53 protein-coding genes and 1 pseudogene (1 of these 54 only partly in view) are annotated in these 57324 nt (G+C 50.4%); 27 read left to right on the top strand and 27 right to left on the bottom strand.

The window, feature by feature from the left end:
- A protein-coding gene (locus tag ACY2RQ_RS16565) for a hypothetical protein (protein ID WP_490114105.1) crosses the window boundary here: on the bottom strand, positions 1 to 891 show its 5' portion. The gene continues 210 nt to the left of window position 1, outside the view; 891 of the gene's 1101 nt are visible here — the first part of the coding sequence; the start codon lies at positions 889 to 891; the stop codon falls past the left edge of the window.
- 296 nt (positions 892 to 1187) lie between these two features.
- On the opposite strand from ACY2RQ_RS16565, the gene ACY2RQ_RS16560 reads away from it, so the two are divergent.
- Complete coding sequence (locus ACY2RQ_RS16560) at positions 1188 to 1913, top strand: hypothetical protein (protein WP_490114104.1); 726 nt, start codon at positions 1188 to 1190, stop codon at positions 1911 to 1913.
- Between the two features lie 214 nt (positions 1914 to 2127).
- Here the strand turns inward: ACY2RQ_RS16560 and ACY2RQ_RS16555 are convergent, their stop codons facing one another.
- The 10 genes from ACY2RQ_RS16555 to ACY2RQ_RS16510 all read right to left on the bottom strand — a co-directional run bounded on the left by ACY2RQ_RS16555 (position 2128) and on the right by ACY2RQ_RS16510 (position 12275).
- Positions 2128 to 2730, bottom strand: a complete 603-nt coding sequence (locus ACY2RQ_RS16555) for a TetR/AcrR family transcriptional regulator (RefSeq protein ID WP_490114103.1) — start codon at positions 2728 to 2730, stop codon at positions 2128 to 2130.
- Positions 2731 to 2912: 182 nt separating this feature from the next.
- Positions 2913 to 3461: a hypothetical protein gene (locus ACY2RQ_RS16550; RefSeq protein ID WP_490114102.1), complete on the bottom strand. Its 549-nt coding sequence runs from the start codon at positions 3459 to 3461 to the stop codon at positions 2913 to 2915.
- A complete protein-coding gene (locus tag ACY2RQ_RS16545; RefSeq protein WP_490114101.1) occupies positions 3458 to 3892 on the bottom strand; it encodes a hypothetical protein in 435 nt (144 codons plus the stop codon). The genes ACY2RQ_RS16550 and ACY2RQ_RS16545 overlap by 4 nt, the downstream gene beginning before the upstream one ends.
- Positions 3893 to 3989: 97 nt before the next feature.
- Complete coding sequence (locus ACY2RQ_RS16540) at positions 3990 to 4445, bottom strand: nuclear transport factor 2 family protein (RefSeq protein ID WP_490114100.1); 456 nt, start codon at positions 4443 to 4445, stop codon at positions 3990 to 3992.
- Complete coding sequence (locus ACY2RQ_RS16535; protein WP_490114099.1) at positions 4446 to 5150, bottom strand: hypothetical protein; 705 nt, start codon at positions 5148 to 5150, stop codon at positions 4446 to 4448.
- Between the two features lie 40 nt (positions 5151 to 5190).
- Complete coding sequence (locus ACY2RQ_RS16530; protein ID WP_490114098.1) at positions 5191 to 7257, bottom strand: MOSC N-terminal beta barrel domain-containing protein; 2067 nt, start codon at positions 7255 to 7257, stop codon at positions 5191 to 5193.
- Between the two features lie 43 nt (positions 7258 to 7300).
- The gene (locus tag ACY2RQ_RS16525; RefSeq protein WP_490114097.1) at positions 7301 to 7732 is read right to left on the bottom strand and encodes an MAPEG family protein; all 432 of its coding nucleotides are present in this window, start codon (positions 7730 to 7732) and stop codon (positions 7301 to 7303) included.
- Positions 7733 to 7898: 166 nt separating this feature from the next.
- Positions 7899 to 10028 carry a molybdopterin-dependent oxidoreductase gene (locus ACY2RQ_RS16520; RefSeq protein ID WP_490114096.1) on the bottom strand — a complete coding sequence of 710 codons (2130 nt, stop codon included), beginning with the start codon at positions 10026 to 10028 and terminating at the stop codon, positions 7899 to 7901.
- Between the two features lie 114 nt (positions 10029 to 10142).
- Positions 10143 to 11699 (bottom strand): GMC family oxidoreductase N-terminal domain-containing protein, encoded by a 1557-nt coding sequence (locus ACY2RQ_RS16515; RefSeq protein WP_490114095.1) that lies wholly within the window; start codon positions 11697 to 11699, stop codon positions 10143 to 10145.
- Between the two features lie 3 nt (positions 11700 to 11702).
- Positions 11703 to 12275, bottom strand: a complete 573-nt coding sequence (locus ACY2RQ_RS16510) for a hypothetical protein (protein ID WP_490114094.1) — start codon at positions 12273 to 12275, stop codon at positions 11703 to 11705.
- A gap of 622 nt (positions 12276 to 12897) precedes the next feature.
- Between ACY2RQ_RS16510 and ACY2RQ_RS16505 the strand changes: the two genes are divergently transcribed.
- Complete coding sequence (locus tag ACY2RQ_RS16505) at positions 12898 to 14268, top strand: NAD(P)/FAD-dependent oxidoreductase (RefSeq protein WP_490114093.1); 1371 nt, start codon at positions 12898 to 12900, stop codon at positions 14266 to 14268.
- Between the two features lie 207 nt (positions 14269 to 14475).
- On the opposite strand, the gene ACY2RQ_RS16500 is transcribed toward ACY2RQ_RS16505, so the two are convergent.
- Together ACY2RQ_RS16500 and ACY2RQ_RS16495 are read right to left on the bottom strand one after the other, a co-directional pair.
- Positions 14476 to 15888, bottom strand: coding sequence for an amidase (locus tag ACY2RQ_RS16500; RefSeq protein ID WP_490114092.1), 1413 nt, complete (start codon positions 15886 to 15888; stop codon positions 14476 to 14478).
- Between the two features lie 15 nt (positions 15889 to 15903).
- On the bottom strand, positions 15904 to 16419 hold the full coding sequence (locus tag ACY2RQ_RS16495; RefSeq protein ID WP_490114091.1) for a flavin reductase family protein: 516 nt from the start codon (positions 16417 to 16419) through the stop codon (positions 15904 to 15906).
- Positions 16420 to 16982: 563 nt separating this feature from the next.
- Here ACY2RQ_RS16495 and ACY2RQ_RS16490 point away from each other — a divergent pair.
- The 3 genes from ACY2RQ_RS16490 (at position 16983) to ACY2RQ_RS16480 (ending at position 19791) form a co-directional block, all read left to right on the top strand.
- Positions 16983 to 18176 carry an aromatic ring-hydroxylating oxygenase subunit alpha gene (locus ACY2RQ_RS16490; protein ID WP_490114090.1) on the top strand — a complete coding sequence of 398 codons (1194 nt, stop codon included), beginning with the start codon at positions 16983 to 16985 and terminating at the stop codon, positions 18174 to 18176.
- Positions 18177 to 18331: 155 nt separating this feature from the next.
- Entirely contained in the window at positions 18332 to 19222 is an 891-nt protein-coding gene (locus ACY2RQ_RS16485; RefSeq protein WP_490114089.1) for a hypothetical protein, read from the top strand.
- 350 nt (positions 19223 to 19572) lie between these two features.
- Positions 19573 to 19791: a hypothetical protein gene (locus ACY2RQ_RS16480; RefSeq protein WP_490114088.1), complete on the top strand. Its 219-nt coding sequence runs from the start codon at positions 19573 to 19575 to the stop codon at positions 19789 to 19791.
- A 927-nt stretch (positions 19792 to 20718) separates the two neighbouring features.
- Here the strand turns inward: ACY2RQ_RS16480 and ACY2RQ_RS16475 are convergent.
- The 5 genes from ACY2RQ_RS16475 to ACY2RQ_RS16455 form a co-directional block, all read right to left on the bottom strand.
- Positions 20719 to 22413 (bottom strand): AMP-binding protein, encoded by a 1695-nt coding sequence (locus ACY2RQ_RS16475; protein ID WP_490114087.1) that lies wholly within the window; start codon positions 22411 to 22413, stop codon positions 20719 to 20721.
- 135 nt (positions 22414 to 22548) lie between these two features.
- A complete protein-coding gene (locus tag ACY2RQ_RS16470; RefSeq protein ID WP_490114086.1) occupies positions 22549 to 24327 on the bottom strand; it encodes an acyl-CoA dehydrogenase C-terminal domain-containing protein in 1779 nt (592 codons plus the stop codon).
- A 17-nt stretch (positions 24328 to 24344) separates the two neighbouring features.
- Positions 24345 to 25529 carry an acetyl-CoA C-acyltransferase gene (locus ACY2RQ_RS16465; RefSeq protein ID WP_490114085.1) on the bottom strand — a complete coding sequence of 395 codons (1185 nt, stop codon included), beginning with the start codon at positions 25527 to 25529 and terminating at the stop codon, positions 24345 to 24347.
- 160 nt (positions 25530 to 25689) lie between these two features.
- Positions 25690 to 27801, bottom strand: coding sequence for a 3-hydroxyacyl-CoA dehydrogenase NAD-binding domain-containing protein (locus tag ACY2RQ_RS16460; RefSeq protein ID WP_490114084.1), 2112 nt, complete (start codon positions 27799 to 27801; stop codon positions 25690 to 25692).
- A gap of 71 nt (positions 27802 to 27872) precedes the next feature.
- Positions 27873 to 29054 (bottom strand): MFS transporter, encoded by a 1182-nt coding sequence (locus ACY2RQ_RS16455; RefSeq protein WP_490114083.1) that lies wholly within the window; start codon positions 29052 to 29054, stop codon positions 27873 to 27875.
- A gap of 643 nt (positions 29055 to 29697) precedes the next feature.
- On the opposite strand from ACY2RQ_RS16455, the gene ACY2RQ_RS16450 reads away from it, so the two are divergent.
- The 5 genes from ACY2RQ_RS16450 to ACY2RQ_RS16430 all read left to right on the top strand — a co-directional run bounded on the left by ACY2RQ_RS16450 (position 29698) and on the right by ACY2RQ_RS16430 (position 33611).
- Positions 29698 to 29862: a rubredoxin gene (locus tag ACY2RQ_RS16450; RefSeq protein ID WP_490114133.1), complete on the top strand. Its 165-nt coding sequence runs from the start codon at positions 29698 to 29700 to the stop codon at positions 29860 to 29862.
- Positions 29863 to 30006: 144 nt separating this feature from the next.
- Positions 30007 to 31152 carry an NAD(P)/FAD-dependent oxidoreductase gene (locus tag ACY2RQ_RS16445; protein WP_490114082.1) on the top strand — a complete coding sequence of 382 codons (1146 nt, stop codon included), beginning with the start codon at positions 30007 to 30009 and terminating at the stop codon, positions 31150 to 31152.
- Positions 31153 to 31163: 11 nt separating this feature from the next.
- Complete coding sequence (locus tag ACY2RQ_RS16440; protein ID WP_490114081.1) at positions 31164 to 31928, top strand: nuclear transport factor 2 family protein; 765 nt, start codon at positions 31164 to 31166, stop codon at positions 31926 to 31928.
- 97 nt (positions 31929 to 32025) lie between these two features.
- Positions 32026 to 32373 (top strand): YybH family protein, encoded by a 348-nt coding sequence (locus ACY2RQ_RS16435; protein ID WP_490114080.1) that lies wholly within the window; start codon positions 32026 to 32028, stop codon positions 32371 to 32373.
- Between the two features lie 194 nt (positions 32374 to 32567).
- Complete coding sequence (locus tag ACY2RQ_RS16430; RefSeq protein ID WP_490114079.1) at positions 32568 to 33611, top strand: AraC family transcriptional regulator; 1044 nt, start codon at positions 32568 to 32570, stop codon at positions 33609 to 33611.
- Positions 33612 to 33689: 78 nt separating this feature from the next.
- Here the strand turns inward: ACY2RQ_RS16430 and ACY2RQ_RS16425 are convergent, their stop codons facing one another.
- Positions 33690 to 34259 (bottom strand): TetR/AcrR family transcriptional regulator, encoded by a 570-nt coding sequence (locus ACY2RQ_RS16425; RefSeq protein WP_490114078.1) that lies wholly within the window; start codon positions 34257 to 34259, stop codon positions 33690 to 33692.
- Between the two features lie 200 nt (positions 34260 to 34459).
- On the opposite strand from ACY2RQ_RS16425, the gene ACY2RQ_RS16420 reads away from it, so the two are divergent.
- The 5 genes and pseudogenes from ACY2RQ_RS16420 (at position 34460) to ACY2RQ_RS16400 (ending at position 39295) form a co-directional block, all read left to right on the top strand.
- On the top strand, positions 34460 to 35347 hold the full coding sequence (locus tag ACY2RQ_RS16420) for a sterol desaturase family protein (RefSeq protein WP_490114077.1): 888 nt from the start codon (positions 34460 to 34462) through the stop codon (positions 35345 to 35347).
- Positions 35348 to 35385: 38 nt separating this feature from the next.
- On the top strand, positions 35386 to 35874 hold the full coding sequence (locus tag ACY2RQ_RS16415) for a DUF2141 domain-containing protein (RefSeq protein ID WP_490114076.1): 489 nt from the start codon (positions 35386 to 35388) through the stop codon (positions 35872 to 35874).
- Between the two features lie 154 nt (positions 35875 to 36028).
- Positions 36029 to 36631, top strand: coding sequence for an NADPH-dependent FMN reductase (locus ACY2RQ_RS16410; RefSeq protein WP_490114075.1), 603 nt, complete (start codon positions 36029 to 36031; stop codon positions 36629 to 36631).
- A gap of 41 nt (positions 36632 to 36672) precedes the next feature.
- Positions 36673 to 36816, top strand: a pseudogene (locus tag ACY2RQ_RS16405) (transposase); the annotation flags it as partial.
- Positions 36817 to 37018: 202 nt separating this feature from the next.
- Complete coding sequence (locus ACY2RQ_RS16400) at positions 37019 to 39295, top strand: PAS domain S-box protein (RefSeq protein WP_490114074.1); 2277 nt, start codon at positions 37019 to 37021, stop codon at positions 39293 to 39295.
- A gap of 6 nt (positions 39296 to 39301) precedes the next feature.
- On the opposite strand, the gene ACY2RQ_RS16395 is transcribed toward ACY2RQ_RS16400, so the two are convergent.
- From ACY2RQ_RS16395 to ACY2RQ_RS16360, 8 genes are all read right to left on the bottom strand, one after another.
- On the bottom strand, positions 39302 to 40210 hold the full coding sequence (locus ACY2RQ_RS16395) for a LysR family transcriptional regulator (RefSeq protein ID WP_490114073.1): 909 nt from the start codon (positions 40208 to 40210) through the stop codon (positions 39302 to 39304).
- 196 nt (positions 40211 to 40406) lie between these two features.
- On the bottom strand, positions 40407 to 40964 hold the full coding sequence (locus ACY2RQ_RS16390) for a hypothetical protein (RefSeq protein WP_490114072.1): 558 nt from the start codon (positions 40962 to 40964) through the stop codon (positions 40407 to 40409).
- A gap of 193 nt (positions 40965 to 41157) precedes the next feature.
- Positions 41158 to 41697, bottom strand: a complete 540-nt coding sequence (locus tag ACY2RQ_RS16385; protein WP_490114071.1) for a DinB family protein — start codon at positions 41695 to 41697, stop codon at positions 41158 to 41160.
- Positions 41687 to 42931 carry a hypothetical protein gene (locus tag ACY2RQ_RS16380; RefSeq protein ID WP_490114070.1) on the bottom strand — a complete coding sequence of 415 codons (1245 nt, stop codon included), beginning with the start codon at positions 42929 to 42931 and terminating at the stop codon, positions 41687 to 41689. The genes ACY2RQ_RS16385 and ACY2RQ_RS16380 overlap by 11 nt, the downstream gene beginning before the upstream one ends.
- Complete coding sequence (locus tag ACY2RQ_RS16375) at positions 42931 to 43839, bottom strand: cyanophycin synthetase (RefSeq protein WP_490114069.1); 909 nt, start codon at positions 43837 to 43839, stop codon at positions 42931 to 42933. Before ACY2RQ_RS16375 ends, ACY2RQ_RS16380 begins: the two co-directional genes overlap by 1 nt.
- Positions 43836 to 44675 (bottom strand): D-alanine--D-alanine ligase family protein, encoded by an 840-nt coding sequence (locus ACY2RQ_RS16370; protein ID WP_490114068.1) that lies wholly within the window; start codon positions 44673 to 44675, stop codon positions 43836 to 43838. The genes ACY2RQ_RS16375 and ACY2RQ_RS16370 overlap by 4 nt, the downstream gene beginning before the upstream one ends.
- Positions 44676 to 44722: 47 nt before the next feature.
- Positions 44723 to 45247, bottom strand: coding sequence for a hypothetical protein (locus ACY2RQ_RS16365; protein WP_490114067.1), 525 nt, complete (start codon positions 45245 to 45247; stop codon positions 44723 to 44725).
- Positions 45248 to 45336: 89 nt separating this feature from the next.
- Positions 45337 to 45801 carry a YHS domain-containing (seleno)protein gene (locus tag ACY2RQ_RS16360; protein ID WP_490114066.1) on the bottom strand — a complete coding sequence of 155 codons (465 nt, stop codon included), beginning with the start codon at positions 45799 to 45801 and terminating at the stop codon, positions 45337 to 45339.
- 251 nt (positions 45802 to 46052) lie between these two features.
- Between ACY2RQ_RS16360 and gspC the strand changes: the two genes are divergently transcribed.
- From gspC to ACY2RQ_RS16300, 12 genes are all read left to right on the top strand, one after another.
- On the top strand, positions 46053 to 46913 hold the full coding sequence (gene gspC / locus ACY2RQ_RS16355; protein ID WP_490114065.1) for a type II secretion system protein GspC: 861 nt from the start codon (positions 46053 to 46055) through the stop codon (positions 46911 to 46913).
- Positions 46914 to 46977: 64 nt separating this feature from the next.
- Positions 46978 to 49014 (top strand): type II secretion system secretin GspD, encoded by a 2037-nt coding sequence (gspD, locus tag ACY2RQ_RS16350; RefSeq protein WP_490114064.1) that lies wholly within the window; start codon positions 46978 to 46980, stop codon positions 49012 to 49014.
- Between the two features lie 10 nt (positions 49015 to 49024).
- Positions 49025 to 50503, top strand: a complete 1479-nt coding sequence (gene gspE / locus ACY2RQ_RS16345; protein WP_490114063.1) for a type II secretion system ATPase GspE — start codon at positions 49025 to 49027, stop codon at positions 50501 to 50503.
- Positions 50500 to 51705, top strand: coding sequence for a type II secretion system inner membrane protein GspF (gspF, locus tag ACY2RQ_RS16340; protein ID WP_490114062.1), 1206 nt, complete (start codon positions 50500 to 50502; stop codon positions 51703 to 51705). The genes gspE and gspF overlap by 4 nt, the downstream gene beginning before the upstream one ends.
- A gap of 47 nt (positions 51706 to 51752) precedes the next feature.
- Complete coding sequence (gspG, locus tag ACY2RQ_RS16335) at positions 51753 to 52196, top strand: type II secretion system major pseudopilin GspG (protein WP_490114061.1); 444 nt, start codon at positions 51753 to 51755, stop codon at positions 52194 to 52196.
- A gap of 9 nt (positions 52197 to 52205) precedes the next feature.
- The gene (locus ACY2RQ_RS16330; RefSeq protein ID WP_490114060.1) at positions 52206 to 52682 is read left to right on the top strand and encodes a hypothetical protein; all 477 of its coding nucleotides are present in this window, start codon (positions 52206 to 52208) and stop codon (positions 52680 to 52682) included.
- A gap of 1 nt (position 52683) precedes the next feature.
- Positions 52684 to 53058, top strand: a complete 375-nt coding sequence (gene gspI / locus ACY2RQ_RS16325) for a type II secretion system minor pseudopilin GspI (protein WP_490114059.1) — start codon at positions 52684 to 52686, stop codon at positions 53056 to 53058.
- Complete coding sequence (gspJ, locus tag ACY2RQ_RS16320; protein WP_490114058.1) at positions 53055 to 53705, top strand: type II secretion system minor pseudopilin GspJ; 651 nt, start codon at positions 53055 to 53057, stop codon at positions 53703 to 53705. The genes gspI and gspJ overlap by 4 nt, the downstream gene beginning before the upstream one ends.
- Positions 53702 to 54673 carry a type II secretion system minor pseudopilin GspK gene (gene gspK / locus ACY2RQ_RS16315; RefSeq protein ID WP_490114057.1) on the top strand — a complete coding sequence of 324 codons (972 nt, stop codon included), beginning with the start codon at positions 53702 to 53704 and terminating at the stop codon, positions 54671 to 54673. Before gspJ ends, gspK begins: the two co-directional genes overlap by 4 nt.
- A 4-nt stretch (positions 54674 to 54677) precedes the next feature.
- Complete coding sequence (gene gspL, locus ACY2RQ_RS16310) at positions 54678 to 55841, top strand: type II secretion system protein GspL (protein WP_490114056.1); 1164 nt, start codon at positions 54678 to 54680, stop codon at positions 55839 to 55841.
- Positions 55838 to 56314, top strand: coding sequence for a type II secretion system protein M (locus ACY2RQ_RS16305; protein ID WP_490114055.1), 477 nt, complete (start codon positions 55838 to 55840; stop codon positions 56312 to 56314). Before gspL ends, ACY2RQ_RS16305 begins: the two co-directional genes overlap by 4 nt.
- Positions 56311 to 57075, top strand: coding sequence for a type II secretion system protein N (locus ACY2RQ_RS16300; protein WP_490114054.1), 765 nt, complete (start codon positions 56311 to 56313; stop codon positions 57073 to 57075). The genes ACY2RQ_RS16305 and ACY2RQ_RS16300 overlap by 4 nt, the downstream gene beginning before the upstream one ends.
- The last annotated feature ends 249 nt before the right edge of the window (positions 57076 to 57324 follow it).

The following is a 57324-nucleotide window of genomic DNA, read 5'->3' as shown; positions in this document are numbered from 1 at the left end:
GCATGCCGGGGACAGTATGTTTTTCAGCAGGAGCCCATTGTAGCTATATCTGTCCACGATCTTCTGGCATTTTTCGGGTGTTAGTGGGCAAGTGGCACCTCCAGACACTTTTTTAATTCGGCTTGTGACAGAGTCTCTTACTGTTGTGTCGACATATTCGGTGCAATTAACTGTCTCGTCCCAGGCTATGTTCAGATAATCGCTGATATCAAAGGGTTCGTCAGGGTTGAGAATAAGCCGGTTATTCTCGCATAACATATATTGGCCTTTTATTCTGCGGTCGGGAATATATATTTCATCAAACAGATGTTGCCAGAATAGCAGCCCTTCATAGTTTGCAGAAAGGTCTGCCCATGAATAGACACCTGTCGTACTCAGGCCAAAATAGCGCATCTCCGTTCTATGGCCAAAAAACAGAATTTTTTCCAGTGAGGCTTTTCGTGTTCTTGCCATCTGGAAGTAAAGGTATCCGGTTGAGCTGAAATGGCCAATTTTGTCTGATCCAATAATCATTTGATCCACCATGGTGGTGGACTGATAAACCCTTGGATACCAGATTCCAGTCAAAAACGGTAGATGTCCACCGTATATGCTGTCTTTCAGGGGAAGATAGGAGAATGGTTTCAGTTTGTTTTTCACTGCATAAAGGCCAAATTCCTCCTTTACGTAACCACCGACTACTTGAAACAGGTGGTTATAGAAAATTTCTCTGTCACAGCTATTGGTCAGCTCAGCAGCTTTTTCAAGGCTTTTACTGATGTAAGTATTGATAAACGCTCTTGCGTCATGTTCGGATGCAAGTAAATGTTCCCGCTCTGAGAAACTGTCAATTTCTGCGGCGGGCAGGAGGAATGCAAGCAAGCATAAAAGGAGAGTGGTAAAGAGTTTCATTGTTACACCATGTCTTCCGATAACCTGAAAGCGTGAGTTTAGTTCGAAACGTTAGAAGGTCACGGTCGAATAGGAGAGCACGGCCCCTGGTGTGTTTTTATGTTGTTCATGATCTTTCGTGGAAAGCGAAAATATAGTTTTTATTCGGTATTTGCAGCCCACGATAAGATTATCAAAAGGCTCTCAACAGGCTCTAAGTGTGACATGGATTTTCTTGTGCGGATGTAGAAAAGCTGCTGCTACTATACACTTGCAGGAAAAGTATGCTATTGGATTTTTGAATAGTGCAGCATGTTATGAAAATTTTATTTGTTAGTATATTTTTATTTGTTGGTAGTTTTTCATACGGTTCTCTTTTCAAAACTATTGATTTAATTAATGAAATTATATCGTCAGGTGGAAGAGTTAGCATCATGAATTTAAACTTTGCTACAGACAAAAGTTATAGTGACTCTTTTTCCCGAAAGACATTTATGGATGAAGTTAATTTATTTGGGTATTTTTCAAGAAAAGATTATGAAAGTAACGTTTATTTTTTTGAAATAAGACAGGAAATGTATGTTGATAAAATTGATGCTATTCGGAGGTTTATCAAACTAAAACAAACCCGTGACTTATATGCTCAATTTACCCGCTATGCGACCTATAAACTTAGAGACTACGAGGACTACGTTTTTGTAAGGACGAAAGAAGAGTTAAGTGAGGTTCTTGGCGGTAGACTGGAAAAAATATTAAAAATGCATGGGAGCGATACTGTAATAGTGACAGGTTTTACTAATGACGAGAATTCTGATTTATATGTGGATTCTTTATTGGAGAGTGGATTTAAAATAATTATTGATCCTGACTTGAGTATTATAACGCATATGCCGGAAGTAACTGCAACAGAACAAAGTTATCAAATAAGAAGAGAAATACTGGAAAAGTATTGGGCCCCAAAAATAGAAAGGTTCCCGGATCAAATACGCTTCGTTCCAGCAGGAGAAGCCCCTTTTATTAGAAAAGATGTTTGTGATTTTTAAATGTTTATATTTTATGAAACTTATAGCCTGATTCCTGCGTCAGGCAAGGCAATTGTGCCAAACAGTAACCAATGCTTAATTTAAGCTGGATCCAGGCAATTTGTAGTAATTTTCTGGTGTTTGCGGGTATCGTATATGGCTGGCACCGGAACAGCTGGTGCCGTTCCTTAGCCATCTGGTGTTGAATGTTCTGGAGACAGATTAAAGCGGCTGATTAAGAGGGCAGCACCGCATCCAGATAGTGGTTCAGCAATCTCTTGCTGTCCATCCAGTTATATTCTCTTATCGTGATCACGTTCATCAGCAATCCGTTCAGGAAGGTGATAATGGACTGGTTCAAAAGGTAGAGTTCTTCGTCGTTTAATCCCAGATGGTCCTGAACCGGCTGGTAGAACGCCATCATGCGTTCTTCTATTCTGGCATGCTCCAGAAAGAAAATGTCCTGGGTATCGGCCCGATCCTCATGGAGGAATACCATGCGGAAATGATCGGGGTTATCCAGAAAGTAATCGGCGTAAACGTGGCTGACGGCCCGAAGAGCTTTGACCGGATTATTTTCCTTATTCGCTGCCCGGGTTGCACGATCAAACATACTATTAAAAAATTCGCCCCAAATATGGTGAAGTATCTCGGTTTTTCCGGGAAAGTACTGGTAGAGGGTCATTGTGCCCATGCCAGCTTCAGCGGCAATTTTTCTCATGGAGACGGATTTTACACCCTGCTCTCTGAACAGGTGTTTGGCTGCGCTGATAATCTTGCTGCGCTTCTGTTGAGTTTGTCCTTCGCTATTGCGGGGGCGTCCTCGTTTCGATGTCACGTTATTTTCCTTATGGCAGGTGGTAAGCCTGCTGATGCTTTGATCATCTTTAAAGACGATTATCTTACCAGATAGCAGAGTGTTTTTTCTTACTTCGGCGTATAGGAGTGAAGCGGAAACCTGAGATATTGTACTTTCATCGTCAGGCATGGTCCGTCATGGTCAGGTTTCCGAAGAGGCAGTCAGTCAGAGCTGTAGGGGGCAATAAAATTCTGGAGTTTTTCTGTGGCTTTGCTGGTGTCTCCGCTGGTCAGCTGGGTCAGGGCATCGGCCTGAGCCTGTTCCTGCAGTACAACATATCGGAAGAAGGTTTTTTCGTCGTCAGGAGCCAGTTGTTCCAGTTCTTCCAGCTTACTGACGTAGGCAACGGTTGCTTCGGTCATTTTGTCCAGGATGTATTTGGGAAACAGTTTGCCAAATACACCACCAGCTTTGACTTTTACCTGGGTAAGGAAAGAGGGGGCCATATCCAGCTGGTACTTTTCTGCGTAGGGGCGGAATTTCTTCTGGTTGATGACTTCCAGATCGTAATAAGCTTTCCAGAACGCCTCCCCCTCAATATCGGGCGTATTAACAGCCGCTTCCATAGAGGCAAAGGCAAAAGCCCGGTTCTGGATTTCATAGTCCAAGAGTTCGAGAAAGCGTTTTTGATTATTAGCAGATGACATAGTGCTCAGAAAGGTCAGGGCGAATAAAAACAGCCAGCAGGGTGAGAGTTTTTTCTTGATCATGTTTTTGTCGATGTTGTCAGTTGGTGAGAGGGATGCACTTTGGCAACCCAATAAACAGAGAAAACAAGAGCAAGTACCAGCGTGGCAGGAAAAATAACACTGGTCAGTTCTGTGGTGACAGAGTCTTTCGGTACCATACCATTCAGTACCATATTCAGGTGAAACAAACCATGAAAAACAATAAACATGGCCCCGCAAAAACTGTAAATCAGCCGGTTTGGTTTATAAAATGTGGCGATCATGAGCATAACAGCGGAGGAAGAGAATGCCAGTCCGGCATCTTTGACAAAGTGACTGTTAAAAATTCCGTAGTAGTCTGGCAGCTGTTCAAAAGTTGCTCTGGAATCAAAGAAAAAGGCCAGTCCCAGTCCCAGAAACAGCAGGGCTGAAAGTCCCAGAAGAATGGTATTGATATGATCAAGAGTCTTCATTTTTGCTTGTTTCCCTGTGAATGGATAAGCCCGGTTTCCCAGTTAAATAATTTGGTGGAGGGGAATCTATACACAGCTTTCTCCTCCTCTGTACGGATTATTTGAATTTCAGGAAGTGCAGCTGGAGTTTCAGTTTCTTAAATAAAGAGTTTGTCTGGAAAGTGACTTTAGGCATGGATGTTTTAAAGAATGTGGATTTCAGGGTCAACTTGCCATTTTTCCAGTGCAGAATATCCGTGCCAGGAGCATTTGTAGAGCCGTGGGGCGTCGTAATCGTCAGGGTCCAGTGTAGAGCAACCTTTCCGGCCTCTTCATCAACATAGAGATCACGGGCGACAAAATTCAGTGTGCCAACTGCCATGACCTTGTCCCGTGTCACCTGACGAATGGCTTCAATGCCGTGATATCTCTGGCCGTCCATATTGTCAAAGATGCCATCTTCGGCAAATAGCCGGGCAACAGCGTCGGCATCCCCATTGTTATAAGCGTCAGCTAACTGGTTTGTCAGGGCAACCAATTCTTCTCTGGTGCTGGTTGATGTTGCTTGGTGCATTTAATTTTCCTCTTTCTTCTTGTTATTGCGTTGAAAATCTTTAAACCTCAACAGGCCCTGGTTCGGCGATACAGAACTTCTGCGCTTAATCCATGCGTACAATCTGATTAATATCGCGGAAATAAGCAGTGACAGTAGAACAGGGTTGGATTCAGGGAAATTCCTGATAGCTATGTCATAGAAGAAGATGGAGATAATGTAATATAAAGCCACTTTATAAATGATGCCGGTGGCTTTACTGCCAGCCAGTGCCCTTGGTCTTTCAAAGGACAGTACGATCATGAGAAGAAGATAAAACATACCAACACTTCCACCCATAAGAATAAGAACGGATTCTGGCGGTTCTTCACTGATTTGGTAGAGAGCGATAATAAACCCAAGGTGCCATAGATGGTTCCCGGCAAATGCCAGGCCAAACAGCGGCCGCTGTTTCATCATAAACAACGTTGTCTGGTTATTAAAAAGCTGATGCAGCGGCTGGGCAATCATGGGCACCAGGAAAAACAGAAACGATATATGTCCTGTTATGCGCAGTGTTGCCCGAATATCATCTTCCATTCCCTGGCTCTGTCCATATACAAGTCCGACAGTTATGGCACCGGACACTACTCCTATAAAGAAAGCCGCCCATAGTTCTGCCGCTGTTCGGCTGGAAAGACTGCTCCCGGGGGCATTGATTAGTGGCTTGCTGATTCCAGGTGTCATAACTGTTATCTTTTTTATTTTTTAAAAATAAGTGTGAGTGTCAGAGCTCCAATACAAGGTCTGATTTCGGTCGTGAACAGCACATCAGCATTTTGTTTTTGCCAGCAGGCAGCTGAATATCTTCCGGGTACTCAACCTCACCGGAACGTACCGTGACTTCGCAGGCCTGGCAGGCACCCATACGACAACCGGAAGTGACTTCTACGCCGTTTTCTTCCGCAAAACTCAGCAGGTTTTCCTGATTCGGGTCCCAGGTCAGTGACAGATCACTCTCAGCAAATTGCACTTTGTAGCGGGTCTGGTCAGCGTTCTGGCCAGCGCTCTGGGGCTGACCAAAGCTCTCAAAGAAAATATCATCTTTAGAAATTCCCTGGGCCGAGAGACCTTCCACCATAGCCTGGCTGAATTCCGGGCGGCCACAAAGATAGAACTGGAAATTTCGGTGGTTCAGTGTGTTCAGCACTGTTTCCACGGACATCATGCCTTCCTGCATATAGTCAGGCAGCTTGTAGTTGCCGGGATGGCTGACATAAATATGCAGGTGCAGATTGGGCATCTGGAGCTGATGTTTTTCCAGCTGTTTTTTGAAAGGCAGGTAGGCCGGTGACAGCACCCCCTGAAACAGATGCACTTCCCGCTCCGGGTTATCCTGGGCGATGGTGCGAATCATCGACATAAACGGCGTAATGCCAATACCGGTGCTGAGCAGGGCCAAAGGTGTCTTATCTGTAGAGACGGAGCCGAAATGTCCCCCGGGATCTTTAATATAAATCTGCTGGCCGGTTTCCAGATGCTTGTGGAGGTAGGAGGAACCCTTGCCCTGGTGTTTAACGCCGTCGATTTCCCATTGCTCATGTTTAACTGAGATGCGGTAGTGAGAGCACTCACCGGAGGCATCGGACAGGGAGTAGGGGCGGTAAACGACTTTGTTGCTGTTTTCCTGGGGAATAGCCAGAACAATATGCTGGCCGGGGACAAAAGCGGGTAGTTGCTTACGTGCAGGGTCCTGGAAATAGAAGGATGTGATGCCTTCCGCTTCTTTCTCTTTACGTACCAGGGTGAAAGGGCGGAAAGCTCTGGGATAAACTGGGCCTGCAGGTTTTGGAGCGGCTTTGGCTTTGGCTTTTTTCTTCTTATCCTGACGATCCATCACCTCGCCGGCCTTGGTCAGCAGAGCGTTTTTCATCTTACGACCAAGGCTGTCCAGCCCGGAGTATATTTTCCCACCGGAGCGAGGCAGGATTTCCACTTCATCACCAACCCGTATAGGGCGACTGTTTTTCGGTGTTCCATAAGCCCCAAGATGCTGGTCGGCATGCTTCATAACCGTCAGGGGTATATTGGGATCTTTCGCCATGCCCGGCTGCGCGGCACCGGGCATAGAGCAGCGAATAGTTGGGTGATTGCAGTGGACAAGCGCATCGCCAATGCGGATATCATGGCCACGCCAGTCGTTCTCAATAATGCCTTGATAATCGGGAGTATCTATCACAAAGCTTGGACGGTAACGTTCGACCCGAAAGTCCCCTTCAGGATAAAAACCTTTCATCGCCGCCAGAGCGGATGTGGTCATAAAATGCAGGGGATAAACATCATAATAGGTGCCTGGTGGAGTCACGTACTTGGAGACAGTATCAAGCAGTTTGAAAGAGAAAGAGGAAAAATCCGGAGCCGGGTCATCGGGTTTCATACCCAGGGCATAACGCACCTCAGACGGTGTCATCGGTTTCTTGAAGGCGTAATGGTCTGTATCTGCTGCCGGAACACGAGAACTCAGGGTTACACGTTTGCCCAGGTACATGGAGAGTATGGCATCGGCATAAGGGTCTTCTGAGGACAGTACACGGCCATCGGGGAAGATGATTTCTATTCGGGAATCGGTTTTCTGGTCAAAGCCCACCAAGGGTTCCTGAGAGTAACGGGCCTTCAGGGTCATCAACTTGGGAATTTTCTTGCCGCCGACAATCTCTCCTGTCTCTTCCTCGCGTACCGCCCAGGTACGGTCATCAGCAAAGCCTGCAGATTCTATCAGTGCTTCCTGAACAGTTTCCCCAAACATGGATTTTACCGGAAAACGCCAGATCTCTTTTACTGTTCCGACAATCATACTTCTACCTGTTATATCTGTACTCAGATGATCCGAAGGTGTGTTAAAGCAATGCCAGCGCTTCCCGCACAATCATTACGGCAAGAGCAATCCAGGAGAGGGCGAACAGGGAAAAGCGAATCATAACCACGTTCACTGTCGCTTGTACCAGGCTGTGGGCTATCCGGAGGCCGACATAACTCCAGGCACAGATAAGGTGGATAGTGTCGGCATGGCCCATCAGCACAATGGCGAAGACCATGGCGTAGAAAAGTGTGGGAGCTTCAAAAAGGTGGTTGTAGTTATCCGCTACCTGTCGAACCTTGCTGGGCAGGCCGGCCATACCTTCTTTGTGGGCAGCGTCCTGCGGGTCGATGCCCGCTTCTTTCATGGCCGGAAGGCGAGTGATGTACATCCACAGATAGATCACCAGATGCAGAACACCCATGGCAATAACGGTGTGTACAAGGGAAAGCTCGGTTGGATTCAGGGTCATAGTTTTATCCGGATATTTGCCACTTTTTATTGTTATGGATTCTGGCCGACCTTCTGGAATGAAGGCGGCCGGAAACAAATTAATAGTACACGTACTGTTTATGTACTGTCACGAAAAAATAGAGTGATTACTCAAAAGTTCTTATTCAAAGTCTTTTGTTCAAAAATTATGGGCATCGAACTGTTACCGGTATGCCGTCGAGCACAGAGGTTCCCGAAACTTCGTCATACAGTCTTTCGTCGGCAATATCATTAAAGCTTTCCCCGGGATTGCGGGCCGCGACGTTGAGTTTTGACCCTGATCGTGTATGCCCCCAGCCAAACGGCAGGCTGACAACTCCCGGACGGATGGCATCGGTAATATCAATGGGTACGGTAATTTCGCCGACTCTGGAGGAAACCGTTGCCTGTCCATTGACTTCCAGCCCTAAGCGCTCTGCATCCAGGGGGTTCACTTCCAGAATACAGCGGGGTTTGCCCTTGGCCAGCAGGGGAATATTGTGCAGCCAGGTATTCATGCTTTTCAGGGTGCGACGGGTGATCAGCTGAAGTGTGTCACTGTCGCTTTCATCTGGCTTCATTGTGTTTTTAAGACGGGTGAGATCCTGTTCAAGCTCTTTCGGGAACAGGTTGACCATGGATTTATCTGTGGCAATCACTTTCTTGCCCCGGGGCACCATGGGTCCAATATCCAGCCCATTGGGGGCGTTTTTCAGGTCTTTCAGACGCAACTTGTAAGGACCCAGCCTGAGCAGCCAGTCCAGCAGCTTTTCGGAATGAAGGAATGCAGCAAACTTATCCACCATCTTCCGACCAAGGAAGTTCTTTATACCTCCACGCAGGCGCAGGACCCTGGAGTAGATCTGTAATAAAATTTCTGCGTCATCCGGTTGCCCTCCCGGAGGGGCAACGGCTGTATCCGCATAGCGCACCACATTACGAATGGCATAGGACAGTTCAAGCAATGGATAGTGTTCATGCTCCATCGGGCCAGTGGGCGGCAGAATGACATCCGCCAGACGACTGGTTTCGTTCAGGTAAAAGTCTACGGAAACCAAAAACTCCAGGCTGTCCAAGGCCCGCTCAACCCGGTTGCCATTGGGATTGGAAAGCACGGGGTTGGCTGCCTGAATCATCATACCCCGTACCTGCCCGGGTCCCGGAGTTTCTATTTCGTCGGCCATGGCGGCGACCGGAAGTTCTCCACTCAGTTCAGCAAAACGTCCGTCACGACTGCGCCAGCGGCCATAAGTGCCGCCAACCCCAAAGCGGGCAGCGTTGGCGGCCAGGTCAATAGCAGGAGTATTGAACATGGCACCACCGGCTTTATCAAAGTTGCCGGTTAAAATATTGACCGCATCAATCAACCAGGTGCTCAGGCAGCCAAAGCTCTGGGTGGATGTGCCCATGCGTCCATACCAGACTGCGGTTTTGGCTGTGGTCAATTCCTTGGCCAGCTGTCGTAAGTCCATTGGGCTGACGCCGGTAAATGGGGCGGTTGTTTCCGGTGAAAATTCAAGGGCGACTTCCAGAAGTTTGTCTATGCCCCGGGCGACCTTTCTGGCATTTCTATCAATCCAGTCATTTCTGGACAGTTCATGAATGACTGAGAGCAACAGGGCTGCATCGGTGCCGGGATTCACGAAGAAATGCTGGTCAGCAAGGGCGGCGGTTTCTGTTCTGCGGGGATCAATCACCACCACCTTGCCGCCTTTCTGGCGAATATCCTTCAGTCGTTTTTTCATATTTGGGGCGGACATCACGCTGCCATTAGACACGGCAGGGTTGGCACCCATAATCACCAGAAAATCGGTGCGTTCAATATCGGGAACAGGAAGAAGTGCCGCATTGCCATAGAGAAAGTAGGAGACCAGAACCCTGGGGTGGGCATCCACGGAGTTGGAGGAGAAAATGCTGCGGCTGTTGATCACCTTCTGGGTGGCGATCATGGCATAAATCTGTTTGTAGTCATGTCCTGCCGGATTGCCGAAGTAGTAACCCCAGGCATTATTGCCATGGCGGGACTGAATGTCGTACATTTTCTCGGCAACCAGATCGTAAGCTTCTGTCCATTCCGCTTCCCGCCATTCACCGTTGTCTTTTATCAGTGGTTTGGTCAGTCGGTCCGGATCATGATGAATCTCTTTCTGGGCCACGCCCTTGGGGCAGATGTAGCCCTGGCTCATCACATCGTCCGGGTTGCCCCGCACTGACAATATTTTGTTGCCCTCAACTTCAATCCGCACGCCACACATAGCTTCGCACAGGGTGCAGATACTGGTTTTGACTTCGCTCATCCTGATATCCGGTGTATTTATTATTATTTGTGAATGGTCAGGTTTGCCCTGTACTGCCTGCGGGTTCACCCTCCTGCTGAAATACCAAATAGAAGGGGCATTACCCCTTCCGGGTTAGCCGTGTTGCTGATGGATAAACCGGGCAGCAATATGACTGAAGGCCATAATGCTCAGGCTTGGGTCCAGAGAGCTGCTGGTTGGGAATACCGAACTGTCGGATACATACAGGTTATCCATGGTGTGAACCCGGTGGCTGAAATCTACGACCGATTCACTGGTGTTTCTCCCCATGCGACAGCCGCCGCCTGGATGAGGAGAGGCCAGGAACAGACCTCCGGCATCGATTTTCATACGATCAATGGCGTCTATCTGGCTTTCATTCTCCAGAGCAACCCGCTCCTGGCCCGCCACCATCAGTTTCTTTGCTCCGGCACGGAAGTTAAGGATGGCCTGCTTTTTCAGAGAGTCCCTCAGTATCTGTTTGGTGACTTCACCGTAGGGGTAATAAACCTCCCGGGCACCATTGGTCTTAAGTCGTATTTCACCCAGCTCACTTTCGACATCATCCATCCAGGCGATGGAGCCGCCGATATGTTTCAGCTGGCTTATCCATTCGGCCATTTCGCTGCCTGTTGCTGGCAGAGTGGCAGCAATACCCGCAGGTTGCATCTGGTTGGGCATCAGTAGATAGCCGCCTTCCTGGTAAGAGCCATTTTTATGGCGTGCCACCCGGAATTCATCAATACCCCAGGCTGCGGGAATATTGCGCCACTGGGTCATATCCTGGTCGAACAGGGCGTGCATCATGGCTGATGGATTCATGGAGAGGTTTTTGCCCAGCTGGGGCAGATCTTTGGCCAGCTCCTGTTGGCGTAGCAGGAAATAGGGCGTGGAAAAACCGCCGGCAGCTACAGCAAAGACTTTGGCTTTGATAGTGAAAGTTTTATCTGATAGACGGTTTCTTTTTCGGTCCATCACCGCAACTTTCAGGCCGGTGACCTTGCGTCCATCGGTTATTAACTGTTCTGCACTCAAGTCAGCAAATACCATGGCTCCCTGCTTTATGGCCATGGGAATATGGGTGATCATCTGGCTCTGCTTGGCATCGTACAGACAGCCCTGCATACAGTGACCGGATTTCTGACAGTGCTTGCGGGCCTGGGGTACCCGGTGCCCGTGCCAGCCAAGTTCTTTGCTGATTTTACGATAAAGATTGTTGGAGGGGTTAAAGTATTCGTCCGTGGCCGGATGAATATTCAGATTCTTTTCTATCTCTTCAAAAGCGGGCAGTAAATCTTCGGCTGTATGGTGTTGCATATGGTAGCTGTCCTGCCATTGGGCCAGCTTGTCTTCGGGAGTGCGGTAACTGTCGGCCCAGTAATGGACGGATGCGCCGCCAACATTGTTGGCATACATCAGGGCGCTGCCACCATCATGGCTTGAGGCCAGCCCGCGGTCACCATAGAGCTTGCCGCTCATATTCAGTTCGTTCTGGTCCATCTTGCTGTTGGGGTAGTAGCCGCCCCGTTCAACAATGACTACATCCCAGCCCTGGTCGGTAAGTTTTTTGGCCAGTGTCGCGCCCCCGCAGCCACTGCCGATAATGCAGACTTCGGTGTTGATGTCGCTAAAGTTATCGTAGTCTGCTTGCTGATAAATCCTGTTATCCATGGCTTAACCCTCGACCACCTGTTGATAATACTTTCTCTGTTCGCTGAGCTGTTGAGGCAGGCCGGTAGCGAAGGGGCCGTCGTAGCCAATGGCTTTCCAGGTGGATTCATGGCCAAAGTAGTAGAGGTTGAGAGCCATACGACAACCGTTGCCGGCGGCGCGAATAGCATCAAAGCGGGTGTCTTGGGCTTTGCGGAAACACTCCAGGCGTTCAGGTTTCGACAGTGAAGTAAAAAAGCTGAAGTAGCCGTACATCAGGGGAACAACATTGATGGCCTGAACAGCGAGTTTGAAATCCTCTTGAATCCCAGTGCTGACAAAAAAAAGTTCTTCATCAAGTCGTTCAATGACCCGGGCTTCTTCGATAGATGGAAACTGTCCTGTACCGGCGGGCAGAATCGCTTCGGCCAGGGCGGTTAACACCGCAGCCTCTTTCTCATCCAGAACTAACAGAGGATGTTTTCTTACAGCAGGCTTTGGGCTTTCGGTTTTGCTGTCGCAACCCAGAAGCACAGCACTTCCGCCAAGCACGCCCAGTTTGAGAAATCTTCTTCGGGGTAGGGGAGTTTCCAGCATAAGCCGCTCCGTGACAGATGTTTATTGTTTTTATCTATTGCTGCTCTGGCAGCTTAATGTATGAGCAAAATCATTGGAATATATTTTTAGTACGTGTACTGTTTAATGGACCCTTCCCTTATCTTTGTTCTTTGATTTGAACGTGGTCGCGCTTTCGCAGGTGATAGCAGGGCCGGGATAAATAATTTATTTTTCATAATAAATCTGATGTTTGTATTATCTATTATTGCTATTCCGGCTTTATGGTTTTGAGTTGTTTTATCTCAGGTGCCGGTTAGTGTTTTCAGCTTTCCGGATCAATCCGTGTAATCGTTTTTCCAGGGTTATATCCCAGGGCTATGTTAAAGTTCACATCAGTTGTCCCTTATAAGACCCTCCGGTTATGTTTATTATTTTTGGGTGTGCTGTCTCGTCATCTCTTAATCGACGTAAGTGATGGTTGTGTTCTTCTGATGCGTGCTCTCTTTGACCGGTGCCGGATTTGGTACAGATATTTCCCATTTTTTATTTTTATCAGGGTACTTCCAGAAGTCTTCTGAAATTGCCAGTTGATTTAATAGTACACGTACTATTAAATAAATGGCAAATAGAAAGCGAACGGAAATAATGAAAGGAGCTGCTTATGTCCCGAAGCGTTAAGCAGGCGATGGATGAAAATCTCTCGTTCTGGCAATACAAATTTGGAGATTTTTCACCTGAACCGGTTCTGCCAGCAGGGGATTATAAGGCAGATGTCGTTATTATTGGTGGAGGCTATACGGGGTTGACCACTGCCCGGGAAATTCTCAGGGATAACCCGAAAAAGAAAGTGATGCTGCTGGAAGGTAAGGAGATTGGTTTTGGGGCGTCCGGGCGTAACGGTGGCTTTAATATGACGCTTTTCGGTCTTGAACCGGAAGTGACGGAGTTGTTCTGGGGGCGGGAAAAGACAGTCGAAGCCCAGCAGTACATGAAAAAGGCGGTCAACTTTGTCAAGGATCTGGTGGAAAAGGAAAAGCTGGATTCTGACTATGAGCATGTTGGCATGTGGCGCCTGGCTTACAGTGAAGCCCAGGAAAAGCGCCTGCGGAAAACCTATAAGCTGCTGACAGATATGATGGGTACTGATGATTATCAGTTTCTGGAACGGGATGCCGTTCAGGCGCGGCTGAATGCGCCTAATGTGCGGGCTGCCATTGCTGAACCGGGAACGGGGATTCTTGACCCGGGTAAGCATACCCAGGAGCTAAAGCGTCTGGCTCTGGAGGCGGGTACTCAGATATACGAGAACACGAAAGTTATTGATATGGACCGACAGGGGGATTCTGTCTGGGTTCATACAGAAGCAGCCAGAATCAAGACGAATAAAGTGGTGATGGCCACTAATGCCTGGGCCCATACGGCCAACTTTAATGGCAAGCTGAGAAGAAAGCAGCGCCCGGTCTGGACCTACCAGATTGTGACTGAACCCCTGACTGAGCAGGAATGGAAGGACATCAAGTGGGACGGGCGCATGTCTATAGAAGACAATCGTCAGTTGGTCCACTACATCAGGATTACCAAATGTGGTCGTATCACCATTGGTGGAGGTAATGTTGGCTTGGATGCCGGCACCAAAATGGATAAATGGCATAACGAAAAGACCTGGGCCGCCCTGGAAAAGCATCTGTACTGGCTGTTCCCAACCCTGAAAAACAAGGGTATCTACTACAAATGGGGAGGTGCCGTCTCTGTCAATCTCAATCTTGTGCCGGAAATATGCTTCCTGGGTGACAGCAGGGTCATTCATGCCAGTGGCTGTATGGGGCATGGTGTATCTCTTTCACAGTTGAATGGTCGGCTGATTGCTGATCTGGTGCTGGATAAAAAGACTGAGTTGACAGATTTCTGGATTGTTAACCGCAAGGCTATCCCAATGCCTCCGGGTGGGTTTCTCTCTTATCTGGGAGGGGGAACAATTAATAAAATCCTGCAGGCCGTGGACTGGTGGGAAGAAAGAGAATTGAAGGAATGAAGGTCTAAGGGTCTTAAAAATAAGTTATTAAATTGTCTTAAAGTTCAGTTTTCCCGGATGTAAGCCGCCGGGAGGCAGGTCTGGGCGGGGGAAGACCAGGCCTGCCATTTTTTTATGGCCCGCCATAAAAAAGCCGCCTCAAAATGAGGCGGCAAGGAGACTGGCGACGATGCCAGATGACAAACCTGTATTCTGTTTGAACGGGCTTTACAGGGGAATGCGGGTTTCCGCTTCCGGCAGTTCAGATTTTCTCAATTGTTCAAACAGGGCGGACATGCGCAGTACGCCGAGATCATCAAATCTGTGGCCGACAATCTGCAGGCCGACAGGCAGTCCGGCGCTGGTAAATCCACAGTTAAGGGAAGAGCCGGGCTGTTCGGTCAGGTTAAACAGGAAGTTATTAGCCCAGGGGCCAAACAGTTCATCCATCTGTGCTGCGGGGAGTTCTGCGGCATAAGCCGGAACCGGTGTAGTCGGCAGCAGCAGGAAGTCGAACTCCTGGATCAGGGCTGCGGTGCGCTCGCGAAGCTTCTGCATGGCCATCCAGTCACCGAACAGCTGGTCAGCACTTTGTGTTTCGTTCAGGCGGCTCCAGTTCTGGATGACCTCAGCCTTGTCCTGATCAGGACACTGAGAAAATTCGTTGTAGCAGCGGGCAATGTAGTAACGTTCGGCGCAGGCATCTTCACCCTTCTTGAAGGGGGCGGCGATCTCAACCACTTCAAAACCTGCCGCACGATAGACTTCCGCAGACTTCTTTACAGCAGCTATTACTTCTGGATCAGGAGTGGTGCCCAGGCCGAGATCGGTAATCAGACCCAGTTTGCCTTTGGTGGGCAGGGTTTTGATCTCTTCCAGATAATCGCAGTTATCGTAGGGCAGGGCGGTAAAGTCACGCACATCCGGGCGGGTGATAACATTCATCATCAGTGCCGCGTCAGCCACGGTGCGGGTCAGAGGACCTGCAACCAGTGCCGGGTTGTTGGGGAAGTAATAGGGCACACGGCCATAGCTGGGCTTGTGACCAAAGATGCCGCAGAAAGACGCCGGCAGTCGAATAGAACCGACAATATCTGTACCAATTGACATGGTTTCAAAACCAGCGGCTACAGCGGCAGTGGCACCAGAGCTGGAACCACCGGTGTTATGGGCGGTGTTCCAGGGGTTGCGGGTAATGCCGTGTTTGGAACTGTAGCCAGCGGGCAGAATGCCATAGTCGCACATGGTGTTCTTGCCGTAGATCACCGCGCCACTCTCTTTCAGGCGTGCGACGGCGGCACAGTCATCATCGGCAATCACCCCTTTCGACAGGGAAGCGGCACTGCCTCGAAAGACCGGCATGCCTTTGGCGGGCAGGGCGTCTTTTACGGAGGTAGGGATACCATCCAGGGGGCCGGAGGGCTGGCCTTTCTGCCAGCGCTGTTCACTGGCTCTGGCCTGTTCCAGGGCACCTTCACGATCAACGTGGTAAATGGCGTTGATGACGGGATTAAGTTTTTCGATGCGCGCCAGGGAAGACTCCAGCACCTCTACCGGTGACAGGCTTTTTTCCCGGTAACGCTGGGTCAGCTCAACGGCACTCAGTTGATAGAGCTCTTCTTGACAGAGAGTTTCGCTCATAGCGCGCTCCTTTGCTTAGGCCATGCTCGCCAGGGTATCGTAACCCTGACCGGCGTACAGCAGAGGCGCATTGCCTTCGTTAACGCGGACTTCAACAACCTTGCCGATGCAGATGGTGTGGGTGCCAAATTGCTTCAGTTCAGCGATTTCACATACGATATTGGCATTGGCGTCGTCCAGCATGGGAACATTGTTATCAGCGCGGGTCCACTGGCCTTCTGCGTCAAAGCGGTCTGCGCCTTCAACACCCTTGCGACCGGCAAATACATTGGCAACAGCCTGCTGGTTCTGGCCGAGAAGGTTGATGCACATTTTCTTGCCAGCTTCGAATAGGGGGTAAGCACTTGCGGAACGGTTAACGCAAACGATGATGGAGGCAGGGTCCATGGACAGGGAGCAGACGGCGGTGGCAGTCAGGCCACCGATATTGCCTCCATGTTCTGTGGTGATAACGTTTACGCAGGCGGCCAGTTCGCGCATGGCCATTTTGAAGTTCTGCTCAACAGTGTCGATGGTTGCTGTATCTGTCATTGCCGTGTCCCCATAATTCCCGGGCTGGTGAAGGGCCTGGATTTAGTTCTTTTTTGGATCCTGAAAAAGTATTTCAGGAACACTTTTATTGTGTGGTGAGCGAACGTTCACTTTGAACCGCATCATAGGGTTTGGGCAGGGGAAGGTCAATACAGTAGGAAGGTAAAGCAGGAAGGTAATTTACAATGCTGCCACGCGGGCCAATGATGCTGCCATAAAATTATGATACTAAAAAAGTGGCACAGGCTCTGGTTGTGAGGGTTCCTCTGCCGTCAGTGGAGCACTGACAGTTCTTATTGCTCTGAGTCTGGCAATATTAGGGGATTACTACGCACTCTGGGGCTGATGGTTGTGATGGATGTTTACATAGGCCAGAATGGCTTATAGAAATCCTGGAAAGACGCAGCAATCCGGTGATGTGCTGGATTATTGTTAGGCACTGGGCCGTGTTTGGTGTTGTTTTAATCTCAAAGCCGTTTTTATACTTTTGGTAAGCAGGGTTCAGGAATTTACTGTCGTGTACATGGCCTGGGCATAATAATGAACAGCAGTGAAGTCAGCCTATGAGCGTTATCCTTGAACAGGCCGGGAAGATTGCTGCCCAGCCGATTGAAAGTGCCCGTTCCCTCCCTTTTCGTGTCTTTCATGATAAAGATGTCTTCGATAAGGAAAGTGAGAGGATATTTTTTAAAGACTGGGTTCTTGTCGGCACAATTTATGAGCTTGAGAATCCGGGGGACTATATCTCACTGAATATTTCCGGTGAGCCGGTTATCGTTCTTCGCGGTAAGGACCAGAGACTCCGGGCTCTGTCCAATAGCTGTCGGCACCGGGGGACACCCCTTGTGGAAGAAGGGGCAGGAAAACTGGGGGAATCCATCGTCTGCCCCTATCACTCCTGGGCTTACGATGATCAGGGAGCGCTGGTCAATATCCCCCATGAGGGTTCTATTCCTGTTGCAAAAGATGAACACTGCCTGCCCCGCTACCACGTTGAAACCTGGCAGAACTTTGTCTTCATTAATCTTTCGGAACGACCGGATGACCTGGGGATGAGGTTAAGGTGGATGCAGAACTACCTTGTGGGCTACCAGACCACAGGCTTTGACCAGGGCTATACCTATGGTGAGGAGGTCTGGAACTGTAACTGGAAGGTCGCTTTTGAAAATGCCATAGAGACTTATCATCTGTTCTCTGTGCATCCAAAGACCCTCGAAAAAACCACAGCGACCAAAGATGCCTATTATATTGCCGGCTCTCCGGACTGGAGTTTGACCGGTGGCACTTTTGCCCCTGAGAAACCCCGGTTTAGCTGGAAATCCCCTGAACCTGAGACAGAGCCGGCGAGATTTGATATATACCAGCAGTATGTGCTCATCAGTATTCCTCCGTCGTTTGTTGGCATGCTGACCTATAACTCCCTTGAGTGGGCATCCTTTATTCCCCTGGATGAAGAGTCAGTTTCTGTGCGCTTTGGCAGTGTTTGGGCAGGGAAAGTTTCTTACCTGTCGGTACTGACAGATACTGAAACCCGGAAGTCTAACGAGGAAGACCGGAAGATTTGTGAATTGGTGCAGAAGGGCATGAAATCCCGTAAATCGGTGGGAGGAAAACTTGTTGAGATGGAAAGGATTGTTGTTGATTTCCATCAGTACTGGGCCAATAGAATGTGCGGTTATGCACTAAATGAGAAGCACCAGGAGCCGATCGCTGATAAGTTTCTTGATCCGGTGATTGAAGAAAAATATTTGCTCTGAGCTTTACAGGGATACAAAGAAAGCCCGGCTAAACAGCCGGGCTTTCTTTTCCCGGATAAATCTCCAGCTATTATGGAGGCCTGTTAACTGTTTGTGGATTATGTGTGGAGCGTCTATTTTGCAGATTGCCAATGGGCAACTGAAAGAGGCATATCATGCTTACAAAAGACGACATAAGAAGTTTGTTATTATGGCGCGGCGTGCTTCATATTTATGCCGGATTCCGCCTGTGGCGGGCCATCTGGCAGGGAGGGTTACTGTGTTTCGGCGCTCTGTATACAGATGCTTTGGTGAGGGCGGAGTCCGTACCTCTGGGGGACTATATTGCTATTGGGGACTGCGACAAGACGCACTACCCGTCTCAGCAGATGCCCTTTTTCTCCTTTGAAAAACTGAGCGGTGATTCAGAGAATGGCCAGCCTCCTGGTAATTGTTTTACTGATCAGACGCCTGTAAAGGTGGAGATTGGCTACTATCAGGGAGGGAAACCATCGTTAGCCAAAAAAATCAGAGAAGCAATAGTCTGTGTTGACAAATCTTCTCCGAACATGAGCGGGCCTGAGGAATTGCGCTATGTCCATGTCTGGGAAGGCGGTTACTCTCCTGGCCAGTCAGATCCAGGGTACAGACTTACCTATGGTAAATACTACCCGCATTACAATGCACTTCAGTTTGATACCGGATTCTGGCCGTCTCTGCGGTTAAAAAGTTACCCGGAGTCAGCCAATCCCCCCGTTGTGTGTGTAGAACCGGTGTCGGGCCTGGCTTTTATTGGTTATTTAAAAAATGAAACGCTGTTCAAAGATTATTGTGGTGTTTTTGACAGGCCGATTTCGTTGAGTAGTTACCGTCAGGCTTTTGGTGTGTTCCCTGGTGATAGGCTGAGTATTTGTGTGAACTCTTTGAACAATTGTAATGGGCCTTTTACTGTTACAGATCACACCACTTCCAACACGGCCATTCAGCCAGGGGGGATTGTAAGGATCTGGGGTGCAACATGGGCTCCTGAGTTTAATCTGAACAACCCAGATGGACATTGTCATTAGGCCGTCTTTTGAATCATTCTGGATTATGCCACTTACAGCATAAATAAAGGTTGTTGATGATGAGGGTAAATAAATACTGCGGATTGGTCTTGTTGTTTCTTTCTCACATGGCAATGGCTGAATCATCAACGGCCTGGTTGAGTGTCAGACTCCATAATACACAGTCCAGTCCAATGACTGTTACTCCACCACAATTGCCCCGGCTGGTCAAAATTAATAGCCTTAACGGCTGTGACTGCACACAGTCTGATTGTTGCCGATCAGGTGTGCGTGCCAATCCGGGGGAGTCGATTTATATCGACTTCGAGTTTACGTTTTGGTACGGAATGTTTGGAACCCGGGTGTGGAATATGCCCCATCCGACGGTGATAACAGCCATGGTTGGCGGGAAAGCTCATCAATTGAGAATATCTTTTTCTAGCGCTCCGTATATTTCAGCCAAATCTAACACTAATGAGATTACGGAAATTGTCACAATAGATGGGCAGAAAATTCATAATTCTTATGATACATGGGATGTGAATGCTCCTTATCCGCGCGGGAAGCCATCACTGGAGGCTAAAATATGAGCAGTTACAAATATGATAGTGGCAGTGGCAGCTCCGCCGCATATTTGTGTGACTTCTTTGAACACTTGTAATGGTTCTTTTTCTGGTACAGATCATACCACTTCCAACACGGCCATTCAGCCAGGGGGTATTGTAAGGATCTGGGGCGCAACATGGGCTCCTGAGTTTAATCTGAACAACCCGGATGGACATTGTCATTAGGCCGTTTTTTGAATCATTCTGGGTTATCCATTTACAGCATTAAATAAAGGTTGTTGACAATGAGGGTAAATAAATACTGCGGATTGGTCTTGCTGTTTCTTTCTCACATGGCAATGGCTCTTGAAACATCAACGGCCTGGTTGAGTGTCAGGCTCCATAATACACAGTCCAGCCCAATGACTGTTACTCCGCCACCATTGCCCTGGCTGGTCGGCATTAATAACATTAACAGCTGTGACTGCGCACAATCTGATTGTTGTCGATCAGGTATGCGTGCCAATCCGGGGGAGTCGATTTATATAGAGTTCGCGTTTACGTTTTGGTACGAATTCGAGGGAGCCGTGCTTTACTATATACCCGATCCGACGGTGATAACAGCCATGGTTGGCGGGAAAGCTCATCAATTGAGAATATCTTTTTCTAGCGCTCCGTTTAGATCATACGAATCTAACGCTTATGTGATTACGGAAACTGTCACAATAGATGGGCAGGAAATTTATAATTTTTATGGTCAATGGGATGTGCAGAATCCTTATTCCCGAGGGAAGACATCACTGGAGGCTAAAATATGAGCAGTTACAAATATGATAGTAACCGTGGCAGCCCGGCCGCAGTTCATGTAAGACCAGGGAAGGGAAAGTCAGGTGGAGTGGAGATATTGACGGGCTGTTATAAATGAAACCTGTGCAAAGAGCGGCGGGAACGGGTCCCCCGCCGCAGGGAAGTTTATGCAACAGTGGCTGACTCTTCCATCTCTTTGAGTGCTTCAGCGCGAAGGTCTTTACGCAGAACCTTGCCGACAGCTGTCGTCGGAAGGGTTTCCCGGAAGACAATCTGTTTGGGTACCTTGTAGCCGGTCAGGTGCTGTTTACACCAGGCTTTGAGTGCATCTTCCGTCAGGTTTTCATCCCTGGGGATAACATACAGGCGAATCGCTTCCCCGCTGGCTTCATCGGGAACACCGATAACCGCGCAGGAGACAACGCCGTCACACCTGGAGACTACGTCTTCAATCTCGTTCGGGTAAACATTGAAGCCGGAAACCAGCACCATATCCTTCAGGCGGTCAACAATCTTGATAAAGCCGTCTTCGTCAATAACTGCAACGTCACCAGTATAGAACCAGCCATCTTTGTCCATCACTTCAGCCGTAGCTTCCGGACGCTGCCAGTAACCGGCCATTACCTGGGGGCCGCGTACACAGAGTTCGCCACGCTCGCCCAGAGACGTTTCGTTGCCGTCGGCGTCAACAGTCTTGATCTCGGTGTTGGGAGCAGGCTGACCTACGGTGCCGTCTTTGCTCATGGCGCCGAGAGGGCCAGCGGATACAACCGGAGAGGTTTCGGTCAGGCCGTAGCCTTCAATAACCCGGGAGCCGGTAAACTCCTCCCACTTTTTGCCAACCTCGCTCTTCAGGGCAGTACCGCCGGAGAGGGTCAGAGTCAGGGCGCTGAAATCACACTCGGCAAACTTGGGACTATGCATCAGGCCGATAAACAGGGTATTCAGGCCTACCAGCAGGGTGAATTTGAACGGCTTTATGGCGGCGATGAACTGATCCATATCCCGCGGATTAGGGATCAGGATACTGTGATCACCACTTGAAGGGTAAACTATCAGGTTCATGGTGAAGGAGTAGATGTGATAAATCGGCAGAGGAGCTACAACGATCTGCTCTCCGGCGGGAACCAGAAGACTGCCGTCTTCTTTCACTTCTTTGTAGATGCCATCGTTATATTGAACAATGTTGGCAATAATATTGCCGTGGGTCAGCATGGCACCTTTAGCGACACCTGTCGTGCCGCCAGTATACTGAAGCATCGCCAGTGATGACTGGTCACTGTTATCAGGGCGGGTGTAAGAGGCAGCAGCGCCAAGCTCCAGAAGTTCGTTAAAGGCGATGGTGGGAATGGCTTCAGAAGAAGCAACAAAACCTTCGGCCTGGGGTACAACCAAATCTACGGGACCGGTTGCGATAACGTGGGCAACCTGGGAACCTTCCGCTGCTTTGTATACATTTTCCAGGTTGGCGGTCAGGGTGACGATAGCCTTGGCACCGGAATCTTTCAGCTGATGGGTCAGTTCGGTCAGAGTATAAAGCGGGTTGGTGTTGACAATAATCAGGCCCGCACGGATGGCGGCGTAGGCAACAACAGGGTATTGCAGCAGGTTGGGAAGCTGTATGGCGATAGCATCGCCGGGCTTAAGCTCGGTGTGGTTTTGCAGCCAGGCGGCAAAATTACGGCTTAAGGAATCCACTTCCCTGTAGGAGAGGGTTTTGCCCAGACAGGTAAAAGCATCTTTTTCGGAAAAGTTCTCAAATGCAGCTTCGACAACCTCAAGCAGAGAGTTGTACTTGCTGGTATCGACACTGTTGGGAACGCCGGGTGCGCGCTTGTCGCTCCAAAAATCAGTTTTCATAAGCCTGCACTTTGTTATTGGAATTTACTTGTCATTCGTTATCGGGCCGGACATCCGTATCGGCCCTTGATTGTAAAAAGCCGTCAGCAGCCACCGGGGGAAGTAGCAGCCACTAACTGGCTGAAAACAAGCAGATCAGAACGCAAATGCTTCTTCGTCGATCGCGGTCAGTGTCTCGGCACCGTCACGGATATTTTCCGCCAGAGAGGTAGTACGGGTCAGCAGTCGTTTAAAGAAGAAATTGGCAGTCTGGCCCTTGGCGGTGTAGAACGCGCCTTCTTTCTCGGCAGCTACGGCAGCGGCCTGCAGCCAGAAGTAACCCAGAATCACGTAACCGGACAGCATCAGGTAATCCACGGAGGCGCTGTTCAGCTCGTTGGGACCGTCTGTCTTCAGACGTTCACCCAGCTCGCCGGTCAGGGTCTGCCAGAGCTCCACTTTTGCAATCAAAGTCTGCGCCATGTCTGCCAGAGCCGGGTTAGTGGTCTGAGCCTGGGCAAACTCGGTGATCTCTTTGGTGAAATTGGTTAGCAGCTTGCCACCGGTAGGCAGAATCTTACGACCCAGCAGATCAAGGCCCTGGATGCAGGTAGTACCTTCGTAGATGGCAGTGATACGTACGTCACGTGCCAGCTGTTCCATGCCCCATTCGCGGATGAAACCGTGGCCACCAAATACCTGGATGCCCTCTTTTGTGGCTTCCTGGCCGGCTTCGGTCATGAAGCCCTTAGCGATAGGTGTCAGCAGAGCCAGGCGTGCTTCGGCATCAGCCTGTTGTTCGGGCGTACCACGATGCTTGATATCAACCAGTTTGGCGCAGTACATATTGAACATACGGCCACCTTCGGCGATGGCTTTCTGGGTCAGCAGCATACGACGCACATCCGGGTGGGCGATGATCGGGTCAGCAGCCTTCTCCGGGGAGTGACGGGGAATCGCCTTCATCTGAATACGATCTTTGGCATAAGCCAGAGCACCCTGGAAAGCATGCTCGGCAGTGGATTGCCCCTGCACAGCAACGCCCAGGCGGGATTCGTTGATGAACGTGAACATGCAGGCCATGCCCTTGTTCTCAGGGCCGATCAGGAAGCCTTTGGCACCGTCAAAGTTCATAACGCAGGTGGCAGACGCCTTGATACCCATCTTGTGTTCAATGGAACCACAGGTTACGGGGTTACGGTCACCCAGTGAGCCGTCAGCGTTCACGTTGAACTTGGGAACAACAAACAGGGAGATACCTTTCACACCTTCAGGTGCGCCGGGCAGGCGAGCCAGAACGATATGGATAATGTTCTCACACAGGTCGTGCTCACCACCGGTAATAAAGATCTTGGAACCGGTCAGGCTGTAGCTGCCGTCACCATTAGGCTCGGCTTTGGTTTTCAGCAGGCCCAGGTCGGAACCACAGTGGGCTTCGGTCAGACACATGGTACCGGACCAGCGACCTTCAACCATAGGCTGCAGGTAGTTGGCTTTGATATCGTCAGCGGCGTGAGCGGCAACAGTCTCAATCGCACCCCAGGTCAGGGTGGGGTAGATCGCCCAGCTCAGGTTGCCGCCGGCCAGCATTTCATAGAAGGCAGTGTTCAGGGAGTTGGGCAGGCCCTGGCCACCGATTTCGGCGGGCTGGCTCAGACCACACCAGCCATTCTCAACCAGCTTGTCGTAAGCGGCTTTAAAACCGGCAGGCGTCGTGACTTCACCGTCTTTCCACTGGGCGCTTTCTTCATCGCCAGTACGGTTAATTTCAACAATTTCGCCTTCAACAAACTTAGCACCTTCTTCCAGAACGGCTTTCACCATATCCGGAGAGGCATCTTCGCCACCGGGCAGAGACGCATAGTGCGCCTCGTAGCCCAGGACTTCATTCATGGTGAACTCGAGGTCACGCAGGGGCGCTTTATATTCTGGCATTGCTGCTTCTCCCGGCCTTAAACGATTTCGAACAGGCCGGCAGCGCCCATACCACCGCCAACACACATGGTCACAACGGCGTACTTGCCGCCACGACGCTTACCTTCACGCAGGACGTGACCAACCTGACGGGTACCGGTCATGCCGTAGGGATGACCGATGGAGATGCCGCCACCGTTGACGTTCAGTTTGTTGGGGTCGATGCCCAGCTTGTCGCGGCAGTAAACAACCTGGCAAGCGAAGGCTTCGTTCAGTTCCCACAGGTCGATGTCGTCTACAGTCAGGCCGTGGGCTTTCAGCAGTTTGGGCACAGCAGTCATCGGGCCGATACCCATTTCTTCAGGCTCCAGACCGGTCACCATCATGCCGCGGTAGATACCCATGGCTTCGTGGTTGTTCTGCGCGGCGTACTTGCTGTCCATCAGCACAACAGCGGCAGCACCGTCAGACAGCTGAGAAGCGTTACCGGCAGTGATGGTGCCGCCTTCGATAACGGGGTTCAAAGACTGCAGGCTTTCCAGAGTGGTGGAAGGACGGTTGCCTTCATCCAGGGACAGAGTTACTTCTTTGTAGGAGATTTCACCGGTGTTGCGATCTTTAACCATCTGAGTGGTGGTGGTCTCAACGATTTCGTCGGCGAAAATGCCAGCCTGCTGGGCGGCGGCAGTGCGCTGCTGGGAAGACAGAGCGTACTCGTCCTGGGACTCACGGCTGATGCCGTACTTCTTAACAACGTACTCGGCAGTTTGCAGCATGGGCATGTAGGCGTTGGGCTCGGCTGCCAGGACATTGTCGTCCTTCTGGCTCATAACCCACTCAACCAGCTGGTTCTGAACCATGGAAATCTGGTCCAGACCGGCGGCAACGGTTACGTCCATGCGGTCAGTGATGATCTGCTTGGCAGCAGTAGCTACGGACATCAGGCCGGAGGAGCACTGACGGTCGATAGTCTGGCCGGCAACGCTCTGGGGCAGGCCGGAAGCGAAAGCGGCCATGCGGCCCAGGTTCCAGCCGGCGGTACCGGACTGCAGGGAGGCACCCATCACCAGGTCGTCGATTTTGCTGGGATCAATACCAGCGCGCTCTACGGCAGCCTTGATGGCGAAAGAGGCCAGGGTAGGAGCCTTGGTGATGTTGTAGGCGCCACGGAAAGCTTTGCCGATGGGGGTACGGGCTGAGGAAACGATGACTGCTTCACGCATGTTTCTTACTCCACTGAAATTTATTGTCATCAGGGGATCACAGATTTGAAACTGTGATCCCCATCTCTGTTTTTCTTATTCTTTACCTTTGAAAATGCCGCCTTTTTATGGCTGATGGCATTTTCAGCTCATGGCTGTTTGCGATAATACCGCGGCTATTTCAGCCCGCTACGTATTCGCTGAACTTCTTGCCTTCACTGGCCAGTTTGGCCAGCAGCGGTGCCGGTTTGAACCACATTTCGCCGTAAGCACCCAGCTGTTCGCGGTACTTGTCCATGGCGGCAACGATCGAGTCCAGACCGATTTCATCGGCGTACTGCATGGGGCCGCCGCGGAATGCGGGGAAGCCGTAGCCGTTGGTGTAAATCAGGTCGATATCGCTGGAACGGATGGCAATACCTTCCTCCAGAATCTGTGCACCTTCGTTAATCAGGGAGAAGATGCAGCGCTCAACCATCTCTTCCTTGGAGATTTCGCGACGCTCGATACCGTTCTCTTTGGCGATTTCAACAGCCAGTTCGATGGTTTCGGGGTCGTTGATCTTGTCGCGGCCTTCGTAGATGTAAACGCCGCGGCCGGTCTTCTGGCCCAGACGGCCCAGCTCTTTCAGTTTGAACTGCAGAGCCTGGTAGGTCTTGTCTTCAGCCCACTCGTGCTGATTGGCCTGAGCAGCGGCGCAGCCAACATCGATACCGGCCATATCGCCCATGGAAACAACACCCATGGCCATGCCGTACTCAACCAGAGAGGAGTCAACCTGCTCGGGAGACGCGCCTTCCAGTAGCATGCGGAAGGCTTCACGGGAATAAGGAGCAACCATGCGGTTACCCACGAAGCCGTAGCAAACGCCAACAACAACGGGCTGCTTACGGATGGTCTTGGCCAGATTCAGAGAGGTCACCAGAACTTCGTCTGAGGTTTCCTTGCCGCGAACAATCTCCAGCAGGCGCATGATGTTTGCGGGGCTGAAGAAGTGCAGACCGATTACGTCTTGAGGACGCTTGGTAAAGGAGGCGATTTCGTCCAGGTCCAGGGTAGAGGTGTTGGAAGCCAGGATCGCGCCGGGCTTGCACACTTCGTCCAGCTTGGTGAAGACGGCCTTCTTGACTTCCATGCTTTCAAATACAGCTTCGATGACCAGGTCAGCGTCGCCCAGGTCTTCGTAGCTCAGGGTGCCGGAGATCAGCGCAGTGCAGGCATCAGCCTGTTCCTGGGTAATGCGGCCCTTGGAAGCAGTGCGGTCGTAGTTCTTCTTGATGACTCCCAGACCACGGTCCAGAGCGTCCTGCTTCAGCTCCAGCATGGTTACGGGAATGCCGGCAGAAGCGAAGTTCATGGCAATACCGCCACCCATCAGGCCGGCACCGATAACGGCAACCTTCTTGATGTTGCGGGTAGCAATCTCTTTGGGATTGATGCCAGGAATACGGGTTGCCTGACGTTCAGCGAAGAACAGGTGCTGGAAAGCCCGGGATTGAGGGCCACCGTGGCACTCCATAAACAGGGACCACTCTTTCGCCAGACCTTCTTTCAGGGGCAGTTGAGTGGAGGCTTCGAAAGCACCGATTACAGCCAGTTGTGCCAGGTTACGCTCAGGTACCAGGCCCTTGCGCTTGGAACCAAAGAAGCCTTCAGCAATCCTGGAAGCGTCAACAGTGATGTCTGCACAGTTCTTGGCGGGGGCACCTTCGGAAACCAGCTTCTGGGCGTAGGCGACAGCGGCCGCCTGGAAGTCTTCAGCGTCAGACACTTCATCAGCCAGACCCAGCTGACCAGCCTGGACGGCTTTTACCGGCTTGCCGGAGAAGGCCATGTTGAAAGCGGTTTCCAGGTCAATCACACGGGGCAGACGCTGGGTACCGCCGGCACCGGGGATAATGCCCAGCTTGACTTCGGGAACACCCAGTTGTGCTTTGACGGATACAAAACGGTAGTCGCAGGCCAGAGCCAGTTCCAGGCCGCCACCCAGGGCAGCACCGTTCACGGCGGCGATAACAGGCTTGGGGCTGGCATCAATAACATCGAAAACGGCAGGAATGGTGGGGTCCTGCAGGGCTTTGCCGCTGTCAAATTCGGTCACGTCAGCGCCTGCGCAGAAAAAACGACCGCCGCCGGTAATTACGATAGCTTCAACGCTGTCGTCTGCGACTAGTTCCTGAAACTTGTTCTGGAGGTCGGAGCGCAGATCGTAGCCGAGACTGTTCACCGGCGGTGCGTTCAGTTCCAGCAGAGCAATGTTGCTATGTCTTTTCAGTTCGACAGAAGCGCTCATATTTTTCCTGTGTCCTGTAGTGGTTATTGATAAATGGTTGTTAATAAAGTTGTTATTGGTTTTATTCGTGATTAAGCCGGTTGCCCTGACACCTGAGAGCCGGTGCTGCGCATTTTCAGGATAGCGGCAAGAATCAGCGCCAGGCTGATGACGAAGAAGGTCAGGGACAGCCAGTACAAGGGCGCAAAATCAGTGCCTTCACCAATCAAAAAGCTGCTCGCCGCTGGGCCGAGAGTCAGGCCAACCTGGGACGCAACCAGGCCGGCGATAACCAGGCGACCAGTCGGGTCCATGCGGGCCTGCAGGCCCTGGAAGTACGGAATGGCAAAGCTGAAGGTGAAATTAAAAACGGCGAAGGTCAGCAGGAAACTGTCTTGGTCGGAAATACTGAACATCATAACGGCGCTGATGGCGATGCCACCCAGCCCAATCAGGAAACTCATCGGGTAACCGATACGCATGCCGAGAAAGGCAGCAATGATGGAAGCCAAAAGTCCGGCTGACAGGGTAAGAGTGATGATGTGTGTGGTTTCGGTGAAGTCCATGCCGGTGGCGATGCCAATCTGACTGGAATAAGTCCAGATAGCCATATTGCCGGCGTAAAACAGGATAAAGGAACCCATCAACAGCAGGGCCTGGGGCTTCAACAGGTCTTTTATACTGTATTTGTCGTTGAATGTGCTGTTGGCCTTGATATAAGGTGCAGCTGATTCAGGAATCCAGCGGAACATGGTGATATAGCTGAGAGCGAAGATAGCGACGAAAAGGAATACTCCTTTCAAACCGATAGTGGCAACAATAGTGGTCCAGAAATAAGTGGTGAGGGAAACGCTGATAAAAGCTGTTATCAGACTGATCGCGAACAGTCTTTCTGCATTTGGAAGATAACCGATAAGAGCAAGGCCAGCGGCAAACAGCATTCCCGCAGGAATACCTGCAACCAGTCGTGCAGAAATAAACAACTCAGGCGTGTGAACAAAAGCGACGAAGGTTTCACAGGCGGCAATTACCAGCAGACTACCGATAACCCATTTGCGTAGTTTGATGGATTCGATGCTGAACAGCATCACCAGCATACCCAGTAGGGAGCCCAGGGTCTGCATAGTCGTGGCCAGACCGGCTTCCTGATTGGTAAAGCCCCAGTCAGTGGTTAGGGATGTTACAACCTGGGGGGCGTTTACAATATAAAGGGATCCGGCACCGGCAAAGAAAAGCGAGGAAGTAAAGACTTTCCAATTAGCTATATGGCTCATTGTCTGTTGCCCACTTATAATTATTTTGTTTTGTTTCAGGCAAACCAGTAAATACGGTTAGGCCAGTGTGGCTCAACGGTATGGTGGGGCGGTGCCGGGTTCAAGTCGGGACTCTGTACTCTTAGATGGAATGGCCTTCAAAAACCGGTTGTTGGCCACTCTGTTCGTTTAGTGTTCCGTAGGCTTGGGGTGTAATGACTGACAATAATAAACAGGATTTTTTGCAGTTGGTTTTGGTGGTTTTAAATGGTTGAAGGGTAATCCAAAACCGAAAAGGTATAGCTGGGGAACCGTAATAAAATATAGATTGATGCAGATTGCCGGAATCTTTTTGCTCAGGGAAAATTAAAAAGATACCTGTTTCGACAGGGATAATGACAATAATAGGCTGGTTTGAAAAAGGCTGGCTTGTATGAAGGTTTATCGGATTGTGTGTGACTTTATTTTCACTCGTTACAACCAGTTTTCTGGGGGTGGCCGGGGCCAGGGCTGCAGTTTAAAGAGCAGGTCTTGAAGTTGACATGTTTGACCTGTGTGAAAAACAGATGCGAGGATTCGCATCAGTCTGGCAGAAAGCTGATTAAACAGCTCCAGTAAAGTCTTGTTTCGATCTGGTTATGCAGCCTGATATAAAGGAGTGATGATGAAAAAGTGGCAGTGTCTTGTTTGTGACGTAATTTATGACGAAGCCGAAGGCTGGCCTGATGACGGTATTCCTCCCGGTACCAAGTGGGAAGATGTACCCGAAGACTGGCTCTGCCCTGACTGTGGAGTTGGTAAGGACGAATTTGAAATGATCGAAATCTGATAAAAATTTCCTGCTGCTGCCGGTAATACGAAGTAGACAACAGTCTGGTGGCTGGCCGAAAAGAGCTGTTCTCTGAGTGGGGGGACAGCTTTTGCATAATAAAATTAGCTTTTGCAAAATTAAATTAACAGTACAGGACTGAATATGTCTGGCGTCGTTATTCTTGGAACCGGGCTTGCCGGTTATAACCTGGCAAAAGAGTTCCGCAAGCTGGATAAGGAAACTCCTCTTAAGCTGATTACAGCGGATTGTGGTCGTAACTATTCCAAGCCCATGCTGTCTACCGGCTTTACCAAGAAAAAGGATGCAGATGCCCTGACTCTGCAGACTCCGGAAGCCATGGCGGAAACTCTGGGTGCGGAGATTCTCACCCATACCACGGTTGCCAGCATTGATACCGATAACCGCCAGGTTGTCCTTGAATCCGGTGAAAGCCACGGTTACGACAAGCTGGTTCTGGCTCTGGGGGCCGCGCCTATCCGTATCCCCATGGATGGTGACGCCGCAGATACCATTCTGTCCATTAATGATCTGGAAGACTACGCTCTGTTCCGTGAGCGCCTGCCCGAAGGTGGTCGTGTAGTAATTATTGGTGGTGGTCTGATTGGGTGTGAATACGCCAACGACCTGCGCAACGGCGATTATGACGTTGATGTCGTTGCCCTGAGTGAGAAGATTATGCCCGATCTGCTGCCTGGTCAGGTTGCGGATACTATTCAGGAAGCTTTGGAAGAGCTGGGTGCCAGGTTCCATATGGAAAACAGTGTCACTTCCGTGGATAAATCCGGTGATCATCTGGCTGTCACCCTGAGCAGTGGTGAAGTCCTGGAAGCTGATATCGTTGTTTCCGCGATCGGCCTGCGTCCCCGTACCGACCTGGCTGCTGCCGCTGGTCTGAAAGTAGGTCGTGGTGTTGCTGTTAACCGCGTTCTGGAAGCCAGCGTAGAAGGTGTTTACTCCCTGGGGGACTGCGCGGAAGTTGACGGTCTGAATTTGCTCTACGTTCTGCCCCTGATGACCTGTGCCCGCGCCCTTGGCAAGACCCTTGCTGGTCAGCGCACAGAAATTATCTATGGTCCCATGCCCGTTGGCGTGAAGACCCCCGCCTGCCCGCTGGTTGTGTCTCCGCCGGCTGCCGGTCAGCCCGGTGAATGGCAGATTGAAGTGAACGGTCGCAATATCCGCGCCCTGAACACAGATGGCCAGAACCTGTACGGTTTTGCCCTGACCGGTGAAGCCGTATCCGACAAGATGCAGCTCAGCCGTCGTCTGCCTTCCATTCTCGACTAGGGGTGGCATTGATGTCTGATGAGATCATGCTTTCTAAGAGCGGGCAGGGTGTAGCCGCTATCGTCGACAGCTATCAGCTGTATTTCGACGGTGCCGGTGGCCCTAACAATGGCCTTTATATCGGCCTGCCCGTGGGAAGTGATAAAGACCTCGGCAGGGTTGTTGCCGGTCTGCGTGGTGTCGGTCTCTGGAGTGATGGCGATATCGTCACTGTTCCGGAAAAGCATAAGCCCCTTTATCGCAGTCAGCTTGAATTTGTCGGCGCTGCCGCAGGGCAGGAATTCTCTGTTTTCTGCCTGAATCACCCCAAATACCCGGTCAGCACTGAACAGTGGGGCCGATGGCTGAGTTATTTCAAAAAGGAGTACAGCATGTCTGAAGCCACTGTAGAAGAAGCAACCGTAACCGCTGAAGATCTGGCGGCTTTCGCTGCTGCCTGGAATGCCCATGATGTTGAAGCACTGATGTCCTTCATGACAGAAGACTGCATCTTTGACGGTTCCGCCGGCCCGGATGTGATGGGTACCCGCTACGAAGGGTATGAAGAGGTTAAGGCTGGTTACCAGAAGATCTTTGAGGTGTTCCCGGACGCCAGGTGGAACAACGACCGTCACTTTGTTCACGGTGACCGGGGTGTTTCCGAGTGGGTGTTCACTGGCACTATGGCTGATGGTTCCAGAGTTGAAGTGCAGGGCTGTGACCTGTTTATCTTCCGTGGCAACAAGATTTATCTGAAAGACTCCATGCGCAAAAATCGCCCTGCTCTGACTGCTTAAATTCAGGGCTCAGGAGCGTCCGGAGTGATGTCGTATTTCCTGGGATGGGCATCTTCCGGCTGAATTATTAAGGCGTGAACATTAAGGGGGGAGTGGGATGCAACCGGAAGATATCCACAGAGAGTTTACGATTCGCCTGTTGAAGAAGAACCTGGATTCCCTGGTTGAACTTTACGAAGAGAATGCGGTGTTTGTCACTGAATCCGGTGAAGAGGTCTGTGGCCGTGCCGCTATTCGTCAGCAGCTGGAGCACTTTGTGCCTGTCGCGGAATCCATGAAACCGGTCAGTCGCACCATCTTTGTCAGTGGCGATACCGCCCTGGTGAACCTGGGGTGGTCTGCGGAAATTGACGGCGAGAAGAAAGAGTTTACCGCTCTGGAAGTGCTGGGCAAGGGGGAAGACAGCCTGTGGCGCTACCGGATCGATAATCCTTTCGGACGCTGAAAATATAAATATTTGTAAAAAATAAATGGTCTGGCAGCTGCAGGAATGTGGCACCCGGGCCGTATGCTGTTGAGAGGCTGTCATATTTTATTTAATAAGGGCATACTCTATTTTTCATAGGTGAAAATACAGTAAAAGCCTGTTATCGGGTAAACAGGTTGCAGTAAATACCAAGAATACAGCAGGGTTGTGCCATGTCCCGATTGTCGTTTGAGGATCAACCGTTATTTCCTGGCAACGAACTCTACCGGATACATCAGCTGTTGATGGAAGAGGGCGTGCCGCTGAAGATGCTTCTGACCGGTACCGGTCTGCCGGAGGCATGTCTCACCGATCCGGGCATACTTCTGTCCTGGCGCCAGTTCGATATTATTTACCGTAATGCTTTCCGCTGCAGTCAACGGCTGGAGATTGGCCTGCTTATAGGCAACTGCCTGGATCTGAGCCGCTGGGGTGTTCTGGGTAATGCCATGACCAGCTGCCGGGACGTAGATCATGCCCTTGGTCTTGCCGCCCATTATCGGGAATTCGTTCGCTGCCCTTTTGATTTTATTCAGACCCGGCCATCGGGGGGGATGCGGGTAACCCTGGCCAGAAGGCGGGAGGTTGAGCTTCCTGTGGGCCTGCCGTTTTCTTCAGAGATTATTCTGATGGGGATTATGGCGGTGGTCGAGGATATGATTGGCGAGCGCACCTCTTTCCGTGAGGTGGGCTTTTTCTATGACCCGCCCGAATATGCCCAGTACTACGAGCGTTTCTTCCGTTGCCCGGTGAAGTTTAACTGTCCTGAAACCTATTACTTTATTGACGACAGTGTTCTTAAGATGTCCCTGCCCAGGGCGAATCCCATCAATTACCGTATCGCCCGGCAACATTGTGAAGAAAAGCTCCGGCAGATTAACCACTTCCGTCAGCAGGATATTACCGTTATTGTGCTTGGGGAGCTGGCCAGCCGCGAAGGGGAAAGTATTGATCTGAAGACTATGGCTGAATACCTCGGCCTGAATTCCCGAACCCTGCGCCGCAGGTTGTTTGAGAAGGGGACAAGTTATCGTGATCTGGTTAACAGTGACCGCCGTCGTCGGGCGATTGATTATCTGGAGAACAGTGCCATGGATACGGAAACCATCGCTGCCCTTACCGGTTTTACCGATACCGGCAGTTTCCGCAAGGCTTTCAAGCGCTGGACTGGTCTCAGCCCCAAAGAATACCGCTCAGAATTGCTGACTGCGAGTTAGAAGTTTTAAGTCGTTAAAAACAAAAAGACCTGCGCATTGGCAGGTCTTTTTGTTTGGAAGGGGTATTCTTTTATCTGTTTACAACTTTGACCAGTTCAGGCCGCCGGCAATGCTATTAAAGACTATCTGAGCGGATTGCCTTGGGGCAATTACCCCTTCATTAATCCCTTGCCAGGCCGCCCAGGTCAGGTTGTCGATGGCCAGTTCCGCCCATTCGTCGGGAACTTCTTTTGAAATAAAGCTTTCCTGCTTGAGTTCTCTGATCAGGATCTTGAAATTTTTTCTTTGGGCTTTATAGGAATTGCTCAGGTCTTCATCATGGAGGGAAAGGCGCTCCCGATGCAGAAAGTGAAAGCGATCGGCAATGGGAATCATGGCTTCCAGGATAAGCAGCAGTTTCTGGCTCGCACATTGCCTGTCAGAGTCATACCATATCTTGTTTACGGCGATTTCCGTTTCCTGCATGGCCATAATGCTTAGCTCTTTCATCAGTGCTTCCCGGGAAGGGAAATAGCGATGCAGAGTCGTACGGCCAACACCGGATGCCTGGGCAATCTCAGCCATGGTGGTGTTGGTGTCCTGGGCCAGGAGGCGGAGAGAGCTGTCCAGTAGTCTGTTAAGAGTCGACTGACGTTTTTTACCGAGCATTAATGAAGAAATTCAAGTTTATATTTGAAACTTAAGTGTTCCATTCTGGTGCTTGAGATGTCAAGTTTGTGTAAAAAACTCAAGAGCACTTTTTGTGTTAAATTTCCTTGCCAAAATGCCTGTGAGACATTAATGTCTCAAAAAAATGATAAAAAACTATAGATATAAAAATTGTCGAGGAGAGAAGCGTGGAATATTCAATGTTGGATATTGCTCAGAGCTGGGAGGCTTGGGCAGGATTTATCGTCATCATTATATCGGCGGTTGTTCTGACTTATGAGATGGCCTGGAAGCTTTGGAATAAGTGCTTTGAAGGTGCTGAAATTGTTGATATTGTCAACAGCGCCATTTCCTACTTTGCATATCTCGGTGCGGGAATTCTTTATTACGCCGTAATCCTGGTGACCTATTACTGGATTTATAATAATGGATTCACGCTGTTCACCATTGAGAATACCTTAATTGCGTTCTGTGTCTGCTTCTTTTTGGCGGATTTCGCATACTACTGGGAGCATCGTCTGGCTCATGAAATCAACATGTTTTGGGCGACGCATACCGTACACCACAGCTCGCCCTTCTTTAATATTGCTGTAGCCTTCCGTTTTGGTCCTCTGGATGGCCTGGTGGCCTTCCTGTTCCATATTCCTCTGGTTCTGCTGGGCTTCCACCCGATCTTCGTTATCGTGGTTGAGAACCTGCACCAGCTCTACCAGACCCTGCTGCATACTGAACGTGTTGGCAAGCTCGGGCCCCTGGAGAAAATCTTTAACACGCCTTCTCACCACCGTGTACACCATGGCTCCGATGAGAAATACCTGGATAAAAATTATGGCAGTGTTCTGATTCTGTGGGACAAGATGTTCGGTACTTTCGCTGAGGAAGAAGAACGTCCGACTTACGGTATTGTTAAGCCCATTAATAACAATAACCCCATTACTGTTTTCTTCCACGGCTTTCAGCGTCTGGGTGAGCAGGTCCTGTCCTCAAAGAGTTTAGGGGATGTGTTAGGATACCTGTTCCGCAAGCCAGGCTGGGAACCGGAGCATGTGGCTAAACTTGAGCCTGTAGCCGTGAAAGCTGAAAAATAATACGACAGATACGCTAAGAAAAAATAAACAGGTGATTTATGTTTAGAAAGTCAATGATGTTGTTGGGAGCACTGTCCCTCACCATGCTGGTTGCTGTTGGTTTTTACTACACCTTTGGTAGTGCTGGTGGGGAAGGTGGTGAAGTTACAGAGGCAGGCACAACGACCCCTCTGATTATTGACGTTGAGAATATTCGCAGTGATCACGGTGTTATTTATGGTGCAATCTATTCCGAGGCAGGTGCGTTTGACGCCTTTGATCTGGAAAATGCCGATGCTGTTTTTGAAATGACTCCAAAGAAAGGCAAGGCGACTTCTTCTGTTAATCTGCCTGCCGGTAATTATGCCATTGTTGTATTCCACGATGAGAACGGCAACCAGGACTTTGATATGGTTGATGGTATTCCGAAGGAAGGTTATGCCTACTCTAACGGTGCCGGCATTGATGATATTGCTGCTTTCAGTGATGCGGAGTTCACCCTGGGTGATTCTGCCATGACCGAAAAGCTCTCTCTGGTTTATTACTAAGCCGGTAATCAGTGAATAATGATTTCGCCGGGACATTTTAATAATGTTCCGGCGACTGATAATTCATCAGAATATATAAAGACAAATCTTCTAAAAATAAAGCTTTTAAACAATAAAAAAGCTTTTAAAAAATAAAATTTCAGGAGTCATCACGGTGAGCCGTATTCTGGTCATCTCTGCCAGTCAGCAGAAAGTATCCCAAAGCCGCAAGGTTTCTGAATTTATCCTGCAGCAGCTGATGGATAAAGGTGTTGATGCGGACATTCTCGACCTGGGTCAGACAGTTCTGCCCCTGTGGGATGGTGAAGGCGCGGACGATGAGGCTGCCATGGATGGGATTCGCAAGCAGCTGAATGAAGCGACAGGTTTTGTCTTTGTTGTTCCCGAGTGGAATGGTATGGCTCCTCCGGCGCTGAAGAATCTGCTGATCTGGTTTGGCGCCGCGCAGTTCGGTCATAAGCCTGCTCTGCTGTGCGCTGTTTCTGCTGGCCTGGGTGGCGCTTTTGTGATTTCAGAACTCCGTGGTACCAGCTACAAGAACAGCCGTATCTGCTACCTGCCGGAGCATCTGATTATCCGTGATGTGGAAAATGTTCTGAATGGTGAGAAGTCCGCTGATCATCCTTCCGAGCCTTTCTACCTGGAACGTATCGAGTTTGCCCTGAAAGACCTGCTGGCTTATGACGAAGCTTTGTCCGGTCTGCGCCCTGCTGCGCTTGAACGTATGAAGAATGGTTTTGCGAATGGCATTTCCTGAGCAGAATTAAACCCCAACTACTTTGCTGTCGAAATACACATGTAACCCATATTGCCGACTGCCTGAAGGGAAAATATGCGATAGCGATTGCAAGGCACTTTAAAGGAAACCATCGCAGTTTTTCAGATGAGTGTTTTTGGGCAAGAGGATATTTTGTCAGTACAGTCGGTCTTGATGAAGAGCTAGCTTTAGAGCCGCGCCCCTGGGCGCGAAAAGCCCTTTAAGAGCGTCGTCTGATAAGCCTCCGGCTTTGTCGGAGGTCAGTTAACTGTAAGTAGTGAAACCATCTCGACAGATAGGGCGTATCCTTCTATTCCTCCCGGCTTCTCCTGAGTGTATGAAGATTCAGGAGGTATTTGTTCTGTTTTTTTGTTGACTTTGGGCACTATGTCTCTGGCAATCCAAGAATTTTTCTCTGCAACTTATGGTCGGCTGCCTCTGGCCCTGTTTCTGGTAGGGGTAAATGGTGATGTTGTCTGTACCAACCGCTGTGCTGAACAGCTGCTGGGTGACAGTTCCGACAGGCTGGTCGGCCAGGGTGTGAACGCTCTTTTCAAGACAGAATTATTTTTACCCTTGGAAAAGGAGGACATAATCCGCCTCTGTGAAATATCAGAAAGCATGTCCGTGTCTTCTATAAACCCGGGAAGGAGTCCCGTGAAACTTTCCTGTATGTCTGTGATCGTAGAGGAACGACTGTATTATCTGGTCAGCTTGAAAGAGGACTCCCCATTACAGGCTGATTCTACAGACAAGAATTCCCAGCTGGCTTTTGCCCTGAATGAAGCCTGTGATGGTCTGTGGGACTGGAATGCATTGACGGATGAAGTATTTTTCAGTCCGAAACTGGATTGTATGCTGGGGTTTCAGCCGGGGGAGCGCTCTCCCTGTTTTTCCAGTTGGTTTGATCTTATTCACAGCGATGACCGGGATCAGGTTATGACGGCCTTGCAGCAGCATATGGCTGGGGAGAAGGAATTTTATGAAGCCGAATACAGAATACAGACCAGGCAGGGAGAATGGAAAAAGGTCAGGGATAAAGGTCGTATCTGTGCCTGGACGGAAAATGGTGAACCTGCCAGAGCTGTAGGGATGCTGGCGGATATAACAGTTTACCGGAATCTGGAAAACGAACTGCGTCTTACCAGGGATCGCTTTGCTGATTTTGCCCTGAGTGGTTCGGACTGGTTCTGGGAAACTGACGATAAATGTAAAGTGACGTTTGTCTCTCCCCAGTTCTCCCTGCAGACAGGTATCAGTCTTGATGAGGTCAAAGGTCGGTCACTGATTAACTTACTGGAGAAAGCCGGGCAGGACAGTGCAGCCCTGGCCATGAAAAATGGCCTTCCTGTACGGGATATTCGACTCCCCATGGGGAAAAAGGGCTTCTGGGTTGCTCTCAGTGGCCGACCGTTCAGAAGTCGGCAGGGGGAGCTGATAGGATATCGTGGTATCGGTGAGAATATCCATGATCAAATTATGCTGGAACGTATGATCCAGGCCTATCAGCAGAATGCCAAGATCATGATTGAGCGGGCACCGGTGGGTATTGCCCTGATAGAGGACAATGGTGAGTTTTTTGAAGTGAACGAGGCGTTTCTGAAGATCCTGCGGGCAGACAGAAATAACTTGAAAGAAAAGTATCGGGAGGCGCGCCAGCTTAGCCGTCCTGATAAAACTGTATTTCAGTCCGATGAAAGCCTGAGTTATGAAATGGTGCTGGAAACCCTGGATGGTCCCCGCTTTTACTCTGTACTGAAATACTGGCTGCTCCGCGCCGATGAGAAAACCAAAGTGCTGGTGAATATGGTGATGGATATCACCTATACTCGGCAGCAGGAGGTTGAGCAGAAAAAAATCGAGACGGTACTCAATAATATTGCCGAGGGCATTCTTATTACCGATGCCGACCACAGGATTATCAGTGCCAACCATTCTATCCTTGAAACAACCGGATACTCCCTGGATGAACTGGTGGGAAATACGCCGGGCATATTCAGTTCCGGGAGGCATGACCGGGCTTTTTATCAGGAACTCTGGAACGAAGTTCATCATCTGGGCAAGTGGCGTGGGGACCTGTGGAACCGTTGCCGTAATGGTTCAATCCTTCGCCAGCATGTGTCTATTCAGGCCATAGTGATTAATGGGCAGGTGCAGCACTATCTGGGCATTTATTCATCGGCACTGCAGGTGGGGAGTCGTCGGGATGCGGAAATGTTTGCCCGGCAGAATGATCCGCTAACAGGTCTGCCAAACCGGCACCTGTTTCAGGACAGGTTGCAGATGGCCTGTCTGCGTGCCCGGCACAGGCGACACTCTCTGGATATAACCCTGATTCGCATGACAAACCTGGCGGAACTGAATGAAGAGTATGGCCATGGTGCCGGGGACCAGATCCTGAAGCGAATTGCTTTTCTTCTGGAGGAGTCCCTTTCCCCTGAAGATACCATAGCCCGAAGCTGTCTGGATGAATTTATGATTATTCGGGAGAAGGGACTGGAAAAAGAAACCCGGAACCTGGTGGGCAAAGCCCTTGGTCAGCCCATTGTGTTAAGTGACGGAAACAGAATTCAGCCCTCATATTGTCTTTACTCAGCCCGTTACCCTGATGAGGGGGCGAATGCCCAGCGTTTGCTGCGTCATCTGAGAAAACAAGCCGAGTAAATTGATTTAGTGCAGAGGCCAGTTAATGGCCGATGGCAGATACTCTTCCATAAAATCCATAAACACCCGGGCGGCCCTGGGTAGTTGACGCTGTACAGGTATCACCGCATCAAAACTGCCTTTATGCATCTGCCACTCTGGCAGGACAGGTACCAGCAAACCCTGCTCGCATAGTGGACCGGCCATCAGGGCCGGCAGCTCACCAATACCCATTCCCGCAAGCAGCGCGTCCTGAACCTGGGAGTAACAGTCAAACACTGTGTCATCGGGGGGAAGAATGCGGGAGGAAGTGTTCTGGTCCCGGCTCTCAAACTGCCATATGCCCGGCTTACAGCTATTGCCGTAGAGAATGCAATCGTACTGGAGAAGGTCTTCCGGATGTTCCAGATGGGCGATCTGCTCCCGATAAGAGGGGGCAGTTACCAGCTGGTGATGAAAGTTCATCAGGGTGCGGGTCAGGGAGCGGTGATCATCGGGGGGCTCCGTACAGAACATAATATCTGTGCTTCCGGTATTCACCTCCCCGGCAGACCCCTGTGAGCTGATACGCAGGCTGATATCCGGGTAGTGCCTGCGAAAACGCTGAAGCAAGGGAAGAAACAGATAACGGCTGTAACCGGGCGGCAGAATAATACGTACGACACCGGACGGCAGGTCCCGGCGGTTGGTCAGCGAGCTTTCTGCATCTTTCAGGGTAGAGATAGCACTGACACAACTGTCATACAGGTCTTCACCGCTGAGTGTGAGCTGCATTTTTCGAGTAGTGCGCTCCAGCAGCCGGGTATCCAGCTGTTTTTCCAGAGCCTGAATACGGCGGCTGATGGTTGATACCGGAAGGTCAAGGGCCCGGGATGCGGCAGATAAGCTGCCGGTTTCCGCTACACGGATAAATAGATCTACTGCGTTTAAGTCCATGGTTAGACCCTACCGAAATTCAGGCGGGAATGGGCTGGTTATTATTCCATTTCTGCAAAAAAGTTTTGCGTTTTTGAGTGTTTAAAACCAAAGTCTCTTCGCTATTCTTCCCTAACCCGTTTTGAATCCAGTAAACTTTACTGCTGAGTATTTCACTTAAGCTCTTTATGGACGCCTTTCACTGCAGACTATGACCTTAATTTTTCGGCCGACAGTCGGGTACAATATTCCTGCCGCTTATATCACAGGAAAGGGTGATGGTTTTAGATGCTGGAACAGTATAGGGATTGTAATTGACAGACCAGATGGTTTCAGGTTCCCCTGGTAAACCATCGGCTTTGTCTTTGGTCAGCTTTATTTCCTGATAGTAACTCTGAAGCCAGGTTTCGCCACTCCAAATACCCTTCTTAAACGAAGGTACAGTGTTTATAGTGAGTGTAGAGGAATCCTGTAGTGGTGGAAAATTTAACCCGATGGTTATACTCGGTATATTGGAGAAGAGCTTGCCCAGGCAGTAGCCCGTATGAAACGTGGCCTGGGAATGTGCTGGAATAACACAGCTGGAGCCCAAAAAGACGTGACAGCTACCCAGAAAAGCTGAGCAGTTTTGATCAGCTTCGAACTTACAGGAACCTGTGGCTGAAGAAAGTGTGAGAGGGTTAATGCTCGCATTTTCCACAACAATGTTCAGATAATTGCAGAACCCAAATCCAAATCCAAGTCCACCATAACCTGAACTGGCAGCAGTGACCATAGTACTTAAAGTCAGAGCCTGTGAAAGGATGCGGAACCTCATGAGTTATCCTCACGGGTGAAGAGGGCATGAGTATAGATCTGTTTATCTGTGATTTCAGAAGATGTCTGGCACGGGAAAGTCAAAATATAATGTAAGGTATGAAGCAGGTAACTTTATTCCTGGATCGTATCAGATTCTTAGCAGAATTGTTCTAAGAAACAGCGCCCTCACTCTGCCGGTTCATAAATGAAGCCGTAGCAGGTGCCAGTCCAATATTATCATCCACCTGATGGCCAATAATTCTGACAATCATGACCATAAGTGCAAGATGGTGTGTCAGATGGCTTGAGGCAAAACAGAGTTCCCGTGCCAGAGTGGATGTCATAGTGACACTGGCAGTGGAAGAAAGCAGGATTTCTGTTTTTATTGTTACAGGAAGGTTCAGAGTCTCAGGGGAGAGAGCAGACAACCAGTTCCATAGAGTCTGCAGCTCTACAAGCCCGGCCTCTTTTTCCGTTTCCAGAGGCAGCCCTCTGCGCCGCATATCATAATTAACCAGGCCCTGAGTTGCTGGGTTAATCATAACCTGATAAAGATCCAGAATATGACGCAGATGCTGGCCAATCGAGCTGGGAAATAACCGGCTGTCGGTACGCTGATAATCTTCCTGGCTTACACCCTGAATAAAGTCCATCAGTTGCTCAATCGTTTCAAGATTGCCTTTAAGAATAGTATTGAAATCAGAGTGCATGGAGGGATTCTTCCTTGTCAGAAATCTTGTGAGTTGGTGCCGATAATGCTTTGCGGCTGTATAGCCAGAAGCAGGGTGCCAGACATGCCGCCAGCCAGTAAATGGTCTGCAGAGCATTGACTGGATTGGCCGTATTGAGCAGAGCCAGAGCGATCAGGCCAAAGAACACGGTAATACCCAGTTGGGAAAAATAACTTTTTAACAGCAGGTAGCGATGGGGTGAGGATTTATCAGCCCGGTCAAAGAAAACTTTATTAAACGACAGCCGAAACAGACTGGTTAGAAAGGCAATAACAACAATCAGGGTGTACTGCATGGCAGTATTGTCATGTATATCCAATAGACCCCTTAACAGCCAGGACACGCTATAGAGAACAACAGAGATACGAAATACAGCTATGGCCGGACTATTATCGATCACCCGTTTTACCAGCCAGAACAGCACCGCCAGAATAATGGTCAGTACCACGACCATGGAGCCAAGATTTATCAGGCTTTGCTGGTTAATAAAGTACAGGGAAAGGGTCCAGAAATAACTTTCCAGAAACAGGAACAGGCCATCCAGTATAAACACACTTCTTGAACGAAAGTTATCCCGGAATTTCAGAATATCTTTAAAGGGAACAGCTTTGGCTGACAGTGCAGAACCAAGCTCATTTATACTCTGTCGTGTATAAGTCTGACTCAACCCAAGAAAACTCACGATTAACGTTAGAGCTATCAACAGACTGTTATCCTGGCCGTCCAGTAGAAATGCGCCAGCCATAATGCCAATCTTTAACAGTATTGCCACCAGAATCTGGAAGTTACCAAAATGATTGCCGGAGTTATGGCTGGCGGAGAGGTTTTTAAATAACACCCGCTGGGACATCCAGTAAAAGCAGCCATACAGCCCGTTGAAAACCGACAGAACTATTAATCCGCCAGTTGTTTCCGGCTGCTGTAAAAGTACAATCACCAGCAGGGCTTCCAGAATAAAAGAACCCCGCACTGCCCAGAGAGAAAAACGGCTTGCCCGCAGCTGTTCCCAGAATGTCAGGGCCAACAGATAGGTAAAGCCGGAGAGGGCAATCACGCCGGCAATCACCGCCAGAGAATGTCCCTCACGCCAGAGCAGGGTTGGCAGAAAGAACGGCAGCAACCCCATCAGAAAAGCATGGAAGCCTGAGAAACGGTAAAAGTAACGAATGCCGGAAAGCTGTGAAAACCACGCAAGCCTTGCAAAAAGAGCCATCAGAAAATATCGGTCTGGGCTATGTTCAGTTTATCCAGCTCAGCAAAGCAGGGGGAAAGGTCTTCTTTTTCGCCGTATCTTGGGTAGTCATGCATTTTCACGTAGGGGCGTGAATTCACTTCCAGCAGAATGCATTTCTGGTCTTTATGACTGTGTTCAATCCCTTTCTCCATAATCACATCAATACCCAGGATATTGGCACCGAAAACATTCAGGGTCTTTTCCATCAGGGCGATATTGTCTGCCGCCACTTTATGTTGGGGAATGGTTTCAATCACGCCACCGGGAGCCAGGGCAATACGGTGGAAGAGTTTGACCTGTTGTCCTTCGGGTAAAACGGAATCCAGGGTGAGGTTCTGTTTTGCCAGAAATCCCCTGGTTTGTTCATTTTTCTGGAGTGGATACATGCATTCCAGCAGTCCCATCCTTTTTCGGATTTTATTTTCTGCATCAATCAGTGTAACGATGGAGTCTGTGCCATTGCCGGTGACAAAGGGGGCATAACGTTGAATAACTGAGACAACCCGGCCATTGGCAACCAGTACCCGGTAATTTTTGCCTTCGAGATATTGTTCAACGACACTGGTCGGCCACCAGATTTTTGCCAGGAATATGGCTTTCCACAGTTCCCGAAAATTTTTGATAGGGAAATAACTGCCCCTGGAAAAACCGCCAACATCCGGTTTGACTACTAGGGGAAAGCCATGCTCTTTGGCAAACCTGTGGGCCTTTAACGGATTAAGAAAAATGGTGCCCCTGGCATGGGGAATATCATTGGCGGCAAAGGCATCCCGAGCCTGGGCCTTTGAACGGCAGCTTTTCCTCACTTCCAGGGAGTTATAGCTGGTGCAGCCATTCATAAAAGTTTTACTGATATAGCCGTACAGGGTTTGTTTGAATACTTTCACAGGGCCACTTCCTCTTTCCCGGTCAGTTGAGCTCTCTTCCGGAGGAACAGTTTGCGGAAGAAGATGGATTTGTTTTTCTGGTGAGCCGGTAGGGACCGGGTAATGCGGGCCAGTTCCCGGGCCAGGGAATAAATAAGCCGCAGCCTTTGAACTATGGTGATGTTGTTGCAGAGCAATACCAGGGGCATGGGCAGGAACAGGTTAATTTCAAAAACCTTGAAATTACCAGCAAGTAACTGTTCCAGGTTGTCGGCCCGAATACCAAAGCGGGACATTTTGAACGGACCTGCTGTTTTCAGGTGTTCCCAGAGTTGCTGAATCTGTTGTTTACTAAATTCCGGGGTAATATCCCGGTAGTGGGTATGGCTGTTGTATATGCCGTTGACCGGAAATTCATCATCGCTGGTGTTCATCACTTCCGTTACAGAGAGAACGCTGAACTGGTCCGGTGATGTTTCAGACTGAATCAGGTAAACCTCAAACTCCCGTCGTCCGCTCGCGCCTTCCTGCATCAGGTAGGGCACATCCATGTCGGTTCGTTCAGTCCTGGCCTGCTGCAGTTCAGCGTTGTTATCCACACGGATAATACCGGCGGAGTTCTGGCCCCATTCAGGCTTTAAAAAAACCGGAAAGTGATTCGGTTGAATAACACCATTATCTCTGCTTTGTTTTAAGCGCCAGCGGACAGGAATACGCTGATCCATATCCAACTTGGAAAACAGGCCTTTGTCGTCATTAAAGTGATCAGCATTAATCTGGAAAAATTTCCAGGGTCCGGTACGCCGTAACAGGCAGTGCCATATATACATGGCCACAAGAAGAATGCGGGTCATCATGGGAATACTTCCGGTCTTTCTTATTGCAGGGCTGGAGTGCAGTCCAATCAGGACTGCACTGCTGCAGGACTCTGCGTTTTATCTTTCAGAAGGCTGTAATTGGCGGCGGCCATAATCAGGCCAAGCACCAGAATGGATACGGCCGCGTAAAACAGGGAACCGCCGTCGCTTTTTCCTCCGTGAAGTACGACAATGCCCAAGGGGGTGGCGAGGTGGAAAAATACCGCACCGGTCATAACTCCTGCCGCTGCCAGGCCACCAAGGGCGTGGAACAGGCTCTGGTCGGGGAACAGGGTTTTTCCTGCCAGCTTTTCAATCAGGAATAACAGAGCCGGAATAATCAGAAAAATACTCACCAGCAGTTCGGCAATACCAACAGCGAAAGCGCCGTAACTGATAAACCAGCTGCCAATACCATCCCCCAGAACCCCTTTCATCCACTCGCCAATGGTGCCAAAGATATGCTGGGTGTCCGGATGCCCGGTAAATTTGTAGGGCAGGGAAAAGAGAAAGACCTTGGTAATCCAGGCTACGACTACCCAACTGAATATATGAATTAACTGCTTTTTCATTCTGTGTTCTTCTGTTCAGGAAAGTGGCTGCATTTGCAGCTCGCCTTAGTGCTTCTATTTGTTATATACGTTGTTTTCGGGCTTTGGATTCACTGAATAACAGAGGGCCAGTTCTTGTCGCCCTGTTCGATAAAAGCGCTTTTATCTTTCAGCCACTCAGTTTTTACGGCGGTGTTGTAATTCAGATAGAGCTTGCCGTTTTCGATATCCCATTGCTGCGGATCGGCACTGGCGGTTTTTCCATGGGCCACAGCCCATGCACAGTAGCCACCGTACTGGGGAGCGTATTTTTCCGGGTTCTGCTGGAACAGGGCCAGGTTCTCAGCACTCTTGAAGTACCAGGCGGCATTCATGTACTCGGTAGTGAATTTACTGCTGCCTTTCACCGGTTTGCCTTCGGTAAAGTAGGCGACGGTATCGTAGCCACTTACGGCCTTATTGCTGAAATAGCCGGTATAAATCGCATCTTCAGCAAAGGCAGGGCTTGTCTGAAAAGAGAGAATAAGAGCCAGAAAGCTGGCAAAGGCCATAAGTTGGTGTTTGACGATTTTCATTGTTTTCATCCTTATTAGCTGTCTGTTTATTGTTCGTTAAACAGAAATCATGGGCTGTGATAGTTATTACGTTCTTTTTAGCGAAACAGATTCATGGGAAGTGGGTCAGACGTGTGTTCTGACATAAATATCCACTCCGAATTCGACTTTAGTGATCAGTGTATGTGCGTATATCTTCAGATCACATTTGTGTAGTATTTACAAAATACAATAACTAACCTTCTGATTAAAGAAGTAAAAATCCGGGCACCATGAAGGCAGATAAAGGAAAAGAAACAATCAGCAGGCTGTCGGGTGTTTTAGCGTTAATTATACTTTGTGGCGTAGTGTCACAGTTGATTTTTCGCGTGCTGGATGTGTTTGCCCCGCCTCTTCCTGAAGCGTCTGTTCAGGCCTCTGCAGGGGTTCACTCTTCAGCCCCTACATACAATATCCTCAGCATCCAGAATGCGAAGCTGTTTGGTGCTGAAGATGTGCAGAGTCCCCCCCAGGTGGTGGCACAGACCACCCTTGATATTACCGTTGATGGTCTGATTGGCAGCGACGAGCCGGGGAAGTCCCTGGTGTTCCTGACCCTGGACGGCCTGCAGCGGGCCTATCGGGAAGGGGAGAATATTAATAATGACGAAGATATTGTTCTTGAGTCGGTCAGCACTGATCAGGTGATAATCCGTTATCTCGGACAGTTGCAGCAGGTACCTTATGAAGGCCGGGATATCGTGCTTCGGGGTATTAAGGTCAATACCACAGCTGAGTCAGAACAGGTAATGGCCAGTTCCGACCGGCTGAATGCTATCCGACAGTCACTGCAGACCAACCCGGCGCTGCTGGACCGTTATGTATACGGCGCTCCTTTTCAGAAAAATGGTGAGCTGGTGGGATTCCAGGTACAGCCCGGCAGTGATGTAACCCTGTTTAAAGAGCTGGGCTTTAAGGCCAATGATATTCTGCTCAGTGTAAATGATATGCTGCTGTTCTCCAGCGACAGCCTTCCCGAACTGACCCGTATTCTCTCCAGTGCTGATGAAGTGGAACTGGAGATAGAGCGGTCCGGAAAAGTGATTCGCAAGACCATAAGTTTTAAAGCCGCAACTGATGTCAGACGGCTCTGAGAGCGTGGCTTCTAATGAATTAGGCAGCCAGAAGAACAAATAAACTACTCAAGCTGTTGTCGTGATGAAAATATTGAAATACAAATCAGGCTTTTCCCCATCGCTGATCGCAGCCTCGGCTTTTGGCATTGCTAAAGCGGCATTGATCAAAGTCGGCCTGTCTGCTGTACTGCTGGCGCTGCCTGTCTCTTCCCAGGCCGGACGTTACTCCGTGGATATCCAGGATATTGATATCCGTGAGTTTGCCGGCATGGTCAGCAAGTTGACCGGGAATACCTATATACTGGATCAGCGCCTGACCGGAAAACTGAATATTCGCAGCCAGAAGCAGCTCAGTGATGATGAGCTGATGAATCTGTTTGTGACGGAGCTGAAGCTGAAAGGTTTTGCCCTGGTGGCCATCAGTAACGACACTTGGAAGGTGGTTCCCGGCCAGAGCGCCCGTCTGAACGCCAATGCGATTTACGGCAACCGTAATCCCGATGATGTCCCCTTTGATCAGCTGGTAACCCGGATTATCCATCTTGAGCACGTGAGCGCTGCCCAGATGGTGCCGGTACTTCGCCCGTTGATTAACAAAAAAACCGGTTACCTGTTCTCATATCCTCCCAGCAACTCCCTGATTATTGTGGATGGCCAGGGCAATACCAGCCATATCGCCGATATGGCGGCCATGCTGGATAAGCGGGGTGGTAAAGAGGTGGAGCTGATCTGCCTGAATAATGCCGATGCCGATGATATCGCGTCTTCTCTTTCCAAACTGATGTCCGACGCCGCCCGTAAGAACGGTAATCCGGCTGTTGCGCCGGTGTTTGTACCTGATCGCCGTACCAACTGTCTTCTGGTAAGAGGCAGCGCAGAAACCCTGACCCGTGTCCGCAATATTGTTGCCCAGCTGGATAATGAAATTGGTCGTGACAGCCGTGTCCGGGTTTTCTATTTGAAATATGCCAAAGCGGATTCTGTACTGAAAGTGCTCCAGGGAATTGCCAAGGGTGTGAAGGCTAAGAAAGAGGGTGGCAAACCGGAAGAGGTGCGTATTGAAGCCCATTCGGAAAATAATGCCCTGATACTGAGTGGTCCCAATGAGCAGATTCAGCATCTCGGCCAGGTGATTACCCAGCTGGATATTCGCCGTGCTCAAGTGCATGTAGAAGCGGTGATTGTGGAACTGGGTGATGAAACTGCCCGTGAACTGGGTGTTCAGTGGCTGTTTGGCAAGAAGAATTTCCCAGTGGCTGGTACCGGCTTTAACAGTAATAATGCCCCTTCAGCCTTTAATCTGGCGGCCAATATTGCCGCGGGTAATACCGGTGATGCCGCCAATGCTCTGGGTGGCGCGAAAGGCCTGCTGGCTGGCCTTGGCCATATCTCCAAAAACGGCACCAGCCTGGGTGTGCTGATTAATGCCCTGCAGGCGGATGCCAACAGCAATGTTCTGTCCACCCCTTCTTTAATGGTGCTGGATAATGAAGAAGCCTCCATTCTTGTGGGTAACAATATTCCCGTAGTTACCGGTTCCGTAACCGGTGATAACAACAGTAATCCCTTTACCACGGTGAAACGTGAAGATGTGGGCGTAAAGCTGAAGGTCACCCCCCAGATAAATGAAGGAGATACCATTCGCCTGAATATCTTCCAGGAAGTCTCAGCTCTGGCTCCTTCAACCGGAGCGCGGGATGTGGTAACCACAAAGCGGGAAATCAAGACCACCATCCAGGTAAACGATGGCGACACAATTATCCTCGGCGGTCTGACCAGCGAAGATCTGACTGAAGTGGAAAATAAGGTACCATTACTGGGTGATATCCCCGTATTGGGCAAGCTGTTTACCTCCCGGGATGTCAGCAAGAAGAAACGTCATCTGGCGGTGTTCCTGAAGCCTACGGTGATCCGTACCCAGGATGATGTCCGTGCCTTTACCGGTAACAAGTACAGCTATATCCGTGCCCGTCAGTTGCTGGAACGTAAGGACGGTATCTTCCTGCTGCCGGATGAACAGCGCCCTCTTTTGCCAGAGGCAGGTATTGTGCCGGATACCAGCACAGCTCCTGGCAGAGGTGCAGCTCCCAGTACTGATACAGATTCTAGCCAGAACTGAGGTCTTCGTTATGACAGGAAGACTCTCCTACCGTTACGCATCCCGCCATGGGGTGCTGGTGCAGTCCGATGAGGGGAATCCCAGGATTGTCTGTCACTCCGGCTCCGCTCCTGTAGCACTGGCGGAGCTGCAGCGCAGCCTGGTGGGCAGCTTTGAGGCGGCTCCTGTGCTGGAAATGGTGTCTGAAGATGAATTCTCAGGGCTGCTAACTGCCGAGTACGAACAGGGCAATCCCAGCAGTGAACTATTGGCGGAAAATGTTCATGGTGCCATAGATCTGGCTTCCCTGGTGGACACATTGCCGGAAACCGAAGACCTGATGGATTCTGAAGATGATGCCCCTGTCGTACAGCTGATTAACGCGGTACTGCGGGAAGCCATTAAGCGCCAGTCGTCTGATATTCATATTGAGACCTATGAAAAGCGTGCCCGTGTCCGCCTGCGGGTGGATGGCGTGCTGCAGGAGGTGCTGGACCTTCGCCGGGAGCTGGCACCGCTGCTGGTCTCCCGTATCAAGGTTATGGCCCAGTTGGATATCGCGGAAAAGCGGGTGCCCCAGGATGGTCGTCTGTCCCTGAAACTGGGTGGACGGGAAGTGGATGTGCGTGTCTCGACCCTGCCATCCCGTTACTGTGAGCGGGTGGTGATGCGTCTGCTGGATAAGGGCAATGCCTCCGTTGATATTAATCGTCTGGGCATGCCCGAAGTGATTAAAGGCCGTTTTCTTGAAGGCCTGTCCCACCCCAACGGCATTATTCTGGTGACCGGTCCTACCGGTTCCGGTAAAACCACCACTCTTTACTCTGCTCTTTCCCGGTTAAATGATCAGGAACGCAATATTCTGACCGTGGAAGACCCGGTGGAATATGCCATAGAAGGCATTGGCCAGACCCAGGTGAATAGCAAAGTGGATATGAGCTTTGCCAAGGGGCTGCGGGCCATTCTCCGTCAGGACCCGGATGTGGTGATGGTGGGGGAAATTCGGGATAAGGAAACCGCGGATATTGCTATCCAGGCCAGTCTGACCGGCCACCTTGTACTTTCCACTCTCCATACCAACAGTGCTGCGGCAACCGTGACTCGCATGCTGGATATGGGGATTGAGCCTTTTCTGCTGGCGTCTACGTTGCGGGTGATACTGGCCCAGCGTCTGGTACGGAAACTGTGTGAACACTGTCGTGAGGAAACTATCCTCGATCATGCCCACGCCATGGGTATTGATGAGGGCATGACCGGTGCCACCATATATGCGGCAAAAGGCTGTGATGAATGTAATCATACCGGCTACCAGGGGCGATTCGGTCTGTTTGAGCTTTTGGAAGTGAACCGTGAGATGGCTGACCTGATCAGTGATGGCGGTTCAGAAAGCCAGCTGCAGGATTGCCAGCATAAGCAGAATACCCTGTTGGTTGAGCAAGGCCGTGACGCAGTACTTGCGGGGCTGACCACGGTGGATGAAGTCCTGCGTGTGACGAGGGCCGGGGAGTGATTGTTTACGAGTACAGCGCCCGGAATACCGCTGGCCGTAAAGTCACCGGTGTTATAGAGGCGGACTCCGCCAGTATCGCCCGGCAACAACTTCGGGACAAAGGGCTGTTTCCCGAAAGTCTGAGTCAGGAGAAAGACCGAAAGAACGGTCAGAGCCAGCTGCGGGGTTTAAGTCACAGAGAGCTGCTGCTGTTTACCCGTCAGCTGTCCAGCCTGATTCAATCCGGCCTTCCCCTGGAAGAAGCTCTGCGCACATCGGCGGAATACGCCACCAGTAAACGGATGAAGATGGTGCTGTCGTCTGTACGGGCGCAGCTGGCCCAGGGTTTTTCCCTGTCTGTCAGTCTGGCCAGCCATCGTCGTTCATTTGATGAGCTCTACTGCGCCATGGTGGCGGCCGGTGAACAGTCCGGCCAGTTGGGACCAGTGCTGGAAAATCTGGCGGATTACCAGGAGCAGTCCCATGCCCGAATGCAGAAGATTCGCGGAGCCATGGTTTACCCAGTGGTACTGACCCTGGTGAGTATTGCTGTTGTCACCAGTCTGATGGTGTGGGTGGTGCCGAAGATTACCCAGCAGTTTGACCGTGTAGGCCAGTCCTTGCCGGCCCTGACGGAAGCGATGATTGCCATCAGTGAATTCCTGCGGGGATATGGGTTTGTGCTGTTAGGGCTGATCGTGGGTAGCGTGTTCTTATGGCGCTGGTTGATGAGAAAGCCCGATATTCGTATGGCCCGGGATAGCTGGATACTGAAAATGCCGGTATTGGGGCAGTTGATTAACAGTGTGGAGTGCGCCCGGCTTTGCCGCACTTTAGGAATGCTGCTGGCCAGTGGTGTGCCTTTACTGGACGCCCTGACCTGCGCCCGTCCCATGGTGCAGAACCGCAGGCTTGGTACGGCTCTGGAGGCCGCTGCTTTAAAGGTGCGTGGTGGTGATTCACTGGGCCGGGCCCTGGGGGAGAGCGGTATCTTCCCGCCATTGATTGTTCATATGATAAAAAGCGGGGAAGCGGCCAGTGAACTGGATGGCATGCTGCTGCGCTGCGCCGATCAGCAGGACCGGGAAGTGGAGTCTGCTATTACCGTGGGCATGAACCTGTTTGAACCACTGTTGATTGTGACCATGGGTGGGGTGGTGCTGACCATTGTGATGTCGATACTGCTGCCCATCCTGGAACTGAATAACCTGACAGCTTTATAAGACATAAGCCCTGATATTTTTGTGCAGGGTTTACGGGGGATAAAACAATGAAAGAGACATATTCAAAACGTCGTGTAAAAGGCTTTACCCTGCTGGAGCTGATGGTGGTGATGATGATACTCGGCCTTTTGGCCGCTGTTGTTGCCCCCAATATTCTGGAGAACCAGGAAGTGGCCATGGTGCAGAAAGCCAAAACTGATATCGCCACTCTTGAGCAGGCACTGGAACTCTATAAGGCTGATAACTTCCGCTATCCCACCACAGACCAGGGCCTTGAAGCTCTGGTGGTCAAGCCGGAATCCGGACCCCAGCCCAAAAACTACAAAAAAAATGGTTACATCAAGCGTCTGCCGACAGATCCCTGGGGTAATCCTTACCAGTACCTGGCTCCGGGTGCGAATGGCGATATCGATATTTTCTCCCTGGGTGCTAACGGCGAGGCTGAAGGTGAAGGGACTGATGCTGATATCGGTAACTGGGATCTGGGTTAAGGTTTTCCCGTGAAAGGAAAGACGTCGGGTTTCAGTTATATCGAACTGCTGGTGGTCGTTGCGGTGTCTGCCCTGATGGTTACTGTCGTACGGCTATCCACCAGCAATGAAAACCACCTGCGCCAGCAGGGAGAGCGCATTCTGGCTCTGCAGAATGAACTGGTTGACCTGGCCATTTTCGATGGCAAGCCCGTTGTGATGGAATTTAAAGGCAATAGCTATAGCTTTTCCCAGAAAAACGGTGGCCAGTGGCTGCAGGTCGATAACAAGCCGTTTAAAGCCAGAACGCTGGAAGAGCCGGTCTGGCTGGCTGCCCGTGGCAGCTGCGGCAATGGCCCGAAGCAGAACCTTGAACCCGTACGGGTACTGATTCTACCGGATGGCCAGCGGACGCCCTTTGAACTGGATTTATGCGATGGAAGCTCTGTACTGATACTCACAGGAACACTCACCGATGCGGTGCTTGAAGCAGCCCAGGACAAATAAGTTGTCAGCATCTCAACAGCAATCCGGCATGACCCTGCTGGAAGTGCTGGTGGCCATGTTTATTCTGGCCGTGGTGTCCGTGGCGGGTTTGAATCTGCTCTCTTCCGGTACCGCCAACCTGCTACATCGGGAACAGGCCATGCTGGCGGGTATCGTTGCAAGTAACACCTTGGTGGATATGCGTTTAAAGGGCAACCGTTCATCCTCTGGGGAATACAAGGGCACTGCCGTGCAGGGCGGGCAGGAATATGCCTGGCGTATGATTGTGTCCCGTACCCTGAGTCAGGACTTCCTGCAGGCCGAGGTTTTTGTTTATGAAGAAGGGGAGTCAGAAAATCACCTGATTTCCCTTGTTGCACTGGTGCCCGGGCGATGACGGGAAAAAGAATAAGCCGAAAAAGTCAGGGTTTTACCCTGCTTGAGCTGTTGCTTGCGGTGGCCATATTTGCCCTGGTTGGACTGGCGGCGGCCACTGCGCTGTCCTCTGTGCTGGATGGCCGTGAACATTACCAGAATCGGACAGAAAACCTGGACAGGGTAGAGCTGGTACTGACCCTGCTGGAAAAGGATTTTGCCCAGTTGGCCACGGTAAAACTGCGGGACCGTGATGGTGAAACCCTTGATAGTGTCTGGCGTTTCTCCGATCCGGATCAGCAGATTGAATGGCTGGCCCACAATATCTGGGCACCGGAGATAAAAGCTGATGCACCTTCGTTAAGCCGGGTAGTGTGGTCTTGGGATGATAATAAGCTGAGCCGTTCTACAAAATCTCTGAGAAATCCGGATGCTTTCAAAGAAGACGTGGATACCCTGCTGGAGGTCGAAGATCTGGAATGGGGTTTTTATCACCGTGATAACTGGCTCGCCTATCCTCCAGTGGATGACGGGCTTCCCGAAGCTATTGCCCTGACGGTGCAGGTAGAAGGTCTTGGTCGGATAACCCGTCGTTTCCTGTTGCCAGCGGTTGTTCCCTCTCAAGAAGGCAGTGGTTACCAGCAGCTTGATGATGAGGGGGAACCATGAAAAAGCAAAAAGGCGTAGCCCTGCTTTCTGTGGTGTTAATTACCGCCATTATGGTGTTTTCCCTAGCCCTGTTTGGTGAACGCCTGCAAAAGGATGCACGACGGCAGCAGAATGCCCGGCTCTATACTCAGGCTTGGTGGTATGCTGATTCTGCCGAGCAGATTGTGGCTTACTCCCTGAAACGTCTGGTCCGGGAGAAAACCACCAATCTAGGTCAGCCCTGGGCCAAACAGGAGCAGGTATATCCGATTGACGGGGGAACGGTAGACGGCAAGCTGAAGGATATGCGGGCTTGTTTCAATATTAATGGTCTGTTGTCGGATACCAAGCCGGGCAAGATTGATAACCTGGCCGTTGAACAGTTTCGGGCTCTGTTGAGCAATCTGAAGCTGGAAGAACTGAATAATGATCTTGTGGTCAGCCGGGTAGTGGACTGGCTTGATGGGGATTTTGAACTGGTCAGTGCCGATGGTGGCGAAGATCAGGATTACCAGTCAGACAACGCAGGTTTTTATACTGCCAATACCTCTTTGGCCAGTCTGGATGAAGTGCTGCAGACGGGTGCTTTAAGCCGGGATCAGTTAAATAAGTTATCTCCTTTTCTGTGCGCGCTTCCGGTTAATGGGCGAATAGTCAATATTAATACTCTGGATAAAGAGCAGGCTCCGTTATTGGCCGCTTTGTTTTTTAACCGGATAAATGTCTCGGAAGCCGGAGATATTCTGACAAACCGTCCGGATAATGGTTTTGCCGGGCTGAATGATATTTATGAACTGCCGGTGATGCGCAGTGCCGGATTTTCCCAAGAACAGGAGAAGTTTCTGGGTAAACAGCTGGTGGTAAAAAGCGATGCTTTTGAAGCCACTATTAATGTCCATTTCCATGGACTGAATATGCAGTTGAACAGTTTTTTTGTAATCAAAAATAACAAAATACACCGGGTACAGCGAATTCTCGGAGAGACCTGAGACTATGACCAGACAATTGTTTCTCCTGTTACAGGCCGGGCAGAACGAAGTGACCTGGCAGTTGCACAAAAATGACAGTGGCGGATCGCTCGTTACCCAGGGAACCTCGGAATCCCTGCAGGCCCTGCTACTGCTAAAACCGGAATTTCGCCAGTATCAGACAACTGTCTTTGTTCCGGGTGAGCAAGTGGTCACTCTGAATGTGGAAGTGCCGCCGAAATGGTCCCGTGAGGTATTGGGCTGGGCTGTGGAAGAGCAGATTACCAGCTCTCCGGAAGAAGTGTTTATATGCGCTCTTGGGCGTAGAAGCAGTAACGGGCTGGTTCCTGTTGCCGTGGTTGACCGACAGGTTATGGGTCAGTGGCAAGCTGTGCTTCAGGAAAGCGATCTGAAGGTTGCGTCATTGTTGCCGGATTATCTGGCAGTGCCATTACTGCCTGAAAAAGCCCAGGCCTTTTGTGCCGATGGTCGGGCCATAATTCGTTCAGGGGAGCTGACCGGTGCGGCACTGCCTGAAAGCTGGCTGGAACAGTGGGTCATTCTTTCTGAACAGCAGGAGATGCCGGTTTATAAATCCCGTGACGGGCAATCGGTACTGGGGCAGCTGGCAGAGTTGGGTAAAGAGTTGAGTAAAGAGCTGTGTAAAGACCAGGGGTTGCCCCAGGCTACGCTGCTCCAGGATGAGTTCCGTCTGGCCCGTTCCGGCGGCCGGTTGAAATCTTTTATTCCTGCCCTGTCCATGGTTGCCGCCGCCATTGTGTTGCAGGTTGGTCTGTTTACCTGGGACAGTATTCAGCTGATTAATCATAAACAGCAGCTGGATCAGGAAATATCCCAGGTTTTTCAACAAGTGATGGGCAAAAATTCCCGACAGGTGAAGCCGGTTCACCAGATGCGCAGTCGCTTGGTGGAACTGGAAGCCGATGGTCGTTCATCCCTGATGGTGCAACTGGATCAGTTAATTCGTATCTGGCCGGAACAGGGCGTAGTGTTATCGTCTATGGAATCAGGTATTGATCGTCTGCAGGTTACCGTTGAAGTCCAGGATCAGGTCTGGGGGGAATTCAAGCAGGCGCTGTCTGGCTACAAGCCGGTAACAATACAACAAGTGTCTGCCATAGCCGGTGAAAATGGTGGTCAGCTGGTGGCTCTGGAGGTGGGCGGATGAATATCGGTCAAATACAGCAGCAGCTTTTGCAGAAGTGGCAGGGCCTTGCCCCAAGAGAGCAGAAACTGCTGCTGGTGGGCGTGCCCGCAGCCATTATCCTGATTCTCTGGTTGAGTATTCGAGGACTGATTGGCTGGCAGGAACAGCTGCGTCACAAGGTGGATACCCGTGCTGTTCAGTTGGTAGAGCTGAAACAGCTGGCAACGTCTATACAGGCAGCCGGTGGCAGCCAGCCACGGGGTGTAAACAGGCTGATTGAAAAGCGCGGCAATGAACTGGGCATCTGGGATGAGAATTCATCCTGGCAGGCCGACGGCAGTGTTGCGGTATTGGATGATCGGTCGTTCACTTCATTGCTCAGTTTCCTGGATACCCTGGAGCGTGATGGTGTGCAGGCAGAGTCCCTGAAACTGGACCGCACGGCTCCCGGACGGGTCTCGGGTAATATTCTGTTTGCCGGAGATGAGCAATGAAAGCGATAAAGCCTGTTTTGCTCTGGGGAGCGGCCGCTCTTGCTTTGATTCTTATCTGGCTGGTGGCTCTGCTTCCCGCCCAGTTGGCGTACCGGTTTGTGCCGGAATCTCTGCAAAGTCAGCTGCCGGTTACCGCCAGCGCGGTGAGGGGTAGCGTGTGGGAAGGGCACCTGGTTCAGCCGGTTATTAATAATATTGCTCTTGATACTCTGGAATGGGATCTGGCGTTCTGGTCCCTGCCTGCCCTGTCTCCGGAATTGGCATTTACCGCCAAAGGTCTGAGATCAGAAATCACCGGTGATATTCGTATCGAAGAGCGGAACCAGCTGGTTCTGAATGATGTGAGTGGTGATGGGGATCTTAAAGGGCTGGTATCGGTCTTTCTGCCTCAAATACCACTTCAGCTACAGGCGGCTGCCGGTATGGAAGGGGGGGTTGCTCTGACTATTGAGCAGGCAAAACTGACTCCGCAAGGGTGCTCTGAACTGGATGGGCAGTTATTGCTGAAGGATGTACAGATTCCTTTCTGGCCGGAGCCTGTTGGTTTTGTGGCTGAACTGTCGTGTAGTGGCCAGGCACTGGTAGCAAAGATAACCGATACTGGTTCCCTTTCCCTGAAGGCCCATTTGAGAATTCAGCCGAACGGGCGTTTCAAGCTTAGTGGTACACTCTCTCCCGCAAACAAAGAACAGGCGATTCTGCTGAAATTTGCCGGGCTAAAGCAGCGTAATGGGCGATTTGAGATTCTGGCTCAGGGGTAAACCGTTGTTCCCGGATTATGGGTTAGAATGACAGGGCAGCCATTGTCGTGTGGAAAGTAAGAGAGCTGTCCTCTACGGAGATAATTGCCGCAAGTCGTTTTTTCTATCTTGACCTGTCGCTGAATATCTATACAATGCGCTCCTCGTTGTCAGGGCAGGTCGATGAAAAGTCACCGACCAGGATCGCTGACAACATTGTTGAGATGCTCTTCGTTGAAGGCTAACCGATTGATTTTCAAGAAGTTAACG

The sequence above is a fragment of the Parendozoicomonas sp. 209JJ7-1 genome (assembly GCF_058147085.1).
This window is presented reverse-complemented; position numbering and strand designations above follow the sequence as displayed.

Excerpts from the sequence above, each read along its gene's own strand:
- ACY2RQ_RS16415 (WP_490114076.1), top strand. The coding sequence starts at position 35,386 with ATGTTTAGAAAGTCAATGATGTTGTTGGGAGCACTGTCCCTCACCATG.
- ACY2RQ_RS16305 (WP_490114055.1), top strand. The coding sequence starts at position 55,838 with ATGAATATCGGTCAAATACAGCAGCAGCTTTTGCAGAAGTGGCAGGGC.
- ACY2RQ_RS16495 (WP_490114091.1), bottom strand. The coding sequence starts at position 16,419 with ATGACAGATACAGCAACCATCGACACTGTTGAGCAGAACTTCAAAATG.
- gspL (WP_490114056.1), top strand. The coding sequence starts at position 54,678 with ATGACCAGACAATTGTTTCTCCTGTTACAGGCCGGGCAGAACGAAGTG.
- gspG (WP_490114061.1), top strand. The coding sequence starts at position 51,753 with ATGAAAGAGACATATTCAAAACGTCGTGTAAAAGGCTTTACCCTGCTG.
- ACY2RQ_RS16475 (WP_490114087.1), bottom strand. The coding sequence starts at position 22,413 with ATGAAAACTGATTTTTGGAGCGACAAGCGCGCACCCGGCGTTCCCAAC.
- ACY2RQ_RS16370 (WP_490114068.1), bottom strand. The coding sequence starts at position 44,675 with ATGATGACCCGCATTCTTCTTGTGGCCATGTATATATGGCACTGCCTG.
- ACY2RQ_RS16525 (WP_490114097.1), bottom strand. The coding sequence starts at position 7,732 with ATGACCCTGAATCCAACCGAGCTTTCCCTTGTACACACCGTTATTGCC.
- ACY2RQ_RS16490 (WP_490114090.1), top strand. The coding sequence starts at position 16,983 with ATGAGCGTTATCCTTGAACAGGCCGGGAAGATTGCTGCCCAGCCGATT.
- ACY2RQ_RS16430 (WP_490114079.1), top strand. The coding sequence starts at position 32,568 with ATGTCCCGATTGTCGTTTGAGGATCAACCGTTATTTCCTGGCAACGAA.
- ACY2RQ_RS16465 (WP_490114085.1), bottom strand. The coding sequence starts at position 25,529 with ATGCGTGAAGCAGTCATCGTTTCCTCAGCCCGTACCCCCATCGGCAAA.
- ACY2RQ_RS16360 (WP_490114066.1), bottom strand. The coding sequence starts at position 45,801 with ATGAAAATCGTCAAACACCAACTTATGGCCTTTGCCAGCTTTCTGGCT.
- gspD (WP_490114064.1), top strand. The coding sequence starts at position 46,978 with ATGAAAATATTGAAATACAAATCAGGCTTTTCCCCATCGCTGATCGCA.
- ACY2RQ_RS16510 (WP_490114094.1), bottom strand. The coding sequence starts at position 12,275 with ATGCTGGAAACTCCCCTACCCCGAAGAAGATTTCTCAAACTGGGCGTG.
- ACY2RQ_RS16420 (WP_490114077.1), top strand. The coding sequence starts at position 34,460 with ATGTTGGATATTGCTCAGAGCTGGGAGGCTTGGGCAGGATTTATCGTC.
- ACY2RQ_RS16500 (WP_490114092.1), bottom strand. The coding sequence starts at position 15,888 with ATGAGCGAAACTCTCTGTCAAGAAGAGCTCTATCAACTGAGTGCCGTT.
- ACY2RQ_RS16485 (WP_490114089.1), top strand. The coding sequence starts at position 18,332 with ATGCTTACAAAAGACGACATAAGAAGTTTGTTATTATGGCGCGGCGTG.
- ACY2RQ_RS16425 (WP_490114078.1), bottom strand. The coding sequence starts at position 34,259 with ATGCTCGGTAAAAAACGTCAGTCGACTCTTAACAGACTACTGGACAGC.
- ACY2RQ_RS16365 (WP_490114067.1), bottom strand. The coding sequence starts at position 45,247 with ATGAAAAAGCAGTTAATTCATATATTCAGTTGGGTAGTCGTAGCCTGG.
- ACY2RQ_RS16480 (WP_490114088.1), top strand. The coding sequence starts at position 19,573 with ATGCCCCATCCGACGGTGATAACAGCCATGGTTGGCGGGAAAGCTCAT.
- ACY2RQ_RS16380 (WP_490114070.1), bottom strand. The coding sequence starts at position 42,931 with ATGGCTCTTTTTGCAAGGCTTGCGTGGTTTTCACAGCTTTCCGGCATT.
- ACY2RQ_RS16540 (WP_490114100.1), bottom strand. The coding sequence starts at position 4,445 with ATGCACCAAGCAACATCAACCAGCACCAGAGAAGAATTGGTTGCCCTG.
- ACY2RQ_RS16530 (WP_490114098.1), bottom strand. The coding sequence starts at position 7,257 with ATGATTGTCGGAACAGTAAAAGAGATCTGGCGTTTTCCGGTAAAATCC.
- ACY2RQ_RS16505 (WP_490114093.1), top strand. The coding sequence starts at position 12,898 with ATGTCCCGAAGCGTTAAGCAGGCGATGGATGAAAATCTCTCGTTCTGG.
- ACY2RQ_RS16535 (WP_490114099.1), bottom strand. The coding sequence starts at position 5,150 with ATGACACCTGGAATCAGCAAGCCACTAATCAATGCCCCCGGGAGCAGT.
- gspE (WP_490114063.1), top strand. The coding sequence starts at position 49,025 with ATGACAGGAAGACTCTCCTACCGTTACGCATCCCGCCATGGGGTGCTG.
- ACY2RQ_RS16390 (WP_490114072.1), bottom strand. The coding sequence starts at position 40,964 with ATGGTCACTGCTGCCAGTTCAGGTTATGGTGGACTTGGATTTGGATTT.
- ACY2RQ_RS16515 (WP_490114095.1), bottom strand. The coding sequence starts at position 11,699 with ATGGATAACAGGATTTATCAGCAAGCAGACTACGATAACTTTAGCGAC.
- ACY2RQ_RS16385 (WP_490114071.1), bottom strand. The coding sequence starts at position 41,697 with ATGCACTCTGATTTCAATACTATTCTTAAAGGCAATCTTGAAACGATT.
- ACY2RQ_RS16450 (WP_490114133.1), top strand. The coding sequence starts at position 29,698 with ATGAAAAAGTGGCAGTGTCTTGTTTGTGACGTAATTTATGACGAAGCC.
- ACY2RQ_RS16300 (WP_490114054.1), top strand. The coding sequence starts at position 56,311 with ATGAAAGCGATAAAGCCTGTTTTGCTCTGGGGAGCGGCCGCTCTTGCT.
- ACY2RQ_RS16440 (WP_490114081.1), top strand. The coding sequence starts at position 31,164 with ATGTCTGATGAGATCATGCTTTCTAAGAGCGGGCAGGGTGTAGCCGCT.
- gspJ (WP_490114058.1), top strand. The coding sequence starts at position 53,055 with ATGACGGGAAAAAGAATAAGCCGAAAAAGTCAGGGTTTTACCCTGCTT.
- gspK (WP_490114057.1), top strand. The coding sequence starts at position 53,702 with ATGAAAAAGCAAAAAGGCGTAGCCCTGCTTTCTGTGGTGTTAATTACC.
- ACY2RQ_RS16460 (WP_490114084.1), bottom strand. The coding sequence starts at position 27,801 with ATGAGCGCTTCTGTCGAACTGAAAAGACATAGCAACATTGCTCTGCTG.
- ACY2RQ_RS16395 (WP_490114073.1), bottom strand. The coding sequence starts at position 40,210 with ATGGACTTAAACGCAGTAGATCTATTTATCCGTGTAGCGGAAACCGGC.
- ACY2RQ_RS16400 (WP_490114074.1), top strand. The coding sequence starts at position 37,019 with ATGTCTCTGGCAATCCAAGAATTTTTCTCTGCAACTTATGGTCGGCTG.
- ACY2RQ_RS16560 (WP_490114104.1), top strand. The coding sequence starts at position 1,188 with ATGAAAATTTTATTTGTTAGTATATTTTTATTTGTTGGTAGTTTTTCA.
- ACY2RQ_RS16470 (WP_490114086.1), bottom strand. The coding sequence starts at position 24,327 with ATGCCAGAATATAAAGCGCCCCTGCGTGACCTCGAGTTCACCATGAAT.
- ACY2RQ_RS16445 (WP_490114082.1), top strand. The coding sequence starts at position 30,007 with ATGTCTGGCGTCGTTATTCTTGGAACCGGGCTTGCCGGTTATAACCTG.
- ACY2RQ_RS16520 (WP_490114096.1), bottom strand. The coding sequence starts at position 10,028 with ATGAGCGAAGTCAAAACCAGTATCTGCACCCTGTGCGAAGCTATGTGT.
- gspC (WP_490114065.1), top strand. The coding sequence starts at position 46,053 with ATGAAGGCAGATAAAGGAAAAGAAACAATCAGCAGGCTGTCGGGTGTT.
- ACY2RQ_RS16455 (WP_490114083.1), bottom strand. The coding sequence starts at position 29,054 with ATGAGCCATATAGCTAATTGGAAAGTCTTTACTTCCTCGCTTTTCTTT.
- ACY2RQ_RS16550 (WP_490114102.1), bottom strand. The coding sequence starts at position 3,461 with ATGATCAAGAAAAAACTCTCACCCTGCTGGCTGTTTTTATTCGCCCTG.
- ACY2RQ_RS16435 (WP_490114080.1), top strand. The coding sequence starts at position 32,026 with ATGCAACCGGAAGATATCCACAGAGAGTTTACGATTCGCCTGTTGAAG.
- ACY2RQ_RS16545 (WP_490114101.1), bottom strand. The coding sequence starts at position 3,892 with ATGAAGACTCTTGATCATATCAATACCATTCTTCTGGGACTTTCAGCC.